The 57,671-nt window shown below is 72.5% G+C and carries 46 protein-coding genes and 1 tRNA gene (1 of these 47 running past the window's edge); 27 read left to right on the forward strand and 20 right to left on the reverse strand.

Going from position 1 to position 57,671, the window contains the following annotated elements:
* The first annotated feature begins 634 nt into the window (after positions 1–634).
* The 3 genes from AC5020_RS03575 to AC5020_RS03585 all read left to right on the forward strand — a co-directional run bounded on the left by AC5020_RS03575 (position 635) and on the right by AC5020_RS03585 (position 3,981).
* The gene (locus AC5020_RS03575) at positions 635–1,699 is read left to right on the forward strand and encodes a C40 family peptidase (RefSeq protein WP_377793133.1); all 1,065 of its coding nucleotides are present in this window, start codon (positions 635–637) and stop codon (positions 1,697–1,699) included.
* Between the two features lie 254 nt (positions 1,700–1,953).
* A complete protein-coding gene (locus AC5020_RS03580) occupies positions 1,954–3,363 on the forward strand; it encodes a beta-N-acetylhexosaminidase (RefSeq protein WP_464987251.1) in 1,410 nt (469 codons plus the stop codon).
* Between the two features lie 3 nt (positions 3,364–3,366).
* Entirely contained in the window at positions 3,367–3,981 is a 615-nt protein-coding gene (locus tag AC5020_RS03585) for a LytR C-terminal domain-containing protein (RefSeq protein ID WP_464987252.1), read from the forward strand.
* A gap of 37 nt (positions 3,982–4,018) precedes the next feature.
* Here the strand turns inward: AC5020_RS03585 and AC5020_RS03590 are convergent, their stop codons facing one another.
* Positions 4,019–5,983, reverse strand: coding sequence for an Ig-like domain-containing protein (locus AC5020_RS03590; RefSeq protein WP_464987253.1), 1,965 nt, complete (start codon positions 5,981–5,983; stop codon positions 4,019–4,021).
* Positions 5,984–6,031: 48 nt separating this feature from the next.
* Here AC5020_RS03590 and AC5020_RS03595 point away from each other — a divergent pair, with 48 nt between their 5' ends.
* A complete protein-coding gene (locus tag AC5020_RS03595) occupies positions 6,032–7,552 on the forward strand; it encodes a maltokinase N-terminal cap-like domain-containing protein (RefSeq protein ID WP_464987254.1) in 1,521 nt (506 codons plus the stop codon).
* On the opposite strand, the gene AC5020_RS03600 is transcribed toward AC5020_RS03595, so the two are convergent.
* The 4 genes from AC5020_RS03600 to AC5020_RS03615 form a co-directional block, all read right to left on the reverse strand.
* A complete protein-coding gene (locus AC5020_RS03600; protein WP_464987255.1) occupies positions 7,515–8,024 on the reverse strand; it encodes a hypothetical protein in 510 nt (169 codons plus the stop codon). The genes AC5020_RS03595 and AC5020_RS03600 overlap by 38 nt on opposite strands.
* A 181-nt stretch (positions 8,025–8,205) precedes the next feature.
* Complete coding sequence (locus AC5020_RS03605; RefSeq protein WP_464987256.1) at positions 8,206–11,604, reverse strand: ATP-binding protein; 3,399 nt, start codon at positions 11,602–11,604, stop codon at positions 8,206–8,208.
* A 62-nt stretch (positions 11,605–11,666) separates the two neighbouring features.
* Positions 11,667–13,508, reverse strand: coding sequence for an SIP domain-containing protein (locus AC5020_RS03610; RefSeq protein WP_464987257.1), 1,842 nt, complete (start codon positions 13,506–13,508; stop codon positions 11,667–11,669).
* Between the two features lie 215 nt (positions 13,509–13,723).
* Positions 13,724–14,440 carry a DUF4194 domain-containing protein gene (locus tag AC5020_RS03615; RefSeq protein ID WP_464987258.1) on the reverse strand — a complete coding sequence of 239 codons (717 nt, stop codon included), beginning with the start codon at positions 14,438–14,440 and terminating at the stop codon, positions 13,724–13,726.
* Positions 14,441–14,609: 169 nt separating this feature from the next.
* On the opposite strand from AC5020_RS03615, the gene AC5020_RS03620 reads away from it, so the two are divergent.
* A complete protein-coding gene (locus tag AC5020_RS03620; RefSeq protein WP_377018341.1) occupies positions 14,610–15,794 on the forward strand; it encodes a hypothetical protein in 1,185 nt (394 codons plus the stop codon).
* A 64-nt stretch (positions 15,795–15,858) separates the two neighbouring features.
* Here AC5020_RS03620 and AC5020_RS03625 read toward each other — a convergent pair whose 3' ends face one another.
* Positions 15,859–16,740 carry a helix-turn-helix transcriptional regulator gene (locus AC5020_RS03625; RefSeq protein WP_464987259.1) on the reverse strand — a complete coding sequence of 294 codons (882 nt, stop codon included), beginning with the start codon at positions 16,738–16,740 and terminating at the stop codon, positions 15,859–15,861.
* A gap of 103 nt (positions 16,741–16,843) precedes the next feature.
* On the opposite strand from AC5020_RS03625, the gene AC5020_RS03630 reads away from it, so the two are divergent.
* A complete protein-coding gene (locus AC5020_RS03630) occupies positions 16,844–18,286 on the forward strand; it encodes an MFS transporter (RefSeq protein ID WP_464987260.1) in 1,443 nt (480 codons plus the stop codon).
* A 153-nt stretch (positions 18,287–18,439) separates the two neighbouring features.
* Here the strand turns inward: AC5020_RS03630 and AC5020_RS03635 are convergent, their stop codons facing one another.
* Positions 18,440–18,670, reverse strand: coding sequence for a sulfurtransferase TusA family protein (locus AC5020_RS03635; RefSeq protein ID WP_377018344.1), 231 nt, complete (start codon positions 18,668–18,670; stop codon positions 18,440–18,442).
* A gap of 90 nt (positions 18,671–18,760) precedes the next feature.
* Positions 18,761–19,831: a YeeE/YedE family protein gene (locus AC5020_RS03640; RefSeq protein WP_464987261.1), complete on the reverse strand. Its 1,071-nt coding sequence runs from the start codon at positions 19,829–19,831 to the stop codon at positions 18,761–18,763.
* A 92-nt stretch (positions 19,832–19,923) separates the two neighbouring features.
* Between AC5020_RS03640 and AC5020_RS03645 the strand changes: the two genes are divergently transcribed.
* Positions 19,924–20,292: an MGMT family protein gene (locus tag AC5020_RS03645; RefSeq protein WP_464987262.1), complete on the forward strand. Its 369-nt coding sequence runs from the start codon at positions 19,924–19,926 to the stop codon at positions 20,290–20,292.
* 32 nt (positions 20,293–20,324) lie between these two features.
* Here the strand turns inward: AC5020_RS03645 and AC5020_RS03650 are convergent, their stop codons facing one another.
* Positions 20,325–21,872, reverse strand: coding sequence for a DUF3375 domain-containing protein (locus AC5020_RS03650; RefSeq protein WP_464987263.1), 1,548 nt, complete (start codon positions 21,870–21,872; stop codon positions 20,325–20,327).
* Positions 21,873–21,969: 97 nt separating this feature from the next.
* Positions 21,970–22,494 (reverse strand): Rv0361 family membrane protein, encoded by a 525-nt coding sequence (locus tag AC5020_RS03655; RefSeq protein WP_464987264.1) that lies wholly within the window; start codon positions 22,492–22,494, stop codon positions 21,970–21,972.
* Between the two features lie 115 nt (positions 22,495–22,609).
* Here AC5020_RS03655 and AC5020_RS03660 point away from each other — a divergent pair, with 115 nt between their 5' ends.
* On the forward strand, positions 22,610–23,392 hold the full coding sequence (locus AC5020_RS03660) for a hypothetical protein (RefSeq protein WP_377018349.1): 783 nt from the start codon (positions 22,610–22,612) through the stop codon (positions 23,390–23,392).
* Positions 23,393–23,417: 25 nt separating this feature from the next.
* Here the strand turns inward: AC5020_RS03660 and AC5020_RS03665 are convergent, their stop codons facing one another.
* Positions 23,418–25,034 carry an outer membrane protein assembly factor BamB family protein gene (locus tag AC5020_RS03665; RefSeq protein ID WP_377018350.1) on the reverse strand — a complete coding sequence of 539 codons (1,617 nt, stop codon included), beginning with the start codon at positions 25,032–25,034 and terminating at the stop codon, positions 23,418–23,420.
* Positions 25,035–25,041: 7 nt separating this feature from the next.
* Positions 25,042–26,307 carry a tRNA guanosine(34) transglycosylase Tgt gene (gene tgt / locus AC5020_RS03670; protein ID WP_464987265.1) on the reverse strand — a complete coding sequence of 422 codons (1,266 nt, stop codon included), beginning with the start codon at positions 26,305–26,307 and terminating at the stop codon, positions 25,042–25,044.
* A gap of 401 nt (positions 26,308–26,708) precedes the next feature.
* Between tgt and AC5020_RS03675 the strand changes: the two genes are divergently transcribed.
* The 5 genes from AC5020_RS03675 to AC5020_RS03695 are packed head-to-tail and all read left to right on the forward strand — an operon-like array spanning position 26,709 to position 36,859.
* Positions 26,709–29,117 carry an acyltransferase family protein gene (locus AC5020_RS03675; RefSeq protein WP_464987266.1) on the forward strand — a complete coding sequence of 803 codons (2,409 nt, stop codon included), beginning with the start codon at positions 26,709–26,711 and terminating at the stop codon, positions 29,115–29,117.
* 10 nt (positions 29,118–29,127) lie between these two features.
* Positions 29,128–31,176, forward strand: coding sequence for a DUF6541 family protein (locus AC5020_RS03680; RefSeq protein WP_464987267.1), 2,049 nt, complete (start codon positions 29,128–29,130; stop codon positions 31,174–31,176).
* Between the two features lie 44 nt (positions 31,177–31,220).
* Positions 31,221–32,564, forward strand: coding sequence for a M18 family aminopeptidase (locus AC5020_RS03685; protein WP_464987268.1), 1,344 nt, complete (start codon positions 31,221–31,223; stop codon positions 32,562–32,564).
* 15 nt (positions 32,565–32,579) lie between these two features.
* Entirely contained in the window at positions 32,580–34,697 is a 2,118-nt protein-coding gene (locus AC5020_RS03690) for an acyltransferase family protein (protein WP_464987269.1), read from the forward strand.
* Positions 34,691–36,859, forward strand: a complete 2,169-nt coding sequence (locus tag AC5020_RS03695) for an acyltransferase family protein (RefSeq protein WP_464987270.1) — start codon at positions 34,691–34,693, stop codon at positions 36,857–36,859. The genes AC5020_RS03690 and AC5020_RS03695 overlap by 7 nt, the downstream gene beginning before the upstream one ends.
* A 30-nt stretch (positions 36,860–36,889) precedes the next feature.
* On the opposite strand, the gene AC5020_RS03700 is transcribed toward AC5020_RS03695, so the two are convergent.
* Entirely contained in the window at positions 36,890–37,156 is a 267-nt protein-coding gene (locus AC5020_RS03700; RefSeq protein WP_464987271.1) for a hypothetical protein, read from the reverse strand.
* Between the two features lie 176 nt (positions 37,157–37,332).
* Here AC5020_RS03700 and AC5020_RS03705 point away from each other — a divergent pair, with 176 nt between their 5' ends.
* From AC5020_RS03705 to AC5020_RS03720, 4 genes are all read left to right on the forward strand, one after another.
* Complete coding sequence (locus tag AC5020_RS03705; RefSeq protein ID WP_464987272.1) at positions 37,333–38,100, forward strand: uroporphyrinogen-III synthase; 768 nt, start codon at positions 37,333–37,335, stop codon at positions 38,098–38,100.
* Positions 38,101–38,107: 7 nt separating this feature from the next.
* Positions 38,108–38,596, forward strand: coding sequence for a hypothetical protein (locus tag AC5020_RS03710; protein WP_464987273.1), 489 nt, complete (start codon positions 38,108–38,110; stop codon positions 38,594–38,596).
* 126 nt (positions 38,597–38,722) lie between these two features.
* Positions 38,723–39,223, forward strand: a complete 501-nt coding sequence (locus AC5020_RS03715; RefSeq protein ID WP_464987274.1) for a GNAT family N-acetyltransferase — start codon at positions 38,723–38,725, stop codon at positions 39,221–39,223.
* Positions 39,224–39,253: 30 nt separating this feature from the next.
* The gene (locus AC5020_RS03720) at positions 39,254–39,871 is read left to right on the forward strand and encodes a LysE family translocator (RefSeq protein ID WP_464987275.1); all 618 of its coding nucleotides are present in this window, start codon (positions 39,254–39,256) and stop codon (positions 39,869–39,871) included.
* 15 nt (positions 39,872–39,886) lie between these two features.
* Here the strand turns inward: AC5020_RS03720 and AC5020_RS03725 are convergent, their stop codons facing one another.
* Entirely contained in the window at positions 39,887–40,426 is a 540-nt protein-coding gene (locus AC5020_RS03725) for an MOSC domain-containing protein (RefSeq protein WP_464987276.1), read from the reverse strand.
* 105 nt (positions 40,427–40,531) lie between these two features.
* Positions 40,532–42,040, reverse strand: a complete 1,509-nt coding sequence (locus tag AC5020_RS03730; protein WP_464987277.1) for a glutamyl-tRNA reductase — start codon at positions 42,038–42,040, stop codon at positions 40,532–40,534.
* A 264-nt stretch (positions 42,041–42,304) separates the two neighbouring features.
* Here AC5020_RS03730 and hemE point away from each other — a divergent pair, with 264 nt between their 5' ends.
* From hemE to hemL, 8 genes are all read left to right on the forward strand, one after another.
* Positions 42,305–43,339, forward strand: a complete 1,035-nt coding sequence (gene hemE / locus AC5020_RS03735; RefSeq protein WP_464987278.1) for a uroporphyrinogen decarboxylase — start codon at positions 42,305–42,307, stop codon at positions 43,337–43,339.
* The gene (gene hemG / locus AC5020_RS03740; RefSeq protein WP_464987279.1) at positions 43,336–44,754 is read left to right on the forward strand and encodes a protoporphyrinogen oxidase; all 1,419 of its coding nucleotides are present in this window, start codon (positions 43,336–43,338) and stop codon (positions 44,752–44,754) included. Before hemE ends, hemG begins: the two co-directional genes overlap by 4 nt.
* Positions 44,754–45,500 (forward strand): hydrogen peroxide-dependent heme synthase, encoded by a 747-nt coding sequence (hemQ, locus tag AC5020_RS03745; RefSeq protein ID WP_377018362.1) that lies wholly within the window; start codon positions 44,754–44,756, stop codon positions 45,498–45,500. Before hemG ends, hemQ begins: the two co-directional genes overlap by 1 nt.
* A 42-nt stretch (positions 45,501–45,542) precedes the next feature.
* Positions 45,543–46,778 (forward strand): ferrochelatase, encoded by a 1,236-nt coding sequence (locus AC5020_RS03750; RefSeq protein WP_464987280.1) that lies wholly within the window; start codon positions 45,543–45,545, stop codon positions 46,776–46,778.
* Positions 46,775–47,725 carry a hydroxymethylbilane synthase gene (gene hemC, locus AC5020_RS03755; RefSeq protein WP_464987281.1) on the forward strand — a complete coding sequence of 317 codons (951 nt, stop codon included), beginning with the start codon at positions 46,775–46,777 and terminating at the stop codon, positions 47,723–47,725. Before AC5020_RS03750 ends, hemC begins: the two co-directional genes overlap by 4 nt.
* On the forward strand, positions 47,725–48,504 hold the full coding sequence (locus AC5020_RS03760; RefSeq protein WP_464987282.1) for a uroporphyrinogen-III synthase: 780 nt from the start codon (positions 47,725–47,727) through the stop codon (positions 48,502–48,504). Before hemC ends, AC5020_RS03760 begins: the two co-directional genes overlap by 1 nt.
* A 40-nt stretch (positions 48,505–48,544) precedes the next feature.
* Entirely contained in the window at positions 48,545–49,573 is a 1,029-nt protein-coding gene (gene hemB, locus AC5020_RS03765; RefSeq protein ID WP_464987283.1) for a porphobilinogen synthase, read from the forward strand.
* Between the two features lie 97 nt (positions 49,574–49,670).
* On the forward strand, positions 49,671–50,984 hold the full coding sequence (gene hemL, locus AC5020_RS03770; RefSeq protein WP_464987284.1) for a glutamate-1-semialdehyde 2,1-aminomutase: 1,314 nt from the start codon (positions 49,671–49,673) through the stop codon (positions 50,982–50,984).
* A 30-nt stretch (positions 50,985–51,014) separates the two neighbouring features.
* Here the strand turns inward: hemL and AC5020_RS03775 are convergent, their stop codons facing one another.
* Positions 51,015–52,751, reverse strand: a complete 1,737-nt coding sequence (locus tag AC5020_RS03775) for an HNH endonuclease (RefSeq protein WP_464987285.1) — start codon at positions 52,749–52,751, stop codon at positions 51,015–51,017.
* Between the two features lie 271 nt (positions 52,752–53,022).
* On the opposite strand from AC5020_RS03775, the gene AC5020_RS03780 reads away from it, so the two are divergent.
* Together AC5020_RS03780 and AC5020_RS03785 are read left to right on the forward strand one after the other, a co-directional pair.
* Positions 53,023–53,096, forward strand: a tRNA-Met gene (locus AC5020_RS03780).
* Positions 53,097–53,156: 60 nt separating this feature from the next.
* The gene (locus AC5020_RS03785) at positions 53,157–53,816 is read left to right on the forward strand and encodes a pentapeptide repeat-containing protein (protein WP_464987286.1); all 660 of its coding nucleotides are present in this window, start codon (positions 53,157–53,159) and stop codon (positions 53,814–53,816) included.
* A gap of 27 nt (positions 53,817–53,843) precedes the next feature.
* Here the strand turns inward: AC5020_RS03785 and AC5020_RS03790 are convergent, their stop codons facing one another.
* From AC5020_RS03790 to AC5020_RS03805, 4 genes are all read right to left on the reverse strand, one after another.
* The gene (locus AC5020_RS03790) at positions 53,844–54,473 is read right to left on the reverse strand and encodes a GNAT family N-acetyltransferase (RefSeq protein WP_464987287.1); all 630 of its coding nucleotides are present in this window, start codon (positions 54,471–54,473) and stop codon (positions 53,844–53,846) included.
* Entirely contained in the window at positions 54,470–55,588 is a 1,119-nt protein-coding gene (locus tag AC5020_RS03795; RefSeq protein ID WP_464987288.1) for a glycosyltransferase family 4 protein, read from the reverse strand. Before AC5020_RS03795 ends, AC5020_RS03790 begins: the two co-directional genes overlap by 4 nt.
* A gap of 10 nt (positions 55,589–55,598) precedes the next feature.
* Entirely contained in the window at positions 55,599–56,747 is a 1,149-nt protein-coding gene (locus AC5020_RS03800) for an NAD-dependent epimerase/dehydratase family protein (protein WP_377018372.1), read from the reverse strand.
* Between the two features lie 290 nt (positions 56,748–57,037).
* Positions 57,038–57,671 carry the final stretch of an alpha-mannosidase gene (locus AC5020_RS03805; protein ID WP_464987289.1) on the reverse strand. It continues 2,546 nt past the right edge of the window, so the window shows 634 of its 3,180 coding nt (coding positions 2,547–3,180); its start codon lies off the right edge, out of view — the gene reads right to left on this strand; the stop codon is at positions 57,038–57,040.

A 57,671-nucleotide genomic window follows, 5' to 3' on the forward strand; every position in this document is an offset into this window, starting at 1 on the left:
GGACCCAGCAAGGACAGCAGTGACCACCAACCGACGCTTCGACATGCCTGAGACTCATGCCGATGTCCTGCAACACGCTATGCCGATGTCCCGAGACATCCCATTCCGATGTCCTGAACCAAGACACTGTCACCCCGACCACCGGGCTCAGGGCCGCGAGAACGTCGTCAGACGCACTCGCGGCCCTGACGTATTTCCGGCCCGCCTTTCCCTGCCGCCCAGGATTGCTCGACGCAGGTGGAATCCTCGGACGCACCGACGTCATCGGCCGCGGTTTTCGGGGCGTGAATGACAACGGTGTAACTACCACACTGCTTTTCGAGGCACGAGGACAACACGGCGAGAATTCGGCTTTTTTGGCAAAATCTTGGTAAAGACGTGCATTTCTGCGAGCAAACTCCCCTGTGGTAGGGGCCTGACCTGCACATACAGTGGCGCTGGTGCCGCCCGTAGCTGGGGCACTGACCGAGACGCCGCCTTCCCGTCACCGGCTCGGTCGCTTCCTCCACTTCCCTGGGTGACGGGCGCAGGTCTCGCGCGTCGCGCGGGGGCGCCTGCGTGGCGACGGAGAAAGTGACACTCACAGATGTTCCGCACCGCTCCACGAAGCACGCACCGGGCACCCGGCCGTGCAGTGATCGATTATCGCGGGCTCGCGGCCCCGGTCGGCCGAGGCGTCGGAGGCGTCGCCGTCCTCGGTGCCGTCACCGCCGGCGCCGCGTTCACCGGCGCCGATACGGCCCGGGCCCAGAGCCCCGCTCCCGCCCCTGCAACCGTCGGCACGGTCCGCGGGGCCACCGCGCCGACCGTCGCCCCGGCCGCGCCCTCCTCCAAGTACTCCGCGGTGAAGCTGCGTCTGGGCGCTCGCGGCGACGCCGTCAGCCACCTCCAGAGCCAGCTGAACGCCAAGGGCGCGTCCATCGCCACCGATGGCGTCTTCGGCCCCAACACGCTGCGGGCGGTGAAGAACTTCCAGTCCTCGGCCCGGATCGCCGTGGACGGAGTCGTCGGGCCGAACACGTGGGGCGCCCTGGCGGGCGGCAGCAGCTCCGGCAGCGGCACCTCGGCGCCGTCGTCCTCGCAGCCCAAGCTCCGCGAGGGCAGCCGCGGCTCCGCCGTGCGCACCCTGCAGAGCGCGCTGAACGATCGCGGTTCGTCCCTCACGGTGGACGGCGTCTTCGGCAGCCGCACCGCCAGTGCGGTGCGGGGTCTGCAGTCGGCCGCCGGCATCAAGGTGGACGGGGTCGTCGGCCCCAACACCTGGAACGCCGTCTACTCCGACGTGCGGATCTCCGACGGCGGCTCCAGCCGTGGCGACGGTCGTGACTCGACGTCGGGCACCTCGATCAACGGCCAGGCCGTCATCAACGCGGCCCGGTCCCAGCTCGGTGCGCGCTACACGTGGGGCGGCGAGTCGCCCTCGACCGGTTTCGACTGCTCCGGTCTGGTCCACTACGCCTACAACTCGGCGGGCATCGACCTGCCGCGCAAGACGGCGAAGGGATACACCTTCGGCGGGAAGATCATCCCCCGGTCGCAGGCTCAGCCAGGTGACCTCGTGGCCTTCACGTCGAACGACTACGGCCACATGGGCATCTATGTCGGCAACGGGAAGATCATCGACGCCTCCGGCTCGCGCCAGAAGGTCGTCGAGCGTTCCATCTGGAACTCGCCGCACGTCTTCGTCAGCTACCGCTGAGACGACGCCTCAGGACCACGGCGGCCTGCTCGACGCCTCAGCGTCACCGGGAAGGAGCAGGGCGGCGTGAGGGAGCCCGGTCGGCATCGCCGGCCGGGCTCCCGTGCGTCCCGGGACGGCGAGCACGACGAACACCGCAAGCACAGCAGCCACAGCGCACAGGGCACGGGGCACAGGGCGGATGCGTCGTGACCCGCGTCTCCATGGCAGACTGGAACGGATCATCGCCGACGCCGCCGTGCCAGGAGAAGTTGATGCCCGACCCCATCGCCCTCGTCCCGCTGCCGCAGTCCGTCATCTGGTCGGAGGGGACCTGGGTGACCGACGACCCGTGGGACGCGCTCTCCGTCGGCCTCTCCGAGGGCCTGGGCCGGACCGAGTACAGTCTGTCGATCTCGCCGGACGGCGCGAGCCTCGCCGCCGGCAGCGAGGCCGCCCTGGCCGACGGCCGCAACACCTTCGCCCAGATCGTCAGCGGCGCCGCCGGCTCCATCCCGTGCGTGACCATCCACGACCACCCCAAGCACGCCTGGCGCGGCATGATGCTGGACGTCTCGCGCCACTTCCGCACGGTCTCCGAGCTCGAGACGATGATCGACGCGATGGCACTGCATCGCCTGAACGTCCTCCACCTCCACCTCACCGACGACCAGGGCTGGCGCCTCGAGGTCCGGGGATATCCGAAGCTCACGGAGGTCGGCGCCTGGCGCGACCAGACGCTCATCGGCCACCATCAGGCCGAGGCGGGCACGTGGGAGTTCGACGGCACGCCCCACGGCGGCTACTACACCCAGGACGAGCTGCGGGGGCTCGTGGAGTACGCCCGCCGCCGCGGGATCATGATCGTGCCCGAGGTGGACCTGCCCGGCCACATGCAGGCCGCGATCGCCTCCTACCCCGAGCTCGGGAACAACCCCGAGGTCCAGCTCGGGGTGCGCCAGGTGTGGGGCATCTCCGACCACGTCCTCGGCGTGGCCGACGAGGTCTTCGACTTCCTGCGCGATGTGCTCACGCAGGTCGCGGACATCTTCCCCGGCCCCTACGTCCACATCGGCGGCGACGAGTGCCCGCGGGTGGAGTGGGAGCGCTCGTCGGCGGCCCGGGCCCGGATGAACGAGTGGGGCCTGACCCGCGTCTCCGAGATCCAGGGCAGGTTCACCTCCTTCGCGGCCGAGGTCCTCGCCGAGCACGGCAAGCGCGTGGTCGCCTGGGACGAGGTGCTCGAGAGCCATCTGCCCGATGACACCGTGGTGATGAACTGGCGTCGGGCCGCCGGCCTGAAGGAATCCACCGCCCGCGGCTTCCAGACGGTGATCGCCAACAGCGAGCACACCTACTTCGACTACTACCAGGGCGATCCCGACGAGGAGCCGCTGGCCATCGGCGGCCTGACCACGGTCGAGGACGTCTACACCGCCGACCTGGTCCCGGGCAGGCTGGACGGGGATCAGCACAAGCTGCTGATCGGTCTCCAGGGTCAGCTGTGGAGCGAGTACACGCCCACCGCGCAGCAGGTGCAGTACATGGCCTTCCCCCGCATGTGCGCCCTCGCCGAGCGCGCCTGGGGATCGCCTGAGCAGAGCTGGGAGGAGTTCGAGGAGCGCCTGCGCGCGCATCTGCCCCGCCTGGACGCTTTCGGGATCAGTTACCGCCCGCTGGACTGATCCATGCCCTCCTCCCATCAGGACTCCCACCCCTACGGCCGCTCGGCCGACGACGTCCGCCGCCGGGACCAGCGACGGCGCCGGCAGCTCCGGCTGCGCGCGACCCAGCTGGTGTTCTTCTCGGCACTGGCGGTCGCAGTGATCGCGGTCGGGTTCTATGCGGTGGGAGAACTGCGCGAGCCGGCCGCCGAGCCCGGCGTGATCGCCCCCAAGACGTTCGGCGACGAGGGATCGGCCGAGCTCACCTGCCCGGAACCGGGTGCCGTCCCCCTGCCGGCCCAGGAGGTCACGGTGACCGTGCTGAACGGGACCGGCCGCACCGGCCTGGCCGGCGACGTCTCCGAGGAGCTCGCCGCGCGCGGCTTCGCCGTCGAGGACCCGGGCAACACCGGTGAGGCCGCAGGGCCCGCGACCATCGTCCACGGCCCGGACGGGTACCTCGCGGCCCAGAGCCTGAGCGCGCAGATCCCGGACGCCACGCTCACGATGGATTCGCGCGAGGGCGCCGCCGTGGACCTGCTGCTCGGCGACGGGTTCGCCGGCCTCGAGGAGGAGGCGACGGCGTCCGCCGCCGCCGAGGAGCCGGTCGAGATGCCCGAGGGCTGTCCCACGGAGTGAGGCCCTGGGGGACGGTCCCCGATCGTCCGCCCCGCGCTCAGTCCTGCCAGGCCCGGCGGTCGGCCTCCATGCGCACGCCGATCCACAGCGCCACTCCCCCGCCGAACAGCAGCAGCAGCACGATCGTGAGGTAGACGGTCGCGGTCGCCGGGGACGAGGGCAAGAGCCCGATCAGCAGGCTGTTGATACCGCTGACCTGCGCGCCGGACCGATCGGAGCCGGTGAGCGTGGGGTCCTCGTCGATGACGAGCTCTGCCGAGGCCGGGACCCCCTCGCTGTCGCGCACGTAGTACGTGATGGGGGTGGTGCGGCCGACGAAGTCCTCGTCCGGGGCGAAGGTGACCGAGCCGTTCTCGCCGACGGTGTACACCCCCTCCTCGGGGATCACCAGGCGCTTGCCGCGCCACCCCTCGAGCTCGGAGAGGTTGGTCGCCGAGAGCGAGCCGATCTCCACGGTCTCCGGGTCCAGCGGCTGCGAGCCGCTGGCGGCGGTGTCATTGCCCAGGATGTCCACGGTGACCGGGCTTCCCGGTGAGGCGAGCTGCTCGTCGTCGCGCAGTGTGGCGACCTCCGGCGCGACGACGGCCTCGAAGGTGGCATCGACGGTGTTGTCCGCGTAGACGCCCTGCCCGGTGAGCCCCACCGGGGACGCCTCGCCCACGAAGCCCTCGGCGGGTGTCATCGTCACGGTGCGGGATTCGAAGTCGATGGTCCAGGTGCCCTCCCCCTCGACGACCACCTCGGTGCCGTCCTCGGAGAGCTCCGCCCCCTCGGGAAGCCGCTCGCGGTCGAAGCGCAGCGAGTCCGAGCGCACGTCGCGGATCCCGGTGGTCAGGTCGAACTGGATCGGGTTGCCGGGCGTGGCGGCCTCGGCGCGGTCCAGCAGGACCGGATAGGCGGTCGACAGCAGCGCGGTCGCGGCCGTCGCCCCCTCGCCGTCCCCGCCGGTGATGCCCATGGGCGCCGTGGTGCGCACCTGGTCGCTCTCGGGCGAGAAGCGGACCGTGGCACGGTCCCGGTCGAGCTGCCACGTGCCCTGGTCCGGGACCACCACGGTGGTGCCGTCCTCGGAGACCTCGACCCCCTCCTCGCCGGCCAGCGGCTGCAGACGCAAGGTGGAAGGATCGATGTACTGCTGGCCCTCCCCCACGACGAACAGGATGTCCTGCCCGTAGGGGGCGGACCAGTCCAGGTCGGAGATGATCGGGACGGTCACGGAGACCTCTCCCGCCTGCACGACCGCGCCCTCGGGGTCCTCGACGACCAGACGCACCGGGTCCAGCTGACGGCCCAGCCCCGGTCCCGACGGGGTGTGGCTGAGCGAGCTGCCGTCGGCCGAGAGCTGCCACACGCCCTGGTCCGGGACCGTGGCCCTGCTGCCGTCGGCCAGCAGAGTGGATCCCGCGGGCAGACCTGCCAGTTCCAGGCGCACGGTCCCGCCCTCGGGGATCTCCTGGTCCAGCGGGACCTCGGTGACCTCGCCGGCCGAGCCGTGCACGGAGATGTCCTCCAGCTCCACCAGCTCCGGGGTGAGTACGGCCGGCAGCGACCGGGTGTCATGGGTGCTGCCGATGGTGACGGCGATCGGGGTGCTGGCACCCTGGACGCCGCTGAGCGGCGTGAACACGAACTCCTGGCCGATCACGGTCCAGGTGCCCTCCCCGGGGACGGTGATGCTGCGATCATCGTCGCCGACCTCCATCAGCTCGCGCGTGCCCTCGTCGAGGTCCTGGGGCACCGCCAGGCGGGCGGAGTCGAAGTCGATCTCGTCCTCGGCGTCGTCCTGGACCAGGGCGCGCAGGGGCAGCCTGGTCACGGACCCGGGCACCAGCGAGACCGTCTCGGACTCCACCGGCAGGGTGAAGGTGCCGTCCTCTCCCAGCGCCGAGGCCGGCAGCGTGAGAGGACCGGCCAGCACCGCGACCGCGACCAGTGCCGCGACCCGCGCGGCGACCTTCCGCAGTCCCGCGCGCGCACGGGGACGACGCGTCGGCTCAGGCACCCCAGAAGGGTAGCAAGCACACCCGCACGGGGCCTTAGAGTGATGCCCATGGACGAGCCCAGCTCCCCGCCCACCGCGGACGGTGCTGCCGCGGCCGGCGCCTCCCCGTCCGGCGCCGCGTTCGCGTCCGGTGCCCCGTTCGATGTCACCACGCTGCCTCCGCTCGACGACGTGCTCGGCGCGCTCACCGGCCCGCTGGCGGCCTGGATGCCCTCCCAGCGCTGGTACGCGCACAAGGGGGCCGGAACGCCGACGGTCTCGATCCGGGGCTGGGCTCCGCTGCGGGTCGCCGCCGGCCATGCCGTCGTCCTCACCGTGGTGGCGGCCGCCCCGGAGGGCGCCGGGGAGGCGCTGTACCAGGTCCCGCTCGTGCTGAGGCCGCCGGACGGTCCCGGCGCGGCCCGCGACGAGGGCTCCGAGATCGGCGTGGTGGCGGTCCCGGGCGGCCCGGTGCGGGCCGACGACGCCACCCTCGATGCCGACGGGCGCGCCGCGATCGTCGCGGCCCTGGCCGCTGGGGACGGGGCTCTCGGGTCGTCGCTGAGCATGGCCGCTCATCCCGTGGGCCATCCCGCCGGCCGTCCGCTGCCGCTGCCGAGGGGCGCCGGTCTGCGCACGCGCCTGCTCTCCGGCGAGCAGTCCAACACCTCGATGATCGCCGAGGCGGAGGGCGCGGACCCGGTGATCATCAAGCTGTTCCGGGTGCTTCAGCACGGCGAGAACCCGGATGTGGTGCTGCAGGGAGCACTCAGTGCGGCCGGCAGCACGCGGGTGCCGTCCCTGGTGGCCTCCGCGACCGTCCGCGTCGGCCCGCTGCGCACCCACGCGCTGTTCGCCCAGGAGTTCCTGCCCGGCCTGGAGGACGCATGGCGCACGGCGCTGCGTCTGGCCCGGGCCGGCGAGGACTTCACCGCAGCGGCCCGGGCGCTGGGCTCGACCCTCGCCGAGGTCCACCATGACCTCGCCGTCGCCTTCGGCGCGACGGCCACCGATCACGCCGTGGCCACCGCGATGCTCGAGCAGATGCGCCGCCGGGTCGGCGAGATCGCAGAGGCCGTGCCGCAGGTCGCCGGGCACCGCGATGCCCTGGAGTCCCTGCTGGCCTCCGCCGGCGAGGTGGACTGGCCGGCCATGCAGCGGATCCACGGCGATCTGCATCTGGGGCAGGTGCTGCTCGCCCCGGGGCGGGGCTGGGTGCTGCTCGATTTCGAGGGCGAGCCCCTGCGGCCCCTGGAGCAGCGTGGCCGTCCCGATTCCCCGCTGCGGGACGTCGCCGGGATGCTGCGCAGCCTGGACTACGTGGCCGGGGCGGTCGCGCACGAGGACGGCGCAGATGCCTCGCCGTGGGCGGCGCACGCCCGTGACGCCTTCCTGGACGGGTACGCCGGCACCTCGGGGCTGCCGCTCCACGACCCGACGCTGCAGGTCCTGCTCGCTGCTTTCGAGGCGGACAAGGCCGCCTACGAGGCGCTCTACGAGTCGCGCAATCGCCCCGACTGGCTGCCGATCCCGCTGGCCGCCCTGGAACGGATCAGCGCACGAGCCGGGGAGCCGGGGTCACCGGGCTGAGCGGGGACGTCGGGCTGGTGGAGGCGATCGGATCCAGCGAGCCCGGCAGGAACGGCGCGCTGATCGCCCGCACGGCCACGCGCACCCCGACGATCACCTCGAGCACATCTCCGTCCCCAGCGGTCCACCTCCCCGCGCGCATCGCGTAGCTCTCCCACTCGTTGCCGCGGTCCATCCCGCGGGCCGCGGCAACGGCGTCGACCGTCCCCAGCAGCCGCCGGGGTCCGTCCGCGTCCTCCGCGGGGACGCCGGAGCTGACCAGCAGTGCACTGACGTGGCAACAGGTCTCCAGTCCGCGCCAGGAGCCGCCCGAGGAGCGGTCCCGCTGGGGCCGATGGTCCTCGAAGGAGGTCAGGCCCGGCTGATGCTCGAGCACGGCGGCGGTCACCGCGCCGAGCAGATCGCGGATGCGCTGGTGGGCCTCGTCCTGGGAGGGGACCGACTCACGACCGTCGGCCGGCAGAGCTGACATCGCTGTCCACCTCTCGCCTGTCGCGCCGCACCAGGCGGCCGCATCCTGCCTCGGCGCAGCTGCGACCTGCTTCTGCGCTCGTTCCTCCGCCTACATGGAGCGGATGACGATCAGGCTAGCGATCCGCGGGGATCCTGCCGATGGGGAGAACTCCCCATGGCGCACCCTCGCCCGGTGGCGCTCACTCGTCGACGGGCACGAACTCCACGGGCGCGACCGAGGAGTAGCGATCCTGCCGGATCGAGACCACTCCGACGCCCCCGATGAACGGAGCCAGGGCCTGCGGATTCTTGCCGGGGTTGGCGAGGATCACCTGGAATCCGAAGTGGCGGAAGGACTCCATCGCGGCGGTGATGAACTTGCCGGCGCCCTTGGAGAACGCCTCGTCGATGATGATGGGCGCGAATCGCGGGACCTCCTGGCCGGTACCGGCCAGCTGGTAGCGCAGCGCCGCCGCCAGGCAGAAGGTCGCCAGGCGCTCGTTCTGGCCGCCGGAGAGGGGCCCGCCGGACTCGTGGGCGTGGACGACGGTGCCCTCGGTGTCGACCTCCTCGGCGTGGAAGTGCACGTGCCGGCGCACGTCGAGGATCACGCGGGAGACCTGGTCGTCGCGGGTGCGGGCGGCGCCGATCATGTCCATCAGGTGCCGCAGCGAGAGGAAGCGCTCCTCGGCCTGCTCGCGGTCGCGGCTGATGTCGTTCAGCGCGGTGTCGGCCACCGCGTCCTCCAGCGCCCGCTTGAACTCGTCGAGCGCGGCGAGGTGGACCGGACGCATCGACAGCTGCAGGTAGCGCCCGGCGTGGAACTCGACCTGGGCCAGCAGCGCGTTGATGCGCTGGAGGCGCTTGCGGATCTCCGCGGGCTCGCGGGCGATCGCCGTGGCCAGGGCCTGCACGTCTCCGAGCGTGTTGCCGGTGAAGAACTCGAAGAAGCGGTCCTCAACCTCAGGCAGCTTCTCCTCCTCGATCCGCTGGAGGATGGCGAGGTAGTCCTCGGCCGAGTCCAGGGACGGGGTGGTGTCCCCGGCCTGGGCGGGCCAGCGGCGGGAGAACTCACGCATCGCGGTGCGGATGTCCTCCTCGGCGCGGGAGGTGCGCCGGGTGAGGTCCATCAGCTCGGCGTCCAGGGTGGCCGAGGCGTCCTTGGTGACCTGGTCGATGGTGGACAGCACAAGGGTGGGGGCGATCGCGCTGAAGCGTTCGGCCAGCTCGGCCTCCACCTCCGGGTCCAGGCTCGACTCGGCGAGGCGCTCCCTCGCCGCGGCCAGGCGCTCCTCGACCCGTTCGGCCTGCTCGCCGAGCTTGCCGGCGCTGCGGACGACCTCCAGCAGCTCCTCGTCGGTCTCGGCGATGGACTTCTCGACCTCCTCGATCTGGCCGGCGAGCTCGGCGAGCGCCTCGGAGCCGTCCTCCGCCGCCCGCACCATGTCCCGGAGGTTCGCGATCCGGCGGGCGACCGAGGCGGCGTCGATGTCGTCCCAGGTCACCGAGCTGATCGACTGCAGCGCGTAGAGCCGCTCACGCCGGCGCTCCCGCTGGGTCTCGACGTCCTTGCGCCGGGCCTGCGCCTCGAACAGGGCCTGCTCGGCGCGGGTGCGCTCGGCCTCGAACACGGCGCGCTTGGCGCGGTTGTCGAAGCCGAGCACCCACTGGGAGCGATCGTTGATCTGCCGATCGGTGTTCTTCTCGTGCCGGGTCGCGGAGTGCTTGATCTGCCCGGACCGGAGCACGGCGCGATTCAGACGCGTGAACTCCTCGAGGCTGTCCGCGCAGGTGTAGTCCATCCGGGAGGCGATCTCGTGGCTGAGCCAGACGTGGAACTCGCCGTCCTTGACCTCGAGCTTGGCGGCCAGTGAGCGCTCCTCGATGTTCTTCGCGGGGCGGCGCAGGTCGGTGTTGACCCGGTTGTAGGAGATCCGACGGCGCAGCTTGGTGCGGTCGATGACCGCGGCCACCTCGCGGTAGACGCGGTCGGGCACCAGGATGGAGCGTGCCAGTCCCCGCAGTGCCTGTTCGGCCGCGGCGGTCCATTCCTCCTGCCCGGTGCGCACCTGCAGCAGCTCGGCGGCGAAGGGCAGCTCGGTGGGGGCGATGCCCACCTCGGAGGCGATGTGGTCGCGCAGGGCGACATCCTCGGAGTGGAGGTTCGAGGCGCGGGAGGTGAGGGAGGCGAGCTCCTCCCGGGTGCGGTTCAGGGTGGTGGTCAGCTCCCGGACCTCCGCCTCGGCCTCCCAGCGGGCGGAATCAGCTCCCTTCTCCTCCGCCTCGAGGGACTCGCGCAGGGAGGCGACCTCGCGCTGGAGGGCGAGGAACATGTCCTCGCCGGCGGGCGTGCCCAGCTCCACGGTGGCCAGCAGGGCCCCGAACTCGGTGGCCCGCTCGCGGCGGCGCTCGCGCTCGACCTCGAGGCCGGCGATCTGCTGCTTCCAGTCGTCGATCTCACCGCCGCCCGCGCGGCGCCGCTGCTCCTTGAGCTGGGCCAGGTCGGAGCGGGCCTCGGCCACGTCCTGGGTCAGGCGGCGCTGCTGGGCGCCGAGCCGGTCGCGCTCGAGCTGGAGGCGCTCGGACTCGTCCCCGAGCAGCCGCACCAGGTGCTGGGCGGCGTAGACGTCGATGTCGGCGCGGCGGTCGACGAGTTCGGCGCCGCGGGCGCGCATGGCCGACCAGTTCTCGTGGTTCTCCCGCAGCCCGCGCAGCAGGTCCCGCTGCTCGCGGGCGGTGACCAGGGCCTCGTAGACCTCGGAGAGGTTGTGGAAGTTCGCCAGGGCCTGATCGGCCAGCTCGAAGGTGCGCGGGGCGTCGAGCATGTAGTCGCGCAGCAGGGCGTTGACGTCGCCGAGCTCCTTGGCGGACTGGATCTTGTGCAGCAGTCCCAGCGCCTTCTCGTCGGGGATGCCGAGCAGCTGGCTGAACGCGGCGCGGTACTCGCGGAACTGACGGAACGTCTCGGTCCCCGGGTAGGCCGCCTCGAGAGCTTTGCCCTCGATCTGGCTGGAGACGAACTGGCGCAGGTCGGTGACGTCCAGCGGGGTGCGGGCGATGACGTAGAGGCTCTTGACGTCCGAATCCGAGGTATGGCCGGCGTGCAGCAGCAGCAGACGCGAGAGCTGGACGGTGCCGCCCAGCCCGTCGGCGTAGCGCAGGGTGAGCACGGACAGGGTCGTCTTCTCCCGCAGCACCTCCTGGCTGAACTCGCCGGTGGCCTGGTCGTAGTGCATCGCCCAGGCGCCGCGGACGTAGCTGGCCACGGTGCGGCGGTACTTCGAGCGCGCCGGGCCGGCGTCGGAGGCGGCCGCGTTGAACTGCAGCGTGCGCGGAGGGGTCAGCAGCGCGCTGACCGCGTCCAGCAGCGTCGACTTGCCGGTGCCGGGACCGCCGGTGAGGAAGTAGCCCTTCGGGGAGATCTCCAGCTCGTGGGTGCCGTGGAACGTGCCCCAGTTGGAGATCTGCACCGCGACCAGGCGCCACTGCCCCGGGTGGGGGTGATCGGGGCTGCTGGCCACCTGGTCGGTGGGCGCGTCGGTCTGGGGCATGCCCGGCAGGTCGAGCCCGTCCTGAGCAGTGTCGGTCGCGGAGGTCACCCGTAGAGGGTACTAAGAGCGGAGCGGACTCAGTGCGGACTCAGTGCGGACTGAGCGCGCGCTCAGTTCTCCGGCCGCCCCTGGCGCCAGTAGCCCATGAAGGAGACCTGCTGGCGGTCCAGGCCGAGGTCGCTGACGAGGTGGCGGCGCAGCGACTTGATCACGCCCGCCTCTCCCGCGAGCCAGGCATAGAAGGTGCCGTGGCCGGTGGTGGTCTCCCACAGGATCGTCTCGTCCACGTCGACGTCCTCGAGCTCGGCCGCCGGAACGTCGGCCGCGCCACCGCGGAAGGCCTGGGCGTTCTCGCTCATCAGCTGCTGGACGGCCGCGGTCATCAGCTCGCCGTGCGGGCGCTGCCCGCGCGGCAGCCAGCTGACCTGCACGCCGGATCGGGTGAGGATCTGCTGTCCGTCGGAGGCGTCGGGAACCTCGAGGATCGCGTGGCCGCTGATCGTCTCCGGCAGCGATTCGAGGATGGAGCAGATCGCGGGCACCGCGGTCTCATCGCCCACCAGCAGCACGTTGCGGGCGGTACCGGGGCGGAACTCGATGCCGCCGTAGTCGGGGCCGACGAGGTGCTTGTTGGGGCCCAGCATGGAGATCCGCTCGCCCACCTCGGCACCGTGCGCCCAGCGCGCCGCGACCCCGCTGCCCGGGACCTCCTCGTCATCGAGGTGGAGGACGAAGTCGACGTCGATCTCGGGATCGGCGCCCACGTTGCCGGGGTGCCCGGCCGCGCGGACGGCACGCACGGTGTAGGTGCGCATCCAGCCGCGGTCCGCGGGATCGATCTGGAGCCAGCTGCGGTACCACTCGGCGTGCGTGGTCGGGTCCAGCACCGCTCCGGGGCGCACCGCGGCGAAGTGGTCCGCGCTCGCCTCGGGACCGGGGATGATCATCTTGATCCGCAGGTCCAGCGGGTGGCAGTTGGCGCCGAAGTGGACCAGGTCGGGGCTGGTGAACGTGAAGCGCACCAGTGACCTGCCGAGCGAGCGTTTCGCGGCGACGGTGAGCTCGAAGGCGATCATCGAGCTGTGCTCGAGGGCGGGGACGAGCTGGTGCGCCGGAGCGGTCGCCGTGGCGGTGGCGGACATGATGTCCTCCTCGGTGGTGGGGTCGGTGCGCTCCCGCCCCAGGGGGAGCACCATCGGGGTGCCGGTGACCTGGTCGGGGACGATTCGGGAGTCGAGGGCGAAGACCTCGCGCACCATCTGCTCAGTGATGACGCCGGCCGGTGGGCCCTCGGAGTGGATGCGGCCGTCCTTGACGGCGACCAGATGATCGGCGTAGCGGGCGGCGAGGTTGAGGTCGTGCAGGACGAGCGCGACCGTGGTGCCGCGCGTGCGGTTCAGCTCGCGGACCACATCGAGCACATCGAGCTGGTGGGTGAGGTCGAGGAAGGTGGTGGGCTCGTCCAGCAGCAGCACCTCGGTCTGCTGGGCCAGGGCCATGGCGATCCACACGCGCTGGCGCTGCCCGCCGGAGAGCTCCTCGACCCGCTGGTCGGCCAGTTCATCGGTGCGCGTGGCGGTCAGTGCCTCGCGCACGGCGAGCTCGTCGTCCTCGCTCCACTGGGGCAGCAGCCCCTGGTGGGGGAAGCGGCCGCGGGAGACGAGTTCGCGCACGGTCACGCCGTCGGGCGCGATCGGTGACTGCGGCAGCAGCCCCAGCCGCCGGGCGAGGTCCTTGCCGCGCAGGCTGTGGATGTCCTTGCCGTCCAGGACCACGGAGCCGTGACGGGGCGGCATCAGGCGCGAGAGCCCTCGCAGCACGGTGGACTTCCCGCAGCCGTTGGCACCGACGATGACGGTGATGCGCCCCTCCGGCAGGGACAGGCTGAGGTCGTGGACGATCTCGCGGCGGTCGTAGGCGAGGTGGAGGTGCTGGGCGCTGATCAGTGCCATGCTCCTCCGTACGCTCCGTGGTCAGGTAAGCCTCACCGCAGTCAGGTGAGCCTCACTGTATTGCGCAATACCGAATGCGCACAATTGCGGTCCAAGGAGGCGTTGGCCACTGCGCCGGAGCCCTACGCAAGGCAGCGCCGGCCGACGGACCGCAGCGGCCTCGACCAGTCGGTCGATCACGGATCGGCCCCCGCAGCCGGTCCCGCGCGCCGGCGTCAGTCCTCGCTCGATGCGGACCCCTCGACCGTGCCGCCGGCCGCGTCGCCGTCGGCCGCGGTGCTGTCGTCGTCGGTGGGGTCCTCGAGACCTCCCACGCCCGCCTGGCGGTACAGCGCGATGAACTCGCGCGCCGTGTCAGGGCCGATCATCAGCCGCAGCACCGGGGAGACCTCGTAGTCGTCGCCCTGCTCGTCGAGCAGCCCGGCGCGCTGGATCTTGGCGATCGAGGCGCGGACGTCCTTGGCGAAGCCGGCCTCGTCGGTCGAGGTGGTGCGTCGATAGGCGGCCAGCGCCTGCTGGATCTCGGCCTCGGAGACCACGGTGCGCTGTCCGCGCGAGGACTGGGTCAGCAGCATCTGGCGCAGGACCAGCAGAAGGACGGAGTCCAGGCGGTTCAGACCCGTCAGCCGGCGCAGCAGTTTGGGGGCGTCGGGATCGTCCTCGCTCTGGCGCACGAAGGCGACCTGGGCGTCGTCGTCGACGACGAGCTCGAGGAACAGATCGGCCAGCCGCGCCTCGAGCGCGGTGCGGTCGCGCAGCAGCTGCGCGTAGCGGGCGGGATCGCGGCGGCCGTCGAGATAGGGGCCCTGCAGGAGATGGACGAGCACTCGTCGCGACTCGTCCACGAGCGCGGCGCCGGGGACGGAGGGAGCGCCCTCGCCGTCGTCCTCCCGGGACTCGTCGGCCGGGGTGCTGAGTGCTGAGCTGATCACGGGGACCTACCTTACCGACGCCGGCACGATCCGCCGCGAACCCGCCGTGCCGGGGGCCTGCGGTGCCGGCCGGCTCTGTGCATCCGGGCCCCGTATCTGGTGAAATCGTGACCGGGAACACGTTTCTCCCCGCCATCGAGGCGGCGGATCCGACGGCAAGGAGCCGATCATGAACAACCTGCCAGTCTCAGTGCCCGTGCTCATCGCGATCGCCGTCGCGGTGATCCTGGTGATCATCCTGCTGATCGTGCTGGGCACCGCCGCGTCACGGCGACGCCGCGCCAAGCAGCAGGAGGACGACCGTCAGCGGGCCGCACAGCTGCGGGAGGAGGCCGCACGCGAGGAGCAGGCGGTCCAGGAGCGGGACCTGCAGGCCCGGGAGCGGGAGATCGAGGCCGACCGGGCGCGTCTGGACGCGGAGAGGAAGGCCAAGGCGGTCGAGCAGGAGAAAGCCGCTGCCGAGCGTCGTCGCGCCGAGGCGGAGAGGGAGCGCGAGGAGGTCGAGTCCTCCCGCGACTCGGTCCAGGAGCGCCTGGCCGAGGCGGACCGCCTGGACCCCGACGCCTCGCAGGGCGCTCAGGACGCTCAGGGCTCGCGGGACTCCGCCCCGTCGTCGTTCCCACAGGACGGCGAGGACGGCGGCTCGCCCCGCAGCGAGGCGGACGGGGATCGCTGGCGCGACGGCGAGTCGGAGGACCTGGACCGGCGCCGCAGCTCGACCGATCCGGCGGTGGCCGACGCCGCCCGGGTCGGCGGTGTGGGGGCGGGCGCGACGGCCGGCTCTCCCGGCCGCGGGGAACCCGGCCAGCCGGTTCACCGGGACGATCCTGCGACCTCGAGCTTCTCCCAGGAGCGCGCTCGCGCCGACGGGACCGCTCCGGAAGACGAGCGGACAGAGCCGACCGAGCGGACCGAGCGGACAGAGGATCCTTTCGGGCACGGCCGCCATGCTGCGAGGACGCCCGACGGCACGACGCCGTCCGGGAGCGGCCCGGCACCGGTCCGTCCGGCCCAGGACGGCCCCGAATCCACGGAGGACGCCACCTACCAGTACGGAGCTCAGCCGGCCGAGTACCGACGGGGGGCCGACGGACAGCTCTCGCACGTCGAGACCGGTGACGGCGGCCAGCCCACGTGGGTCGGGCCCGCTGCGCAGCATGATCCCGCAGCGCAGCACGATCCCGCTGGGCAGAACGATCCCGCCCAGCAGGACGGCCCGGGGACCGAGTCGGTCCGCCCACCCGAGCAGCCCGCGCCCGGCGAGCCCGGCCCCGAGGAGGAGGGCGGACGGCCACCGCGAGCACCCGAGTACGGGGCACCGGAGGACGGCACGGGACCTGAAACGCGCCGCTGACGCGGCGTCGGCGAGGACGCCGGCGGCAGAGGCGGCGCCCTCGCGCCGGGCCCCGGCCGCGGCCTCAGCCCGCGAGCGAGGTGACGACGTCCTCGCGGGCCGTCCAGGCCGGGGCGGCTTCCAGCAGAGCGGCATGCCGCTCGAGCCTCTCCCTGGTGAGGGCGTCGGCCGGAGACATCACCACCAGGCGCGCCCCGCTGCGCCGATCGATCCACAGGCTCTGGAAGTGCACGGTCAGCAAGCCCGCCCTGGGTGAGGCGTACACCCGTCGGCGGGGACGCTCGTCCGCCACCTCGTGGTGCTCCCACAGGCGCCGGAAGTCCTCGGACTTCTCGCGCAGCCGCTCGACGAGGGTGCTCCAGCGCGGGTCGTCGTGGTGCTCGGCCAGATGCGCCCGCAACCGCCCGACGATCTCCGGCAGCACGCGCTCCTCCTCCACGAGGCTTCCCCGCCAGACGGGGTCGGTGAACATCAGCCAGGCGCAGTTGCGCTCTTCGACCGGGTACGCATCCAGATCGCTGAACAGGTACCGGTAGCTGCGGTTGGTGGCGACGATCTCGTAGGCGTCGTCCTGGATCGCGGCCGGGAACGGCAGCAGCTGCTCGAGCACGGCGATCTGCTCGGGCCCCACCGTGATCGGCGGTGCGCGGTGGACCGGGGCCCGGTCGGCCAGGACCAGCATGTGACGCCGCTCGGCCTCGGTCAGGTCCAGCACCCTGGCGACGGCCTCCAGCACCTGGTCGGAGACTCCGGCCGCGCGCCCCTGTTCGAGCCAGGTGTACCAGGTGGTCCCGATGCCGGCGAGCTGGGCCACCTCCTCGCGGCGCAGGCCGGGCGTGCGCCGGCGGCCCAGGGCCAGCAGCCCCGCCTGCTGGGGGCTGACCTTCTCGCGCCGGGCGCGCAGGAACGCGCCGAGCTCCTTGCGTCGTCCGTCGGAGGGGTCCATGAGCTCCAGTGTGCGCCGCGTCGCGCCGGCTAGCCAGGTGGTGGCGGTACCAGTATGAATGGACTCCTGGTCACAGGATCAGGATCTCGTAAAGGTGTACTCCATGACCGTCTCCTCCTCCCCCGCTCGCCTCGCGCCGTCCACGCCTCAGGAACTGACCTCACGCGGCCTGGCCGTGCTGCTGATCGCCTACATGCCGGTGAACTTCACCTTCGGGTCGCTGAACGTGCTGGCCGATGCGATCGGGTCCGATCTCGGTGTCGGGGGCGCCGGGCAGCAGCTGGTGCTCGCGGCGTACACCACCACCTTCGCGGCCACGCTGGTGATCGCCGGGCGCCTCGGGGACCGCTGGGGCCGGCGGCGCCTGCTCCTGATCGGCGCCCTGGCCATGGCGGCGCTGAGCTGTGCTGCGGCCGTCGTCCCGGATCTGGTCTCGACCGTGGTGCTGCGGGTGGCCCTCGGGATCGCCGCCGGCCTGCTGACCCCGCAGGTGCTCTCGACGATCCAGTCCACCTCGACCGGGGCCATGCGCACCCGTGGGGTGATGATCTTCGCCGCGATGGCGGGGGTGAGCACGGTGCTGGGACAGCTCGTCTCGGGCGTCGTGGCGACCACGCTGCCCGAGCACCTGGGATGGCGCGCGGTGCAGGTGCTGACCGGGCTCATCGCGCTGGTCGGCGTGCTGGGGCTGCGCTGGGTGCCGCGCTCGCGGTCCTCGGCCCCGCTGGCGATGGATGCCACCGGAGCCTCCCTGCTCGGCGCGAGCCTGCTGCTGATCGTGGTGCCGCTGACCATCGGCCGCTCCGCCGGGTGGCCGCTGTGGGCGTTCCTGGCCTTCGGCGCAGGGATCGTGCTGCTGGCGCTGTTCTGGACACAGCAGCGGCGCGCGGAGCGTTCCGGGATCATGCCCGTGGTGCCGCCGTCGGTGCTGGGGATCACGGTGGTGCGGCGCGGACTGCTGATGGCGCTGCTGTTCTTCACCACCTACGGGGCGTTCCTGTACGAGCTCTCCGCGCTGGCCCAGACCCGCTACGGCATGGGGCCGCTGGGGCCCGCTCTGCTGGTGCTCGGCTTCGGGATCACGTTCGTGGCGGCCTCGGTGGCGCTGCCCCGCCTGGTGCCCGGCGCCGGGCAGCGCACCATGCTGCGGGCGGCGATGGCCCAGACGGTGATCCTGCTGCTGATCGCCGTGCTGGCGGGCACGGGGCACGACGACCTGGCCTCGCTGCAGTGGGCGCTCATCCCGCTGGGCGTCGCGCAGGCGTGCATGTACGGGCCCGTGCTGCACACGGTGCTCTCCCGGGCCCCGCAGTGGGCGGCGGGGGTCGCCAGCGGGCTGTTCACCACCTGCCAGCAGCTGGGGCTCAGCCTCGGCGTCGCGCTGCTGGGCGGGCTGTTCTGGTCGCTCGCCGGATCCGCCGGCGACGCCGCCCGGATGGACCGCTCCCTGATGGTGGTCTTCTGCGTGCACGCGGTCTGTGCGGTGGCGTTCGCGCTGCTGGCCCGCTCCCTGGCCGCGCATCGCGCGGAGGACGCGGCCGCCTGAGGACGACTGGCAGGCCGAGATCGGAGAGAGTCCGGGAACACCGGCGGCCCGGGACCTCCTCGCGGAGGGTTCCCGGGCCGCCGTCCTCAGGCACGCATCGTCATGGCGCCGCCGTCATGGCGCCACTGGACGCTGAGGCATCCTGCTGCGCGCTCAGGCTCCCTTGCGCACGGTGATGGACCAGCCGGCGTCGCCGACGCGGTCGAAGGCGACCACCTCGTGGCCGGACTCCGAGGCCCACTGCGGCAGGGAGTCGGTGGCCTGGGTGCAGTCGAAGCCGATCACGAGGTCGTCGCCGGTGGTCAGCTGCTGCATGGCGTTCTTGGCGTCGATCAGGGGGAAGGGGCAGACGTCGCCGCCGGTCTCGAGGGTGTAGGTGGCCATGGGGCGCTTCCTTTCGTCGGGGTGGTTCGTCGGTCGGTCGACGAAGCGGGAGTAGTGCGGGAGGGGTGGCGAGGGGCAGGGCCGCGCCGCTCAGGCGGCGGGAGTGAGCACCGGCGCGGGACGGCTCGCGGCGGCGGCCTTCTGGGGCCGCACGATGAAGAACCAGGCGGCAGCCCAGGTGCCGATCACCATCGCGGCCAGCGAGACCCAGCCCTGGTAGCTGAACAGGCTGGTCTCGACCAGGGCGTTGCCGATGGTGCAGCCGCCGGCGAGCGCGGCCCCGATGCCCATGGCGACGCCGCCTCCGGCGCTGCGCAGCATGGTGGGGGCATCGGGCACCCGCCAGCGGAACTCGCCGGAGAGCCGGGCGGCGAGGAAGGAGCCGACCAGGATGCCCAGGACGAGCATCACCGACCAGTCCACGAGGGTGATGTCGCCGGTGGTCAGGAAGGTGACGATCTTGGCCGAGGGGGTGGTGATGCCCAACCCGCCGTTGCGGCCGGAGGCCGTCGAGAGCACCCAGGCGGCGATCGCGATGAGCCCGAGCAGCACGGCCCCGACCCAGGGCGTCCAGGGGACGTCGGCGAGGTAGTGGCCGATGCCCGTGCGGCGCGCGGGCAGGGACGCGGCCTTGGCGCGGCCGGCGCTGCGGCGCACCTGGCGCACGACGAGCACGCCGACGAGTCCGGCGAAGACGATCGTGGGGACCCACATGCTCACGCCCAGGGTCTCCTGGATGGTGGCGTCGCCCAGTGCGGGCGCGCGGGCGGCCTCGGTGAAGCCGCCCAGCGGGCCGAACTTCATGACGGCGGCGGAGAGGGCGTAGAAGATCAGCGCCACCCACGATCCGAGCAGCCCCTCGCCGGCGCGGTAGTAGGTGCCGGTCGCGCAGCCGCCGGCCATGACGATGCCGATGCCGAAGATGAGGCCGCCGCCGACGACGGCCAGCGGCGCGAAGGTGGAGGGCTCCGGCGCGATGACGCCGGCGCCGGTGAGCGCGGCGACGCCGATGGCCTGGATGGCGATGGCGAGCAGGAACGGGATGAAGTAGCGCGCCGAACGGGCCATGTACAGGTCGCGGAACGCGCCGGTGACGCAGAACCGGGACCGCTGCAGGACGTAGCCGAGCGCGGCGCCGAGGAGGAGGCCGGTGAGGATCATGCCCAGCAGGCTAACTAATGAGCCCCATAAGCAGAACCCCTGTCCGGTCAATGGCGAGGTGCGTCACGACCGTGCGTGGCACACTGACGCGCATGTCCACCGATCGCTCGCGGACCCGCATGGACGACGTCACCGTCGAGCGCGTGCTGCGCGTGGTGGAGGCGATCCCGCCGGGCCGGGTGGCCGCCTACGGCGAGGTGGGGGCGATCGCGGGCGTCGGCCCCCGGCTCGTCGGCCGGATCATGCGCACGTGGGGCTCGGGGGTTCCGTGGTGGCGGGTCACCAATGCCTCCGGCGACCATCCGCTGCTCGCCCGGGCGCTCCCGCACTGGGAGACCGAGGGCATCGAGGTCAAGCCCAGCGGTCGCGGCTGCCGGATGGCGCAGTTCGGTGCGGATCTCGACGAGCTGCGCGCGGCGGCGCGGGAACCGCTGGCAGAGCTCGGCGGGCTCTCGGGCTGACGGCAGCCGCAGCGGCACTCACCTATCCGCGCTCACTCCACCGGCACGTCGTCGAGGAAGTAGAACGAGGGGACCTTCGCGGCGTAGTCGTTGCCGTCCAGCTCCCGCCAGGTGACGATCTCCGTGGAGCCCTCGCGCTCCTGGGCGTGCTGGGTGGCCAGGAACATCAATCCGATCACGCTGGCCAGGCCCTGCTGGGCGGGCCGCTCGCGCAGCACGTCGGCGATGGAGGCCTGGCCGCTGCGCCCGCGCACGTCGTTGACGTGGTCGGTCAGGCCCACGATGTCGATGTCGTTGGTGCGCACGAGGTCTTGCAGCACGTCGATGCTGAGGGTGGTGGCGTCGTGCACCTCCGCCTCGGCCGGCGCCCCGGGGTCGGTGGGGTCCTTCAGACGGTGCTGCGCGACCGAGGAGAGCTGGACCCGGGAGAGATCCAGGCCCATCGGGAACGGCGCCCGCGTGGAGATCTCGTCCTTCTGGGCCAGCGCCACGCCCTGCGCCTCCTGCAGCGCCTCCAGCAGCACGCGGTGCTGACGGAAGTCCTGGGAGCGCACGAACCGCGCGAGCGAGCGGTACAGCTCGGTCTTGACGTCGAGGACCTCCTGCGCCGGCTCGTAGAGATCGCTGAAGACGTTGGCCAGGCGCTCGCGCTCGCTGCGGCTGAGGGCATGAGCGAAGTCGCGCTCCAGCAGCCGGTCCACCAGCTCCTGCGCGGTGCGGGTCTGGACCGGATCGTTGAGCATGCGGAAGAAGGCCGTGAAGGTGCGGCCGACGGTGGACTGGCCCAGCAGGTCATCGCCCGCCAGCAGCTGCTCGAGGATCTCCCCGCGCGAGGACTCGGGCGAGAGGATCTGCTCGCGCAGGTGGAGGTCCACGGCGCGCAGGTCCTCGCGGTACTGGAGGAAGTCGCCGGAGAGCTCGGAGGCGATCTGCAGGATGTCCCGCAGCCGGTCTACGGAGTGCTCGGCGCTGGGCAGCATGAGCTCGCCCTCGGCCAGATCCCGGATCTCCGCCTCGATCCGCTCGCGCCGGCGCTGCAGGTCGGCCAGGCGCACGTCGCGGTCGGTCTCGGTCTCCTGGGCGAGGCGCTCGAACTGCTGGACCACCAGCTGCAGGCGCGACTCGGTGGTGGTGGGCCGGTGCTCCTCGAGGGAGGCGATGAACTGGATGGCGTCGATCGTCGCCGGGGACGGCTCGAACGTGGTCTCGGTCAGCTGCGGGTCATCACGCCGGGTCAGGTAGCCCTCGCGCACCCAGCCGTCCACGTACTCCGCGGCGCTGCGGCCGCTGCGGCCCTCCCCCGCCTCGACCTCGTCGTCGGCGGCTCCGGAGAGCTCACGGTGGTCGTCGTCGTGCAGCAGCTCGAGGTGGGCGCCGACGCGGGCGATCAGCTCGCTGCGCGGCAGCCGGCGGTCGCCGGCGGGGAAGACGGACTGGAGGATGGCCAGGACGGCGGGGGCCTTGGTCGCGGCGAGCAGGCGCCAGGTGCTGGCCCGCCGCAGCTGCTCGTAGGCCTCCTTGCGCGCGGACACGGCGTCGCTGCGCCGGTCGGTCCACCGGTTCGGCTCGGTCGTGGTCACGAGGGGGGAGTCTACTTCCGGATCGGCCCGACGGGGCACGGCAGGCGTCAGCGCCCGATGCAGCCGCCCGGGGCGACGTGCCATCATGGCGGCCGGGTCAGACGGGCTCGTAGTCCTCGACGATGCGCACGCTGTCGATCAGCCAGTCACCGTCCTGGCGGACCAGGTCGAACTCGGCCACGCCGCTGATGCGCGTGCCCTCCTGGTCGGTGAACTCCTCGTAGGCCTGGACCGTCGCGGCGTCACCGTCGACGGTGACATCGCGGATCTCGATCTCATCCTCGGAGACGTCGCGGGGGTGTTCCGCTTCGACGTCCTCGCACGTGACGCCGTTCTCCTCGCGGTAGCGATCCGTGACCGAGTCCAGATAGCCCTGGCAGTCCCGGGTCTCCCACGCCTCGTAGTAGTTCTCGACCGTGTCCTGCGGGGTCGCGCGCAGCAGCAGGGCCCACACCAGCACGGCCGCGATGATCAGGGCGATGCCGGCGACTGCCAGCGCCGAGCAGCCGCCCACGATCCACCACACCCGTCGACGGCTGCCGCCTCGGCCACCGGCCGCCGGCACGGCCGGCCCACCCGGCGTCGCCGGCGGCGGGCCGTAGGGGCTCCCGGGCATCGTCATGCCTGGAGCGTACCGGCCGGGACGGGAGCGCACGTGGAGTTCGAGCCCCGCCGTGACGATCGATAGGCTGATCCCGGGTGCGGCCGCGCCCGGAATCATCATGCGAGGGAGAACCATGACTCAGGGGTACGGACCACAGGGGAACGACTGGCAGCAGCCGGCCCAGCCACCGGGACAGCAGCCGCCGTGGGGCCAGCCCTCACCCGCCTCCCAGCCGCAGAATTCCCAGCAGCCCCAGTGGGGTCAGCCCACGCCGGCCCCTGAGCCGCAGCCGGGCCAGGAGCAGCCCGGCCAGCAGCCGCCCTCCTGGAGCCAGGCGCCCAGCGCCTTCGGCTCCCCGGCCGGGGGCTACCCGGGCGGGGCCGGCTCCGGCGGGCCGTCGGCAAGCGCCGCGTCCGATCCCGGCAAGCGCGACCTGGCCACGAAGATCGGTCTGGGGATGGTCATCACTGCGGTGCTGGTCTTCCTGGTGCGTCTCGGGCTGCCGATCGGCACGTTCCTCGCCGGCGCCTCCGGCAGCATGGCGGCCACGAACCCCGATGACATCTCGGTCGCAGCGGGGCTGTCCGGGCTGGGGATGATCGTGGTGGCAGTGCTCAATCTGCTGCTCTCCCTCGTCCTGCTGGCACTGGCCATCGTGGCCGCCATCCAGTTCAGCGGCCGCGGCCGGATCGGCGCGATCGTCGTGATCGCGACCATCGTGCTGTCCGTCCCCCTCTCGTGGATCCTGGGCTTCATCGCCGGCTTCGTCGGTGCACTGATCAGCGGTGGCGACCTCACGGGCTCCGCCTACTACGCGATCGCCGGCACCGTCGAGGCGGTGCGGGTGCTGGTGGTCGGTGCCCTGCTGATCGCCGGTTCCGTCATCGTGCAGCGGTGGGGCAAGCAGAGCGCCTGAGCCCGTATCGGCCCCGGCGGCAGCATCAGGGCCCCAGCAGCAGGGTGCTGTCGCCGGTGGTCACGAGCGCGCGTCCCGCGCCGACAGGATGGATGGCGTCGACCTCCCGGTCCACCACCGATTCGTGGGTGACCTCGCCGGTGGCGGCGTCGAGGATCCGCAGCCGCTGCGCTCCGCGGGGGTCCAGCGCACGGGTCCGCTCGAGAGGGTCGAGCACCACTGCGGTGGACGCCTCGAGCGACCCGCGGACCCCGTCGCCCGTGGGTGAGGACGGCTGCGTCCACAGGTTCGTCCCGTCGGCGGTGTCGTAGGCCAGCAGCTGGCCCTGGTCGTTGGTGACGACCATCCGCGCGCCGTCGATGCCGATCCGGGTGGTGAAGGGCGCGACCTGCTCGAGCCCGTCGCCCCCGGGCGCGGTCCAGGCCGCGCGCTGCTGGGAGGCGACCAGTTCGCCGGCGACGTCGGATCCGTCCTCCGTTCCCGTGGCGATCACGCGACCCCGGTCCAGTCGCACGCGCCAGTCGCCGGCCGGTGACGGCTCGGATTCCCACAGCACCTCCCCGTCGCGGTATGCGGTCGCGGTCAGTGCACCGTCGTCCCCGGAGCAGACCGTCAGCACCACCGGCTCGGGCTCGACCAGCCCGTCCGCCGCGTCGGGCGCCGCGCCGGTCGCGGCGATCCGGCAGTCCGCCTCGGGTGCGGCGAGCACCTGGCCGACGGGGAACCCGGTCTCCGGGTCGAGCTGGACCCAGCCCTGCGCCGGATCGAAGCGCAGCGGCACCGCGGGGAGGATTCCCGTGGCCCGCACCGCATCGAGCAGGTCGGGGCTCTCGGAGGAGCGGGCGGCGACCTCCACGGCGGCGGGGTCGCTGCCGCGCGCCTCCCCCGACGCCGAGAGGGCCCACACGGCCTCGGCCGGGTCGTCGGCGGTCACGTCGTGGGCCTCGAGGTAACAGGCCGCCGCGACCCCGTCGCAGTAGCGCACCACCAGGAGGTCCCCGCTCAGCGCGAGGGGCGCACCGTCCACCGTGGCCTCCTCGACCGGCGGCGCATCGGCCGAGAGGGTGAGCACCCGCGTGGTCGTCCCGGTGGTGTGCACGAGGCGGCTGCCGTCGGCGCTGAGGGCGACGACGTCCTCCGGGGCCGCCTCCACGGTCTCGACCCGGGTGCCGCTGAGCAGCTCGGCGGTGCCCTCGGCCCGCCGCACCAGCACGGGCGCGTCGACGCCCGGGACCGAATGCACCCGGTCCCCCTCGGCGAGCGCGTCGATGCTCGCCGACGCGCGGGCCTCGAGTGATCCGACCCGGGTCGAGAGCACGGCCGGCACGGTGAGCGCGCCGGCCACCAGCACGGCCAGAGCTGCGGCGAGCAGCACGCGCGGACGACGCAGCCGGGGCAGACGCTCCGGTGACGGGAGAGGCACGGCGAAGACGGCGGCCGCCACCGCGGCGCCGGCCAGGACTCCTGCGGCCAGGCGCAGCGCCCCGACCAGGACATGGGCACCGAGAAGCGCACAGATCCCCGCGAGCGCCAGCAGCACCACCGCCACCCCGAGCGCGGTGGCGGCATCAGTGCCCTGCTCGTCGGGCGGCTCCGTCGCGGGCTGCCCGGCGAGCTGGGGGTGCTCCGGCTCGCCGGTCACGGGGCGCTCACCGCGGCGCCCCGTAGTAGGTGCCGGTGGTCTCCTCCCGCAGCGCCTCGAACTCGCCGTCGCGGAGGGAGGCGCGGATCCGGTCGACCAGGCGCACCACGAAACGCTCGTTGTGGATGGTGCACAGCGTCGCCGAGAGCATCTCCTTGGCGCGGAAGAGGTGGTGGATGTACGCGGCGGTGTAGTGGGTGCAGGTGTAGCAGTCGCAGGTCTCGTCGATCGGCGCGAACTGGCGGCGGTACCTCGAGCCCGTGAGGTTCACACGGCCGGTGGCGGTGTAGACGGCGCTGTTGCGCGCCACGCGCGAGGGCGAGACGCAGTCGAAGGTGTCGGCGCCCGCGGCGATCGCGACGAACAGGTCGTCGACCTCGCTGATGCCCAGCAGGTGGCGCGGCTTGTCCTCGGGCAGCTCGTCGGTGACCCAGCCGACGATGGTCGCGAGGTTCTCCTTCTCCAGCGCTCCGCCGATGCCGAAGCCGTCGAAGGACCAGCCCTCGACATCCATCGCGCCGAGGTCGCGGGCGGCCTGCCGCCGCAGGTCCTCGTACTGGGCGCCCTGGATGACGCCCCACAGCTGCTGGTAGGGCCGGTGTGTGCGCTCGGCAGTGAGACGGGCGTGCTCGGCGAGGCAGCGCAGCGCCCACAGCCGGGTTCGCTCCAGCGCCTGCTCCTGGTAGCGGCGGGAGTTCATCAGCGTGGTCAGTTCGTCGAAGGCGAACATGATGTCCGCCCCCAGGCCGTGCTGGATCTGCATGGAGATCTCGGGGGTGAATCGGTGCGTGTCGCCGTTGATGAAGGAGCGGAAGGTGACGCCGTCGTCGTCGACGTGGGCCAGACGCTCCTTCCCCGCCGCGACGTCGTCGTCCTCCCCCGACGCGGTCCGCGCCGTCTCGCCGCCGGAGAACTCGCTGGAGAGCACCTTCTTGAATCCGGCGCCGAGACTCATCACCTGGAACCCGCCGGAGTCGGTGTAGGTGGGTCCGGGCCAGTTCATGAAGGCGCCCAGGCCGCCGGCCTCGTCGATCAGCTCGTGGCCGGGCTGGAGGTAGAGGTGATAGGCGTTGGCCAGCAGCGCCTGCGCGCCGAGCTCGTCCATCGTCTCGGGCAGCACCGCCTTGACCGTCGCCTTGGTGCCGACGGGCACGAACGCGGGAGTCTCGATCGTGCCGTGCGGTGTCTCGAGCACGCCGGCACGCGCTGCGCCCTCCGCGCGGGCGGTGATCTCGAAGTGCGTCTCGGCGGGAGCGGGAAGCTGTGCGGTCACCGGGACATGGTGCCACGGCGCCCCGGGCGTCCCGGGGCCCGCTGCGGCGCCCGGCGCGGATCACGCCGGTGCGCGCGCTCAGAAGCCGTCGCCGGATCGACTAGTATCCATCCGCAGCGATACGACGCCGGGACGGTCCGGGGCGGCCGGTCGGCACGCCACCGCGGAAGGGGATCACGATCAGCTCGCCCAGCGATCCCCCGACCCCGCGTCGCGGTGGCCGGCGAGCCCGCCCGCTGAGCGAGGAGGAGCTGGCCCGCCAACGCGCGATCGCCGACGCGCTGGCCGCCGAGGCCGCGGCGAAGGAGGCCGCGGCGAACGGCGACGGGCACCGGGGAGAGGAGCGGCCCGCCGCAGTCCCGGTCGACGATCTCGAGGACTGGCTCCAGGATCCGGCGCCGATGTCGGCAGAGCTCCCGTCGGCGGATCCCGCACCCGCCTCGGACCTCTCGGAGTGGACCACCGGCCCCCTGCCCTCGGAGACCTCCTCGCTGGAGGACTGGCTGCAGGGCCCCATCGAGCTGCACGCCGAGCGGGAGGCGGAGGACGCCTGGTCCACCGCGGGCTCGGTCTCCGGGACCTGGCAGCCCTACGGTCAGAGCGCCCGCTCGCGCACTCAGCAGGCAGGCCCCGCCGGTGCCGCCGCCCCCGCCCCGTCGGACGTCCCCTCGGCCCCGGCCGGCGCCGAGCCCACCCGGACCGGCGGGACCGAAGCCGGAGAACCCACCGAGACCCCGCGCTCGAGGCCCGCTTTCCGCCGTGAGCTGCACGGGCTGCGCGCGGTCGCCCTGGGTCTGGTCGCGATCTACCACATCTGGCTCGGCCGGGTCTCCGGCGGCGTCGACGTCTTCCTGTTCCTCTCGGCCTTCTTCCTCACCGGCACCTTCGTGCGCCGTCTCGAGAGCGGCCGGCCGCTGGCGATCCCGCGCTACTGGCTGCACACCTTCAAACGGCTGATGCCGCCCGCAGCGGTGACGATCCTGCTGACCCTCGGCGGCACCGCCGCCTTGCTGCCCTCCTCGCTGTGGCCGACGGTGATGCAGGAGGCCGTGGCCTCCGCGGCGTACGTGCAGAACGCGCTGCTGGTGTTCCTGCAGGTCGATTACCACGCCCGGGACGCGGGCGGGGCCTCGCCGCTGCAGCACTTCTGGTCCCTCAGCGTCCAGGGGCAGGCGTTCGTGGTGTGGCCGCTGCTGTTCCTGCTCGTGCTGCGCCGGGCACGGCGCGGCAGGCCCGTGCGCCGCCCGCTCGCGGCCGTGCTGCTGCTGATCGGCGCGGCCTCGCTGACCTGGTCGGTCCTGTCCACCCAGTCCCAGCAGCAGATCGCCTACTTCGACACCGCGGCGAGGCTGTGGGAGTTCGCCGCCGGGTCGCTGCTCGCCGTCGCGCTGCCGGCCCTGGATCGTGTCACCGGGGCGACGCGCCCCGAGGACGGGCAGTTCCCGCGCCTGGGCGCCCTGCGCGCGCTGGCCGGCTGGGCGGGCATCGCGGGGCTGCTGGCCGTCGGCCTGGTGCTGGATGTCTCGACCATGTTCCCCGGCTGGATCGCGATCGTGCCGCTGGCCGCGGCGGCCGTCGTGGTGGTCGCCGGGTACTCCGGCCGGCGCTGGGGTGTGGATGCGCTGCTCTCCACACGCCCCGCCGCCTTCGTCGGCGACATCTCCTACGCGCTGTATCTCCTGCACTGGCCGGTGCTGGTGATGTGGCTGCACTACAGCGGTCAGGACCGCGCCGGACTGCTGGACGGGCTCGCGGTCCTCGCCGGCGCGATCCTGCTCGCCTGGCTCGTGACCCGGATGGTCGATGCCCCGGTGCGCCGCTCACGGTGGCTCGAGGCGCGGCCGTGGCGGGCACTGACCGCGGTCGCCGCCAGCTTCGCGCTGGTACTCGCGGGCGCGGGCGGCTGGTGGCTGGCGCTGGATCAGGGCCGCAGCCAGGAGCCGACGGCCGCGGCCACCACCGAGGTCCCCGCCGAGATCCTCCCCCACGGCTACCAGCTCGGCTCCCAGTGGCCGGATCTCCCGGAGCCCTGCGCCGGCCCCTGGGAGCCGAGCAGCGAGCACCACAACGTGCGCTGTCAGCAGCTGCTGCCGGCGGACGCGGAGCCGACGGGCACGATCGTGGTGGTCGGCAGTTCGCACTCCCGTCAGTTCATCCCGGCGCTGATCCCCTACGCCCAGGAGCACGATCTGCAGGTCGTGAACCTCTCCATGGACGGCTGTCCGTTCATCGTGGGAGAGCCGCGCGGGGCCTACTGCCGTGGCTACGAGGACTATGCGCTGGCCTACATCGACCGGGTCTCCCCCGATACCGTGCTGACCGCACTGACCCAGACCAGCGCCGAGGAGCAGGAGGTCATGCCTGCTGGGAAGGAAGCGGCCGTGCAGGCGCTGCTGGATCGCGGGATCGACGTGCTCGGGGTCCGCGACACCCCCCGCTGGGAGCACGACCAGTACCAGTGCGCGGAAGCGATCATCGAGGGCGGCGGCGCCCCGGCCGACGCCGACGAGGCCTGCGGCGCCGACGTCGGGACCAAGCTCGCCCCCGAGAACCCCGCCGCCTCGCTGGCCGAGCTCACGCCCGGGACGGAGGAGCCGAGCGACGGGAGCGAGGGGGGTGACCCGACGGAGCCGGCAGAGGTCATCATGCTCGACTTCACCCCGGAGATCTGCCCCGACGGCCGCTGCCCACCCGTGCTCGGCGAGTCCTACGTCTACATGGACGACAGCCACCTCACGCGCACGTTCGTCGAAGGGGTGCTGGTGGCGCCCATGACACGGCAGCTCGAGGAGCAGGCCACCGCACCCTGACCGTGAGAACATGTGCGGAATGTGGACCGACGTGATCCCCGGGGTGCTCGTCGCCGCCGCGCTGTTCGTGATCCCGGGAGCGGCGGTGCTGCTGTGCTGCCGCGCCGCCGTGCCGACCGCGCTGGTGGGAGCGCCGGCGGTCTCGCTCGGCGTGATCGCCCTCTCGGCGCTGGCAGCAGGAGCCCTCGACGCGTTCTGGCACGTGACGTGGGTCGTCGGCGCGACGCTCGTCTGCGCGGCGGCGTGCGCGCTGTGGTTCTGGGCGACGCCGTGGGGACGCCGTACCCCGACCTGGTCGATCCTGCCCGGGACCGCCGCGCTGCAGTACCTGGGCGGCCAGGTCATCGCCTCGGTGTTCATGGTGCCGCTGTACTTGAGCGTGTTCGTCGAGCCGAGCACGATCGCCCAGCGCTTCGACAACGCCTTCCACCTCAACGCGATCGAGGCGATCCAGCGCACCGGGGAGGCGACCCCGTTCGCGACCGGCGCACTGCTGCGCGGCTCGATCTACCCCAATGGCTGGCACACTGCCGCCGCGCTGGTCCAGGACCTCAGCGGCCTCGACCTGGCCCCGGCCGTGCATTCCCTCGCCCTCATCACGGTGCTCGCGGCGTGGCCGATGAGCATGTGGCTGCTGCTCGAGGTGCTGGTGCGGCCTTCTCCCGCGGTCCGGCTGCTGTGCGGTCCGCTGCTGCTCGCCTTCCCCGGGTTCCCACTGGTGCTGATCGATTGGGGACTGGTCTACCCCACCATCCTCGGTCTCGCCGTCGTCCCTGCGCTCTCCGCCGCCCTGCTCCACATGGTGCTGCGGCGCACCCTGCTCACGGCGCCCGTCCAGACCTGCCTGATCGTGGTCCTGTCCGGGATCGGTGCAGGCATGGCCCACCCCGGTGGCACCCTGGCAGGGCTGATCCTGGTGCTGCCCATTCCCGCTGTGCTCCTGGCGCGCCACCTGGAGGCGATGCTGCGGGCTCCGCGCGACGAGGTCGACGCCGGGGCACGTCATCTCGACCCGTCCCGGGACCGCGGGGCGAGGACGCGCGCCGATGTGGTCTGGGCCGTGCTGCTCGGCGCCGTCTGCGCGGCGATCGTCCTGCTGTGGCTGACGCTCACCCCCTCGACCGCGACCGCTCCCTGGGATCCGTTCCAGTCGAGCCCGCAGGCGATCGGGGAGGCCTTGGTCGGCGGCGCGATGGGACGGCCGACGCTTCTCGTGGTGTCCCTCCTGTGCGGGATCGGGCTCGTCGGTGCGCTGGTCAGCAGGGCGCGCGGCGGCCGGGATCGGCTGGTGCCGCTGGCCCTGATCGGCCCCGCCGCCGTGTACTGGGCCTCCTCGGCCTCCACGGACGACTTCTGGCGCGATCTGCTCTCCGGCTACCTCTATCGCGACAACTTCCGCACGGCCGCCGCGCTCACTCTGGCGGCGGTGCCCGTGGCAGCGATGGGGCTGGAGATCCTGGCCCGCGGGGTCCGACGCGCCGTGGACGGCCTGGCCGGGGATTCCGGGCGCGGCCCGGCTCGAGTGCTCTCCTCCACCGCGGCCGCCGTGATCGTCGGTCTCCTCGGCTCGACGGCCCTGGCATGGCACGTCTCCGGGAACGAGCAGGTCCGCGCGCAGTTCGACCACGCCTCGGACGCGTATCGCACGTGGGAGACCTCCGATCTGGTCTCCGAGGACGAGTTCCGCATGTTCGAGGAGCTGCCGGATCATGTCGAGGAGGACGGGTACGTCATCGCCGATCCCTGGGAGGGGGGCGGCCTGGTCTACGCCTTCGCCGACCGCGATGTGAGCCGGTTGTACATGACGGTGCGCCGGAGCCCGGAGGAGAAGTACCTCGATGCGAACTTCGAGGACGTCGCCACGGATCCGAGGGTCTGCGAGGCGCTGCCGGAGGACCGGCCGCTGTACTACCTCGACCTCGATGACCATCGGCTGGGCAGGGACGATCCCGCCGTGTCCGGCTATCTCGGCTACCAGGACATCACCGAGGACACCCCGGGCTTCGATCTCGTGCACGCCGTCGGCGAGGTGCGCCTCTACGAAGTCGACGCCTGCTGATCCTGAGTCCACGAGGATCCTCCGCTCGATGGTTCAATGAACGAATGACCCCCTCCTCCTCCCTCTCCTCCGTCGCCCCGTCCCGGCCCGCCCGCGCCGCCGCCCTCGACCTCGGGGAGTTCGTCACCGCCTCCCCGTCGAGCTACCACGCCGCGGCGGAGGCGGCCCGCCGGCTCGAAGCGGGGGGCTTCACCCGCCTGGAGGAGACGGCCGCCTGGAGCGCCGAGGACGTGATCGGCGACCGCTACGTCATCCGTGACGGCTCGATCATCGCGTGGTCCGCGGCCGACGGCACCGACGTCGACACGCCATGGCGGATCGTCGGCTCCCACACCGATTCCCCCGCGCTGAAGCTGAAGCCGGACCCGCAGCTGGGTGCCGAGCGTCTGGCCCAGGCCGGCGTGGAGGTCTACGGCGGCCCGCTGCTGAACTCGTGGCTGGACCGGGAGCTGCGACTGGCCGGGCGACTCGCCCTGACCGACGGCTCCACCGTGCTCGTGCAGACCTCGCCCATCCTGCGGATCCCGCAGCTGGCGGTGCACCTGGACCGCGCCGTGAACACCGATGGGCTCCGGCTCGACCCCCAGCGGCACATGCAGCCGATCCTCGGCCTGGGCCCGCTGAACGTGCTCGACGTGCTGCTCCAGCACGCACGGGCCGACGGCCATCGGCTCCACCTCGAGGACATCGTCGGCTTCGACGTGGTCACCGTGGACGCCCAGCCGCCCGCCCTGTTCGGCGCCCGCGAGGAGTTCCTCGCCTCGGCGAGGCTGGACAATCTCACCTCCGTGCACGCCGAGACGGAGGCCCTGCTCACCACCGCCCGGGAGCATCGGGGGTTCGCTGCGGACCACGAGGCGCCGATCGCGCTGATGGTCGCCAACGACCACGAGGAGGTCGGCTCCGCCAGCCGCTCCGGCGCCGCCGGCCCCTTCCTCGAGGACGTGCTGGTGCGCATGCACGCCGCCATCGGCGGGGACGAGGCCTCCCGTCGTCGCGCCTTCGCCTCCTCCATGGTGCTCTCGGCCGATGCCGGCCACGCCGCCCACCCCAATTACCCCGAGCGCCACGACCCCGTTTCCCGCCCGCGCCTGGGCGAGGGTCCGATCCTGAAGATCAACGCCCAGCAGCGGTACGCGACCGACGGCGTCGGCATCGCCGCCTTCGCCGCCGCCTGCTCGCACGCGGGGATCCCGTACCAGCAGTTCGTCTCGAACAACGCCATGCCGTGCGGCTCGACGATCGGCCCGATCACGGCCACCCGGCTGGGCATGACCACCGTCGACGTGGGCATCACCCTGCTGTCCATGCACTCCGCGAGGGAGATGTGCGCGAGCACCGACCCGCTGCTGCTGCAGCAGGCGTGCGCCGCGTTCCTGCGCGGCTGAGACCGCCCCTGCCCGATGACTGCACCCGCGATCACCAGCGCCTCCCGGGAGGCTCCCGCCGCCACCCACGCCGGCCGCTTCCGCCCCGAACTGCACGGACTGCGCGGCCTCGCGATCGGCCTTGTCGTCCTCTACCACGTGTTCTTCGACCGGGTCTCCGGCGGGGTGGACGTGTTCCTCTTCCTCTCCGCGTTCCTGCTGGTGGGCACCTTCCTGCGCAAGGTCGACCGCGGTGAGCCCGCGCGCCCGGCGGCGTACTGGGCGCGCACGTTCAAGCGTCTGCTGCCGCCGACGGCGGTGGTGTCCCTGGCCACGCTCGGCGGCGTGTACCTCCTCCTGCCGCCGGAGCGCTGGATGCCGGCGCTCACCGACGCGATCGGTTCGCTGCTGCACGTGGAGAACTGGGTGCTGGTCCAGCGCGGGGTGGACTACTACGCGGCCGACGACTCCGGCAGCTCGCCCTTCCAGCACTTCTGGTCCCTGTCGATCCAGGGCCAGGTGTTCCTGCTGTGGCCGCTGCTGATCGCCGCGGCCGTGCTGGTCGCGCGCCGGCTGGGCCGCTCGCCGCGGACCGTGCTCGCCGTCGTGTTCTCCCTCGTGCTGGTGGCCTCCTTCGCCTGGTCGGTGCATTCCACGGCGACCCAGCAGGAGGTCGCCTACTTCGATACCGCGGCGCGCCTGTGGGAGTTCGCCGCGGGGTCCCTGCTGGGACTCGCCCTGCCGCAATGGGAGCAGTGGCGGGCACGACGCACGGCCCGCGGGTCCCACCGGGCCGGGGGCCCGGCGCCGGAGCGCACCGCGGTGTGGGTGCTCGCCGGCTGGGTCGGGATCATCGCGCTGGTCGCCTGCGGCCTACTGGTCGACGTGCAGGGGGCGTTCCCGGGCTGGATCGCCGCCTGGCCGCTGGCCGCCGCCGGGCTGGTCCTGGTCTCCGGAACCACCGGGCACCGGTTCGGCGTGGACCGCGTGCTCTCGACCCGGCCCGCCGCGTGGCTGGGAGACGTCTCCTACGGCCTCTACCTGGTGCACTGGCCGCTGCTGGCGCTGTACCTGGCGACGACCGGAAAGCCCCGCGCCGGGATCGCCGACGGGCTCGCGCTGATCCTCGCCTCGCTGCTGCTGGCCTGGCTGCTGACCCGTCTGGTCGACGCCCCGATCCGGCGCTGGCCCTGGGCCGGCGCCCGGCCGTGGCGCGCCGGGCTGGTCGCCGCGACCTGCCTGGTCCTCGGCCTCGCCCCGGTGGCCGGCGCGCAGCAGTACCTGCTGGGCCAGCAGCGCGAGGCGGAGGCCCGGGCCGTGGCGGACAATCCCGGTGCGCGGGTGCTCGAGCCCGACTACACCCCGCATCCCGATGCGGACCCCGATGCCGAGGTTCTGCCCACGGCCGCCCTGGCGAGCAAGGACTGGGTTAGCGGTGAGGAGAAGTGCACGGGCGATCTGGCCCCTGCCGCCGGGGAGGCGGAGCAGCTCGATGCCGCCTGCCGCGTGGTCCCCGGTGATCCCGGCGAGCCCGTGCTCGTCTCCGTCGGGGACTCCCGGATGGAGCAGTTCTCCGCCTCCCTCATCGCGCTCGCCCAGAAGCACGGGTGGACGGTGGTGACGCTCTGGAAGGGCGGGTGCACCTACGCCCCCTACACCTCCCTCTCCGCCGAGTGCGACGCCTTCGGGGACGCCGCCCACGAGTACCTCCTGCGCACGCAGCCCGAGGCAGTCGCCGCGGCCACCACCGCCTACGGCCGCGACGGCAGCGAGAGCGTGCTCGAGGGCACCGATCGAGCCGTCTCGGAGCTCACCGGTGCGGGCAGCGCCGTGATCGCGGTGCGCGCCCTGCCGCGGCTAGAGGTCGACCCCGCGGCGTGCGTCGCCGAGCACGGCGCCGATGCCTCCGAGTGCGCTCGCCCGCTGCCCGCACCGCTGGCCGAGGACCGTCCGGACGCCGCCCTCCTGGAGGCGGCCGGCGAGGAGGTCCACGCCGTGGATCCGAACCCGCTGGTCTGTCCCGAGCAGGTATGCACCCCGGTGGTCGGCAACGTGCTGGTCTCCCTGGACCGCGACCACCTCACGGGCACCTACGCGGAGTCCATGCAGACCGGCATCGACGCCCAGCTGCGGGACGCGGGCTTCTCATGGTGAGCGCACGAGAGCCGTCCCTGCCGCCCCGCCACCTGGCGCGGGGTCGCCGTCGTGCCACCGCGGCCGCGGCGCCGGCCGCAGCACCGCCGCCGCCCACCGGCGGTCACCGCCCGGAGCTGCACGGGCTGCGCGGCCTCGCCATCGCCCTGGTGGTGCTCTACCACGTCTTCTTCGACCGGGTCTCCGGGGGCGTGGACGTCTTCCTGTTCATCTCGGCCTTCTTCCTGACCGGCACGTTCATGCGGCGCCTGGAGTCAGGGCGGCCGACGGCGCCGCTGGCCTACTGGGCGCGCACCTTCAAGCGGCTGCTGCCGCCGGCCGCGGTGGTGATCCTGGCGACCCTTGCCGCGGTGCGGCTGTTCTTGCCGGCGAGCACCTGGATGCCGGCGATCAACGACGCGATCGCCTCGATCCTGCAGGTCCAGAACTGGCTGCTGATCCACCGCGGCACGGACTACGAGGCCGCCGCGACCGTGGCCACCTCCCCGCTTCAGCACTTCTGGTCACTGTCCATCCAGGGTCAGGTGTTCCTGCTGTGGCCGGTGCTGTTCGCCCTGTGCGCCGGGCTCGCCCGCGTTCTGCACCGCTCCCCGCGCACGGTGGTGGCCGTCCTGTTCGGGGCCATCGCGCTGGGGTCGTTCGGATGGTCGCTGTACTCCACGGCCGTCCAGCAGCCCACGGCCTACTTCGACACCACCGCCCGCCTGTGGGAGTTCGCGGCCGGAGCGCTGCTCGCCCTGCTGCCCGCGGCCCGGGGCACAGGGGGCCTCGCCTCCGACCGGCCCACCCCCGCCGGCCGGCGCCGGCCTGCCCGGCTGTCCGTCCCCGCCCGGGTGGCGCTGGGCTGGGCCGGCCTGGCGGTGCTGATCTCCACCGGAGCCCTGATCGACGGCCGCTCGATGTTCCCGGGCTGGATCGCGGCCGTCCCCCTGCTCGGGGCGTCCGGCGTGTTCATGGCGGGCGTCAGCGGCTCCCGGTTCGGAGCGGACCGCGTGCTGACCTCCCCTCCTTTCCGATTCCTCGGCGACGTCAGCTACGGGCTCTACCTCATCCACTGGCCCATCCTCGCGATCGCCCTCGCGGCCACCGGGCGGGAGCACGCCGGATTCGTGCTCGGTCCCACCATCATCGCGGCCAGCCTGATCCTCGCCTACGGCCTGACCCGGCTGGTGGACTCGCCGATCCGGGGCTGGCGGTGGGCGAACCTCAGCCCGCTGCGCTCCGGCGGGATCGCCGTGACGGTGCTGGTGCTGGGCCTCGCGCCCAGCGTCGGCGCCCACGTCGCGCTCGAGCGCGCCGCGGATGAGGCCGAGCGACGCGCCGTGGCCGACAACCCCGGCGGGAGGGTGCTCGAGCCCGGCTACGAGCAGCATCCCGACGCAGACCCCGACGCGGCTCCCCTGCCGTCGGCCGCGACGCTGAAGCAGGACTGGGAGCACCTGGAAGAAGGATGCTCGGGGCGGTTCGCCCCGGCGGACGACGCGGTCGCGGAGAGCTGCCGGATGACCGCCGGCCCCGAGGACGGCCCGGTGATCGTGGCGGTCGGCAACTCGCGGCTCGCCCAGCATGCGGTCTCGCTCTCGGAGCCTGCGCGCGAGAACGGGTGGCGCCTGATCATCCTGCGCCGGCCCAGCTGCATCTTCACCCCGGGCATCGAGTCCTACAAGGGTCCCGACTGCGATGCGCACAACCTCGCCGCGATGGACTACATCCGCGAGCTCCAGCCGGAGGCGGTCGCCGTCGCCACCACGACCGTCCCGCACGAGGGCCCCGAGGTCGTCACCCCGGTGGTCGAGGACACCGTGCCGCAGCTGCTGGACGAGGGCTTCGACGTGATCGCCCTGCGCGATGGGGCGCGACTGGAGGAGGATCCCGTGGCGTGCCTGGAGGCCGGTGGCAGCGAGGAGGAGTGCACCCAGCAGCTCGATCCCGCCGAGATGCCGCCGGAGCGACCCGATGCTGCGGTGCTCGAGGAGCTCTCCGCTCGCGGCGATCTCTACCCGGTGGACGTCCAGCCGCTGATGTGTCCCGAGGGCAGCTGCCCTCCGCTGATCGGGAACATGCACGTGATGTTCGATGAGGACCACGCCACGGCGACCTACATGGCATCGCTCGGCGGTTCGGTCGACGCGCAGCTGCAGGAGGCCGGCTTCACCTGGTGACCGCATCGACCGGCGCACGGCGGGTCGGGGTCAGCCGCGCTGCGCGATCTCCTCGATCACGCTCGCCGCCCGACGCGCCCGCGCCACGGTCTCGTGGTCCGGGCCGTGGACCCGCCTGGTGTCCTTGAAGAGCTGGTCGACCTGGTAGAGCGCGTCCTCGAGCTGCCCGGCCTCCGCGGTGGCCTCGGCCAGCTCGGCGCGCAGCTTGATCGCCTCCGGGCTGAGGGGGTCGCCGGATTCGAGCAGCTCGAGCAGGCGGAGAGTGGCGTCGTGGACGCGCTGCTGCGGTGTGCTCATCGGGACTCCTCGTGGGGCGTGGTCGGGCGCGGGCACGATCCTACGGCGCTGCGACCCCATCACCCACCACGCCCGTCGGCCACCGCACTGCCCGTCAGCCACCGCACGGCCCGTCGGGCAGAATGAGTCCGTGCCGGTCGTGAGTCCGCACCGGTCCCGTGACGCTGGAGGAATGCATGAACGACGCGACCACTCTGCCCGTGCTGGTTCCGGCTCCCGCCGGCAGCGCCACCGAGCTGATCGCGCGTCTGCGGGAGATGGGTCTGAGCGTCGACCACTCCCCGTTCCTCGAGCTGCGCGCCCAGCGCGACACCGACACCCGCCGCGCCGTCGAAGCCCTGGCGGCGGGCCGCTTCGCGCACCTGGTGGTCGACAGCCGCCGCGCCGCGGAGGTCCTCGCCTCCTACGACGGCTCCACTGACTCCCGTCACGAGGTCACCTTCGCCGTCCCCGAGGGCGTGGCAGTGACCGCCGTCGGCCAGGAGACCGCCACGGCCCTGCGCGAGCTGGGCGTGTTCGCGGCCCGGGTCGCCGCCGACTCCGACGCGGCGATCGCCCGCGACCTGCCGGAGGCGTCCACGGCCGGCGAGTCCCTGCTGCTGGTGTGCGGCGCCGCGACTGACGCGTCGGTGCGCCCCGCTCTCGAGGCGAAGGGCTATACGGTGACCCAGGCCACCGCGTACCGGCCCCGCAGCGTGAGCCTGGACGCACAGCTGGTCCGGGACCTGCGGCTGCGCGGCTACGGCGCACTCGCCCTGACCACGCCGATGCTGGCCTCGCTCGCCGGTCACCTGGGCATCCACAGGGACATTCGCGTGCTCACGCGCGATGCCGCGGTCACCGCGGCGGCCGAGGCTCGGGGACTGGTGGTCCACGGCGAGGCGACGGAGCCCACCGAGGCGAGCCTCGCCGAGGCCGTGCGGCGGGCTCTGGCAGTAGTCTGATCACGACATGGAGATCAATCCTTACGAGTCGCGTCTGCGCATGCTGCAGCAGTTCGACGGCGTGCAGATGCAGCGCGAGGCGACTCCCGACGAGGAGACCGCCGGCTGCCCGGGATGTCCGTACTTCTGGACCTGCCCGGTACCCCACCGCGGCGAAGAGGTGAAGGCTCCGGCCCAGATCGAGCTCGAGGACGTGCGGGACTCGCTGGGCCCGCGCACGGAGTACCGGCCGCGCGACGAGTCCGACGTCGGCTGGACCGACACGTGGGTCGACGAGAACGGCCACCGGATCGAGGACGAGGCGCTGGCCAGCATCGAGCTCGCCGAGGACCACGTCGAGACGACCGACCTCGAGGACGACCCCGCCGAGCTCGCTGACGTCGCCCTGGGCGAGGACGGCGCAGACGACGACGCCGGTGCGGACGCGGCCGACACTGCCCGCCACGAGCCCACACTCCGCCGTTTCCGCTGGAATCCCTTCCGCCGACGCCGCTGATCCGGCCTCCTGTGATCATTGAGCTGTCCTCATCGAGGCCAGCCCACCGAAAGCTCACACGCGATGTCGCGATGCAGAGCGTCGGGAGCCGGCCGCAGCCGACAGTGGTGTTGCTAACGTTGAGGCGTGCTTCCCTCACCCACACCGCGGCTCCGGTTCCGCCGGATGACGAGTGAGGATCTGGACGACATGGCGGCCCTCCTCGGGGACCCCGTCGTGATGCACTACTACCCCGCGCCCAAGTCTCGGGGTGAGGCTCTCGCGTGGATCGAGTGGAACCGACGGAACTACGCAGACCATGGTCACGGCCTCTGGGTGATCGAGACGGTGGACGGCGGTTTCGTCGGCGACTGCGGACTCACGTGGCAGCGCGTGAACGGCGAGCAGAAGCTCGAAGTGGGGTACCACGTTCGCAGTGGCCTCCACGGTCTCGGCTACGCCACCGAAGCCGCAGCCGCCTGCCGCGATGTCGCCCGAGACAGCACTGACACTGCCGAGCTGGTCGCGATAGTCCATCCTGACAATCGTGCCTCGCAGCGAGTGGCGGAGAAGATCGGGATGAAGCGCGTCGACGACGACCACGGTGGCCCGCTTCCTGCTCGGCACGTGTTCAGTATGAGGCTGTGAACCCAGGATCGGACGTCGTAGGGTTCACAGATGATCGAGTGGCACGTCTTCCTGCCGGCGGCCGTGGCGATGGCGTCGATCCCTGGCGCCAATCAGGTGCTCGGACTGCGCAACGCCGCCGTCGTCGGCGCCCGGTACGCCGCGGCGGGAGTGGCCGGCCGCTTCGCCGCCTTCGCCGTGCTGGCCCTGCTCGTCGTCGTGGGGCTCGGCGCGGTTCTCGCGCGGTCGGCGGTCGCCTTCGAGGTCCTGCGCTGGGCGGGCGTCGTCTATCTGGTCTGGCTCGGCGTGAGCACCATCAGGAACGCCGGGGCGGGAGAGCGACACCCCGACCTCCGATGCGAGGAACGCGGCGCCGTGGCGGCGCGGCGGGAGTTCATCACAGCACTGACCAACCCCAAGGCGCTCCTGCTGTTCGCGTCCTTCCTCCCCCAGTTCATGCCGACGTCTGCTCCCGCGTCGCTGCTTCTCGTCCTCGCCGCGGTCTACGTCGGGGTGGAGGCGCTGGCGGCTGCCGCCTACATCGCGGCCGGGTCCGCCATGCGCCGACCGTCCGGCGAGCTGCGACGTCCTCGTCGCCGCCTCGATCAGGTCGCCGGGGCCTCGTTCCTCGGATTCGGCGCGTACCTCGCCACCTCGCACCGTCCCTGAGCGGGAACTCCCCGACTACACACCGGCGAGCCGGCGGTGAGGCTCGGCAGGCAGCTCGACTCCGATCCCCTCGCCGGGGCGGACCGTGCCGCCGCAGGCCACGACGCCCATGACTCCCGCGAGCTTGTGCACCTGGCCCGACTCGTCCTTGCGGACCACCTGCTTGAGCAGTCCCGGCTGGAAGGCGTCGATCTGCCAGCATGGATTCCGCAAGCCGGTGACCTCGATGATCGCCTCCGCGACGTGCAGACGGGTCCCGACGGGCAGACTGAGCAGATCGATGCCTGCGGTGGTGATGTTCTCGCCCAGCTGCCCCGAGGCGACGTGGTGCCCCTCGGCGGCGAGCTGCTCGAGGAGTTCTCCGTGGATGAGGTGCACCTGCCGCAGATTCGGCTGGCCCGGGTCACGGGCGACCCTGCTGCGGTGCTTGACGGTCCGTCCCGAATGCACATCCCCCGCGACGCCGACTCCCTCGAGGAGCTGGATCTCGGGAACCGGGGTCTTGCTGAACGTGTGTGCCGCGCTGAGGTGGACTGACTCGACCGTCGGACTCATGCGGCCACGATCGCAGCACGGAGCCTGCCGGGACAGAGACGGTCAGGGACAGAGACTGGTCCGGGGCGCCGGCAGGAGCTGCATTCGCCCCCGGCCCTATGGACCTCAGCTCGAGGCGGCAGTCCCCTTGTGCTGCTCACGCATGGCCAGGCGAGCGATCGTGGCGTCGGACACGGTGTGGGGAGCGGTGCTGCCGGCCGGCGCCGAACCGGTGGCTGCAGTCGGTGCCCCGCCCCTCGGCACGCCCGCGCTCGCGAGGGTGTCGGCGTCCGTCAGCGTCGGCGGGACGGTGCGGTCCACGCGCATCCAGCCGGCCGGCATCACGTCGTCCTCCGCGCTCTCGTCGGCGTCGGCCGGTTCCCGCGCGGAGGAGATGTCGATGCCGAAGATGGTGTGGAAGGCCTCGACGTAGGCGTCGGCGAAGCCGGTCTCGGCGAGGTGGCGGGCGCGCTCGGCGGGCTGATGCATAACCTTGGCGAGGATCTTGCGGACGCTGCGCTCGAGCTGGTCCGCGGTCTCGCCGGAGACCTCGCGGCGCAGGCGATCGACCTCGTCATCGGCGGCCTCGGAGACCTCACGGCGCAGGGCCGCCATCGCCGGGTCGATGCGGCGCACCTGCTGCTGGGTGCGGAAGGCCTCGACGTTCTCCTCGACGATCTGGCGGGCGGTGACCAGCGCAGGGTCGTCGCTCGCCTCCACGCCCACCGCGAGATCGGACAGGCCGAGCACGGTGACGCCCTTGAGGTGCGGGACCAGCGGGTGCAGGTCGGAGTGCAGGGCAAGATCCAGCACGACAGTGCGGCCGGCGGCCAGGAACTGCTCGGGGAACAGCGAGGTGCCGCGCCCGGAGGCGGCCAGCACGAGGTCCGCCTCGCGCAGCGCGCGGTCGATCCCGTCGGCCGGGACCATGGCGGCCCCGTGGCGCTCGGCGAAGCCGGTCTCGCGGCCGGAGGGCGAGTACACCTGCAGATCCCTCACGCCCCGGCGCGCGAGCTCGGCCAGGCCCAGACGCGCGTAGGCGCCGGTGCCGACGATCAGCACCGTCCGCCCCTCGAAGCCGCCCAGCTCGACGCCGGCGCGGTCCAGCGCGACCGCCGCCCCGGAGCGGCCGGCGGCGCCGACCGGAGCCTGGGTGGCGACCTGCTTGGCGCAGCGGAAGGCGTGCTGGAACAGGTCGTGAAGCATCGAGGTGGTGCGCCCGGCGCGGCGCGCGGCCTCGAAGGACTGGCGCACCTGGCCGGTGATCTCCGCCTCGCCGACCACGAGGGAGCGCAGCCCGGAGGCGACCTCGTAGAGGTGCCGCGGCACCGGGGTGTCCATCGCGGCGTCGAAGCAGAGGGTGACCACCTCGCGGTCCAGCCCGCTGGTGCGGGCGACGGCGTCGATGACGAGGTCCACGCCCTCGTGGAAGAGGTCGGTGTCGAGGTAGACCTCGAGGCGGTTGCAGGTGCTCACGGCCACGTGGCCGGAGATGACGGGGGCGGCGCCGACGGCCTCGGCCCGCTCGGCCTGCAGCTGGTCGATCACCGCGGGAAGGGTCTCTGCACCACGGGTGAGGGCGTCCAGCACATCGAGGTCGAGGTGCTCGTGGGTGGCGCGGAGAGCAGCGAGCATGCAGCCAGTCTAGGCCTGCTCCAGGGCGTGCACGACGCTCCCGGGAATGATGTGCACAATAGTTGCGTCATGACACAGAACAGCACGTCAGAGCCCACTTTTGCCGACAGCGCGTCAGATACCTCGCCCGGCGCGTCAGAAACCGGGAACACCGCAGGCAGCGACGCTGTTGTTCCCCCCGATACCTCCCCTCTCACGCCCGCTGCGGCGCTCGAACAGCTACCGTCGCGGCACCCCGCCCGCCATCCGGTGGCCGACGGCGGTGTGGCCGACGCCGCCCTGCTGCGCGAGCTCAGAGGTGAGCGAGGCGACACCCGCCCCAGCGTGTGGTTCATGCGACAGGCCGGCCGCTCCCTGCCCGAGTACCGGGCTCTGCGCGAGGGCACCACGATGCTCGATGCCTGCGTGCGCCCCGACATGGCCGCCGAGATCACCGTCCAGCCCGTGCGGCGCCACCGGGTCGATGCCGGCGTGTTCTTCTCCGACATCGTCGTGCCCGCGCGGCTCGCGGGGCTGGGCGTGGAGATCCGGCCCGGCGTCGGCCCCGTCTTCGACCACCCGATCCGCACCGAGGCCGACGTCGACGCGCTGCCGGATCTCGGGGACGCCTACGAGGCGGCGCTGGAGCCGATCCGCGAGGCGGTGCGCCTGACCGTCGCCGAGCTGGGCACCACGCCGCTGATCGGCTTCGCCGGCGCCCCGTTCACCGTGGCCAGCTACATGGTCGAGGGCGGCCCCAGCCGCGACCACCTGCGCACCCGCGCCCTGATGCGCGGCCGGCCCGAGGTGTGGGCGAAGCTCGCCGCGTGGGTCGCCGAGCTCTCGGGCCGCTTCCTGCGCGCCCAGGTCCTCGCCGGCGCCTCCGCCGTCCAGCTGTTCGATTCGTGGGTGGGGGCGCTCGGAGCCGACATGTACCGCACCCACGTCCAGGAGCACTCGGCCGCGGCCCTCGCCCGCATCGCCGACCTGCCGGTGCCGCGCATCCACTTCGGCGTCGGCGCCTCGCATCTGCTCACGCCCATGCTCGAGGCGGGGGCGAGCGTGATGGGCGTCGATCACCGTCTGCGCCTGGACGAGGCGCTCGAGATCCTCCCGGCCGGCACGCCCGTCCAGGGCAACATCGATCCCGCCGTGCTGTTCACCTCCGAGCAGGCCCGCTTCGCCGAGGCCCGCGCCGTGCTCGCGGCCGGCTCCGGCGCCAGCGGACACGTCGTCAACCTCGGCCACGGCGTCCCCCCGGACGCGGACCCGCAGGTGCTCACCGACCTGGTCAGCTTCCTGCACGAGCAGCGGCCATGAGCGGATCCACCCTCGTCGTCGGCGGCGGCCTCGCAGGGCTGCTCGCCGCCGTGCGCCACCAGCGCGCCGGACGCCGGGTGGTGCTGGTCGAGGCCGCGGACACCGTCGGCGGGGCGATCGCCGCCACCGAGGTCGCCGGCGTCCCCCTCAGCGCCGGCGCGGAGGCGTACTCGACCGGCTCCGGCGCGGTCGACGGCCTGGTCGGCGAGCTCGGGCTGGCCGAGCAGGTCGTGGCCCCGAGGGAGGGGCTCGGCAGCCGGGTGGTCTCCGACGCCGGGGTCCACCGGGCCCCGGCCACCGCCCTGCTCGGCATCCCGGCCCGGCCCCTGGCGGCCGACGTCCGTGCCGTGCTCGGCCTCGCCGGGTCCCTGCGCGCGAGCCTCGAGCGTCTCCTGCCCGCCTCCTACGGCAACCGGCCCGGGGCCACCGTGGCCACGCTGGTGCGCAAGCGGCTGGGACCCAGAGTGCTCGAGCGGCTGGTCGCCCCCGTCGTCGGCGGGGTGCATTCGGCCGATCCGGCCACCCTCGAGTTCGCCGCCGCGTCCCCTCAGCTCGCGGCGGGCCTCGTGCGGCACGGCTCCCTGACCCGCGCCGTCGCCCGCCTGCGCGGCGGGTCCACGCAGAGCGCCGGCACCCGCGTGCACTCCCTGACGCCGACCATGGCCGTCCTGCCCGAGGCTCTGCGCGAGCGGATCCTCGCCGCCGGGGGCTTCCTGCGCACCGGTGTCGAGGTCTCGGCGCTCGAGCGCACCGCCACCACCTGGACCGTGCGCACCTCCCGCGGGGAGAGCCTCGAGGCGGACCACCTCGTCCTCGCCTGCCCGCCGGACACCACCCGTCAGCTGCTGGCCGGTGCCGCCCCCGAGGTCGCCGCCGCCATCCCGCAGGCCCCGTCGGCCGCGGTCCGACTGGTCGCCCTGGTGCTGGATGCGCCGGCCCTGGACGACTTCCCCTCCGGGACCGGCGCACTGGTCGCGCCCGGCACGGCCGGGATCCGCGCGAAGGCCCTGACCCACGCGACCGCCAAGTGGGAGCATGTGCGCGCCCTCGCCCGCGAAGCCCTGCCGTCGGCCGCCTCCCCGCACGTGGTGCGGCTCTCCTACGGGCGGCCCGGCGAGCAGCTCCCGGATCCGGAGACCATCGTGGATCTGGCCCTGGCCGACGCCTCCCGGATCCTCGGCGCTCCCCTGACCCGGGAGCAGCTGCTGGGCTCACGTGTGATCGACTGGGACCGTGCCATGCGGCAGTCGCTGCCCGGTCACCGTGCCGCCCTCGATGCACTCCCCGATCTGCTCGCGGCCCTCGCGGACGGACCCACCCTCGAACTCGTCGGCTCCTGGCGGGCCGGCACCGGCATCGACGCGATCGTGCGTGCCGACTCCTCCGCCTCCTCTGCACCGGAAGGACACTCCTGATGACCGAGACCCACCACCCCGCGCCCGCCACGGCGCCCGCCGATCCGTCCGACCCCGCCCAGGTCACCCGGTACACGAGCTACACGGTCTTCCGTCGGCTCGCCGGGCTCACCGAGGACGGCGAGGTCACCGCCGAGCAGATCACCGCGGCCCTGGGCGAGACCGTCCAGCTCATGGAATCCGCCCACGAGAGCGGCGTGGAGATCCTGGGCTTCTACGACGCCTCCGGCTTCCGCGCCGAGGACGACCTCCTGCTGTGGATGGCCGCCGACCGGCCCGAGGCGCTGCAGGCCGCGCTGCGCGAGTTCGAGACCTCCCTGCCGGGGACCTGGCTGAACCGCGAGTGGGCCTCCGTCGGCGTCCACCGCCAGGCCGAGTTCGCCCGCGCCCACGTCCCCTCCTTCATGGTCCCCAGCGCCGAGCGCAAGCAGTGGATCAGCGTCTACCCCTTCGTGCGCAGCTACGAGTGGTACCTGCTGGAGGATGACAAGCGCCGCGAGATGCTCATCGAGCACGGCAAGCTCGGCCGCGACTTCCCGCAGGTGGGTGCCAACACCGTCGCCGCCTTCGCGCTCGGCGACTACGAGTGGCTGCTCTCCTTCGAGGCCGACGACCTCCACGACCTGGTCGACATGATGCGCCACCTGCGCTATTCCGAGGCCCGCCTGCACGTGCGCAATGAGCTGCCCTTCCACACCGGTCGCCGCCTCGCAGCGCTCGAGGACGTCGCCGCCCTGCTGGCCTGAATCTCCCAGATCCGCTCCACCCGTTCCCGGAGGAACACCCAGATGACCACCACCCAGCCCGCGCCGTACGACGCGATCATGTTCGCCTCCTTCGGCGGCCCCGAGGGACAGGACGACGTGATCCCGTTCCTGCGCAACGTCACCCGCGGCCGCGGCGTGCCCGACGAGCGCCTGGAGGAGGTCGCCGGGCACTACCGCGCCCTCGGCGGCCGCTCCCCCATCAATGAGCAGAACCGCGCCATGATCTCCGCCCTGGAGACGGAGCTCGCCGGCCGCGGCATCGACCTGCCGATCTACTTCGGAAACCGCAACTGGGAGCCGTACACGGCCGACGCGATCTCCTCGCTGCACGCCGACGGCCACCGCCGCGTGCTCGCCCTGATCACCAGCGCCTACTCCTCCTACTCCGGCTGCCGCCAGTACCGTGAGGACTTCGCCCGACGGCTGGACGAGGCGGGCCTGCTGGGCGAGATGAGCATCGAGAAGTCCCGTGCCTACTTCAACCACCCCGGCTTCCTGGAGCCCGTGGTCGACGGGGTCCGCTCCGCGCTGGCCGAGCTCCAGCGCGAGGGCCACGACGCCGACCGGGTGCGGGTGCTGTTCTCGACCCACTCCATCCCGCTGGCGATGGCCGCCGCCTCCGGGCCGGCCGGTGCCGGGGCCCCTGCCGTGCCCGGCGCCGACGAGCAGGGTGCCGACGAGCAGGGGGGCTGGTACGTCGCCCAGCACCTGGCGGCCTGCCGCTACGTCATGGACCAGATCGAGGAGGACCTGCCCGGCCTTCCCGACTGGGAGCTCGTCTACCAGTCCCGCTCCGGCTCCCCGCACGTGCCGTGGCTCGAGCCCGACGTCAACGACGTCATCGAGCAGGTCGCGAGCGAGGACAGCGCCGACGCCGTGGTCGTGGTCCCGATCGGTTTCGTCAGCGACCACGTCGAGGTGATCTGGGATCTGGACACCGAGGCGAAGGAGACCGCCGAGGAGCACGGGCTCGCCTTCCGCCGCGTCGCCACCTCCGGGACCGACGAACGGTTCATCGCGGCCCTGGCCGATGTCGTCGCCGAGCACCTCGATCCCTCCCGCGAGCGCGCCGCGGTCACCGAGCTCGGGCCCGTGGACGACCTGTGCGGCCATAACTGCTGTCAGCTCCACGCCGAGCGGGCGGTCCCCGCCGAGCACAGCATCGACTCCCTCGAGGAGATCGCGGCCGAGCTGCGCGAGCGGGACAGCGCCGCGGCAGCACCGGCGGGAGCGACTCCGGCGGGAGCGGCCTCGTGAGCCTGCGTATCGGCACCCGCGCCTCCCAGCTGGCCCTGACCCAGTCCGAGCAGGTGGGCCGAGCACTCGTGGCCGGCACCGGTCACGAGCTGGAGCTGGTCCACGTCAGCACCCACGGGGACGTGGATCGCACCAGTCCGCTGGCGCAGATCGGCGGCACGGGCGTGTTCGTCACCGCCGTGCGCCAGGCGCTGCTGGACGGCGAAGTCGACGTGGTGGTCCATTCCTGCAAGGACCTCCCCACCGCACAGCCGCCGCAGATCGCCCTGGCCTGCATCCCGGCCCGGGAGGACCCGCGCGACGCGCTGTGCGCCCGCGACGGGCTCACCCTCGCGCAGCTGCCCCAGGGGGCCAAGGTCGGCACCGGTTCCCCCCGCCGCGGGGCGCAGCTGCTGCGTGCCCGCCCGGATCTCGACGTGGTCGACATCCGCGGCAATGTGGAGACCCGGCTCGCCCGGGCACTCGGGCCCGACGCGGATCTGGACGCGGTGGTGCTGGCTGCCTCCGGCCTGCAGCGCGTGGGCCGCGGCGAGGTGATCAGCGAGCTGCTGCCCGTCGAGGTGATGCTGCCCGCGCCCGCCCAGGGCGCCCTGGCGGTCGAGGTGCGGGCGCACGCAGCGGAGGTGGCAGCGGAGCCCGGCACGGACTCCTGGCTCCCCGCCGCCCTGACCGCCGTCGAGGACGGCGGCACCCGCGCCGCCATCACCGCCGAGCGCGCACTGCTGGGGTCCCTGGAGGCGGGCTGCTCCGCCCCGGTCGCCGCGTTCGCCGAGGTCACCGGGTCCTCACTGCGGCTGCGGGCCCTGGCGATCCGGCCCGACGGATCCCACGTCGTCGAGGGCGAGGCCGTCGGGGCGCTCGAGGACCCGGCCCGGCTCGGCGAGGATCTCGCCGCGGACCTGCTCGAGCGCGGAGCCGGGGAGATCCTCGCGGAGGCGAAGGCCTGATGACCCACCCGTCCCGCGGCCGTCCCGTCCTGGTCACCAGACCGGCCGGACGCGCGGACGGCCTGGTCACGCTCGTGGAGGAACTCGGTCTGACCGTCCGGCACCAGCCGCTGGTCCGCCTCGTGCTCGAGGGCGGCCCGGAGCTGACCGCGGCGCTCGACCGCCTGGCCGCCGGAGCCTTCACGCATCTGGTGGTCACCTCCCGCACCGCCGTCGAGGCGATGCTCGTCCGCAGCCCGAGCGTCACCGTCCACCCGAACACCCAGGTGGTCGCGGTCGGCGAGGGCACCGCGTCGGCTCTCACCACAGCCGGTGCCCCACCGGACCTGGTCGCCTCCGGCTCCGGCGCCGCGCTGGTGAGAGAGATCCCCGCGGCCGACGTCTCTCCCGGCGCCGCCGGTGCGGCCGGGACTGCCGGGCCCGCCACGGTCCTGTTCCCGGCCTCGGCCGCCGCCTCCCCCGTCGTGCCCGACGGCCTGCGCGCCAAGGGCTATCGGGTCGAGCAGGTCACCGTCTACCGTCCCGAGCCGGTCGAGCCGCCCGTCGAGCTCGCCCGCGCGCTGGCTGCCGGCGACGTCGGCGCGATCGTGCTGACGTCCCCGATGGCCGCCCGTCGGGCCGCGGAGCTCGGCGTCCACGCCTCGATCCCCGTCGTCACCATCGGAGATCCCACCAGTGAGGCCGCCCGCGCGGCGGGCCTCGACGTCACCCAGCAGGCCGCCGCGCCCACCGACGCGGACCTCGCCGACGCGGTGCGAGCCGTGCTGGCTCGCCCCTGACCCGCCACCGAATCCACCGCTCACGATTCCAGGAGTTCTCATGACCACCCCGTCCTCCGTCGGCCCCACCCCGATCGACCGGCCCCGCCGCCTGCGCTCGAACGCGGCCATGCGGTCGCTGGTCCGGGAGAGCACCCTGCGCCCCGCCGACCTCGTGCTGCCGATGTTCGTGCGCGAGGGCGCCACTGAGCCCACGCCCATCACCTCGATGCCCGGTGTCCAGCAGCACTCCCTGGACTCCCTGGTCGCGGCCGCCACCGAGGCGGTCGAGCGCGGCGTGGGCGGGCTCATGCTGTTCGGCGTGCCCGAGCACAAGGACGCGATCGGCTCCGGCGCCACCGACCCCAACGGCATCCTCAACCAGGCCCTGGCGCGGCTGCGCTCCGAGCTAGGCGATTCCACCGTGATCATGGCGGACCTGTGCCTGGACGAGTTCACCGACCACGGCCACTGCGGCGTGCTCGACGCCGACGGCCGGGTCGACAACGACGCCAGCCTGCTGCGCTACCGCGAGATGGCCCTCGCCCAGGCGGAGGCCGGCGCGCACCTGCTGGGGCCCTCGGGCATGATGGACGGCCAGATCGCCGCGATCCGCGAGGCGCTGGACGACGCCGGCCACCTCGAGGTGGCGCTGTACGCCTACACCGCCAAGTACGCCTCGGCGTTCTACGGGCCGTTCCGCGAGGCCGTCGACTCCACGTTGCAGGGCGATCGGCGCACCTACCAGCAGGATCCGGCCAATGGCCGTGAGGCGCTGCGCGAGCTCTCCCTCGACCTCGACGAGGGCGCTGACCTGGTGATGGTCAAGCCCGGCTTGCCCTACCTCGACGTGCTGCGCGACGTGGCCGAGCAGTCCCCGGTACCGGTGGGGACCTACCAGGTCTCCGGCGAGTACGCGATGATCGAGGCGGCTACCGCCAACGGCTGGGTGGACCGCGACCGCACCGTGCTGGAGTCGCTGCTGGCCTTCCGCCGCGCCGGCGCCTCGACCGTGCTGACCTACTACGCGAGCGAGGTCGCCGGGTGGTACCGCGACGGCCTCCCTGCCCACCTGCGCGAGTTCCTCTGAGCCGCTCACGCCGGCACCGGCACCCGTTGCCGTTCTCGCACCCGCACCCGCACCCGCACCCGTTCGAATCATTCCCCGCACCCGTCAGGAGTCCTCGATGACCACCTCCTCCCCCGTCTCCGCCGACCTCTTCGCCCGCGCCCAGAAGGTGATCGCCTCCGGCGTGAACTCGCCCGTGCGTGCCTACGGCTCCGTCGGCGGCACCCCGCCGTTCATCACCAGCGCCTCCGGTGCCCTGCTGCACGACGCCGACGGCCGCGAGTACGTCGACCTGGTCGGATCCTGGGGCCCGATGATCCTCGGCCATGCTCATGAGGGCGTCGTCGAGGCGGTGCGCGAGGCGGCCGGTCGCGGGCTCTCCTTCGGCGCCCCGCAGCCGGGCGAGGTCACGCTCGCCGAGGAGGTCGCCTCGCGGGTGGGACCGATCGAGCAGCTGCGCCTGGTCAACTCCGGCACCGAGGCGACGATGAGCGCGCTGCGGGTGGCACGGGCCGCAACCGGACGCGACGTGGTCGTGAAGTTCGCCGGCTGCTACCACGGGCACGTCGACGCCCTGCTGGCCGAGGCCGGCAGCGGCGTGGCCACATTCGCGATGCCGGGCTCGGCCGGAGTGACCGCGGCGACCGCGCGCGACACCGTGGTTCTGCCGTACGGGGACCGCGAGGCGGTGGCGGCCCTGTTCGCCGAGCGGGGCAGCGAGATCGCCGCGGTGATCACCGAGGCGGCGCCGGCGAACATGGGCGTCGTCCCGCCGCTGGAGGCCGACGGGTCCGGTTTCAACCGCTTCCTGGCCGAGACCACGCACGCGGCGGGCTCCCTGCTGATCACGGACGAGGTGCTGACCGGGTTCCGCGCGAGCCGCGAGGGCTACTACGGGATCGACGGCGAGGGCTGGGCGCCGGATCTGATGACGTTCGGCAAGGTCATCGGAGGCGGCCTGCCGGTGGGTGCCTTCGGCGGGCGCCAGGACCTGATGGAGCTGCTCTCCCCCGCCGGGCCGGTGTACCAGGCCGGCACGCTGTCGGGGAACCCGCTGGCGACGGCGGCGGGCCTGGCGACCTTCGCCGGGCTGGACGAGGCCGCCTACGAGAGGCTCGGCGCCGCATCCCGCACCCTGCAGCAGCTGGTGGCCGATGCGCTGACCACTGCCGGTGTGCCGCACGTGATCCAGACGGCCGGCACGCTGTTCTCGGTGTTCTTCCGCGAGGAGCCGGTGACGACGTACGACGATGCGAAGGCGCAGGACACCGAGGCGTTCACGCGCTTCTTCCACGCCATGCTCGAGGCGGGCGTCTACCTGCCCCCGTCGGCCTTCGAGGCCTGGTTCGTCTCGACCGCCCACACGCAGGACGTGCTGGACCGCATCGCGGAGGCTCTGCCGGGCGCGGCGAAGGCTGCGGCCGCGGTGTGAGCCGAGGGGGAACCGCGGGCGCAGGCGGGTTCAGGTACGGGGCCCGCGACCGCGGGCGGCGCGTCCGATACGTGTTCGTCGGCGGTTCCGATGCGGGCTGCGTCGGGCGTGCTCCCGCCGTCGGCCCGGGCCCTGCGTCCGCCGGTCGTCTGCGCGCTGATCATCGCTGCGCGGTGCGTTCTGCCTCGGCCTCTGCCTCGGCCTCGGCCGCCGGCCGTTCTTCGGCCGTGCTCTCCTGGTCTTCCCCGTCTTCGCTCGCTCCGCTGCCGCCTTCGCGGAGCGGACACTCCCGCCGGGAGCGCGATCCGGGATCGGGCGCGTCAAGGCCTCGGCCGTGGTCGTCCGGGTGGTACCGGTGCGGGTGGTCCAGGTGACACGGTGGCCGGGCGCGCCAGGGTCGCGTCGGACGCTGCGCACCTGCTGTTCCTTGCCGTTGCACAGCGCGCAGAGGCCCTGACCGTTCTCGAGGCAGGTGTGGCCACCGGTGGCGTGCGGGGTGATGTGGTCGGTCTGGCGGATCGGTGCGTCGCAGAACGGCCCGCGGCACGTCGCATCGCGCCACAGCACGAATCGAGCCAGGGCCTTGGGGAATGTACGGGCCACCGAATCGACCCCGACCAGTTCGCCCGTCGTGGGGTGGGTGTAGAGCCGACGGAGAACAGCCCGCAGCTCGGGACCGTCCGGGCCGAGGGCATCCCGGGCGCCCTCGCCGGGCGGGCGGAAGAGAGTCCTGAGCTCCTCGCGGATCGCCTCGGCGGGAACAGGTCCGTACCCCTCGATGCGAGCCAGGTCCCCGCTGTGCGGATGCAGCAGAGCGCGGTCGGTGATCATCACGCCGATGTCCAGCGAGTCGGACTCCATCGCACCGTCGTCGCCGAGCAGCGTGGCCACGAAGGAGTCGGCCTGGATCGCTGCATGGCCGCGTTTGTCCCCGTCGGCGCGCTGGCGTTCGGCGTCGAGGCTGAGCCGTTTGCGGATTTTGGCGGCGTCCAGCGCGGGGACGCGGGCCGAGATGGTGGCCATGCCGTGCTCGCCCCGACGCACGGTGACGTATCGCTTCTGGCGCGACGTGAGATGTCTGCGCTCCTCGCCACCGGCATCCGCTTCCTCGATCACGGCGGCGACCTCGCGTTTCCACCGCTCAGGGCCTGCGGCATCCAGATCGGGCAGCCGTTCACCGAGGTGCTCATCCACCTTCTCCCGCTGCGTCGGTGATAGGGGCGCGACGGAGGTGGCGGTGGCCTGCGCGGCCTTGGAACTGACCTGTGCCGTCGCGAGCGCCTCGAGGATGTTGGGCATGGACTCCACCAGTCGCCGGCTGGAGGCGACAGTTCGGCCCGACGTCGAGGGGGATCGGCGTGTGACCATCGAGACCTCTCGCGCCGCGGTCCGCTCCGCCTGCTTGTCGAGCACGCGGTCCGACGGGGCGGCCCCCGGCTCATTCGCCGCGTCGGCGGCAGCTTCGGCGTGACGGTCCCGCTTGAGGGAGTCCGCGAGGGCGACCACGGCGCGGGCTTCGAGAGCGTCGAGAGCGCCCGTCGCTTCATGGATCCGCCCGATCACGTCCCTGAATTCGGTCGCCGGGTGCGTCCCTGGCTCGAAGATCTCTCCCGGTTCCGTGGCGAGGGAGGAGAGCAGGTAGACGATGTCGCCGAGTTCTGTCGCGAGCCGCTGAGGACCACCTGCGCGCACGGTCTCGACCAGCCGCTCGGAGTAATCCCCGGCGGTCTGATCGCGGCCCGGCTGGCCCGGCTCGGAAGTAGTCATGCCTCCACAGTGCAGCGTTGCGGTACGGCGGAGAAGCTGTCCGCCGAGAATGTGGAGAACTTCCGTTGTGGAGGAATCGTCACCGGTGTGAGGACGGAGGCGGACCGGATCCTGCGCCAGCACGAGCCGTATAGAAGGCCATCTTCGTGATCGGCCACAAGAACGCCCTTGACGCTCCGCGTCGGCCTTTGACAGTTCATGACGGCGCACTCGACAGCGTCAGCTCGACCGCCGCACAGTGAAGGGGCGCCGTCAGCCGAGACCGGCGCATCGCTCCGTAGCTCAGCCCGGAAGAGCAGCTCCCCCATAAGGAGTGGGTCGTAGGTTCGAATCCTGCCGGAGCGTCGAGGCGTCACCCCGACCGCGCACACTGGAGGTTCCCTCCCCCGAAGGAGCCTCGCGCCGATGCGGAAGACACCGACGACCACGCACCCCGTCCTGAGCCACCTCGCGCTGCCTGTCCTGGAGCCGGCAGACGCCGCCGACCTCGCCGAGCACGGAAACTACGAGGCGCTCCGCCTCGACGGCGGCGACATCAGCGGCCGCACCCTGGCCGGAGCCACCTTCACCGAATGCGAGCTCATCGGGCTCACCGCGCACGGGACCAGCCTGCAATCGGCGCGGCTCATCGAGAGCCGGATCGAACGACTGAACGCCCCCGTGCTGAACGCCTCGCGCTCGACGTGGCGCGAGGTCGAGCTGAGCGGCTCCCGGATCGGCGCGCTCGACATCTACGACGCGGGCATCCATTCGACCCGCATCGCCGGCAGCAAACTCGACTGGATCAACCTGCGCTCCTCGATGCTCGAGGACGTCCTGTTCGAGGACTGCACGATCGAGGAGCTCGACCTCACCGGCGTCACCGCCACCCGCATCGCCTTCGTCAACTGCCGCGCCGGCAGCCTCGCCCTCGCCCACGCCCGCCTGCGCGACGTGGACCTGCGCGGCCTGGAGATGGGCCCGATCAGCAACCTCGAGGGGATGGCCGGCGCGACGATCGATGACGCCCAGCTGACCGCGCTCGCTCCGGCCTTCGCGGCGCATGTCGGGGTGCGGGTCGAATAGCCGGCGGCCGGCGGCACGGGACCGGCCTCAATCGCCCAGACGATGCCTCAGCGCGGCGCGCACGCCTGGCCACTCGCCTGCCAGGATCGAGTAGACGACCGTGTGGCGAACCGTGCCGTCGGGCAGGATCCGATGCGCGCGCAGGATGCCCTCCTGCTGGGCGCCGAGCCGCTCCACCGCCCGTCGCGAGGCGTGGTTGAGGTGGTGGACGCGGAACTCGACGCGCAGACACCCGAGCGTGTCGAAGGCGTGTGTGAGCAGGAGCAGCTTCATCTCGGCGTTGACCCCGGTGCGGTGGGCGGAGCCCGCCAGGTAGGTGTTGCCGATCTCCAGGCCGCGGTCGGCCAGGGCCAGGTTCATGAAGGTGGTCAGTCCCAGCACCCGCCCGTCGGCCGGCCGTACCACCGCCCAGGCGAGGCGGCGGCCGGCGTCGACGTCCCCGCGCAGGGAGGCGACCGAGGCGTCGACCTCGGCGGGTGCGGGGATGTGCGGCGCATAGGGCAGGCGCCAGATCTCCCCGTCGGCCACCGCCGCGCGCAGGCCGTCCGCATGCTCCTCGGCGAGCGGCTCGAGCCGCACCCGCTCTCCGGTCAGCATGACCGGCTCCCGCGCGGCCAGCGGCGTGGTGGGCACCGCCCGGGTCGAGGATGCGCTCACCCGTGCTGCTCGATGGCCATCTCGTAGTACCGCAGCAGGTCGTCCGACGCGTTCTCCCACGAGAACTTCTCCGCCTCGGCGCGGGCGGCCTCGCGGATGGTGCCGCGAAGGCCCGGATCCGAGAGCCGGCTCAGCGCCGCGTCCAGGCTCTCCTCGTTCCCGGAGTCGAACAGCAGGCCGTTGACGCCGTCGGTGACCTGCTCCATCGTCGGCCCGGAGCGGGCGGCGACCACCGGCAGCCCCGAGGCCATCCCCTCGAGGATCACCAGCCCCAGGGTTTCGGTGACCGAGGGGAACACGAACGCGTCGGCGCTGGCGAAGGCCGAGGCAAGCTCCTCCCCCTCCATGAAGCCGGGGAACAGCGTCGAGGTGCCGGCGAAGAGGTTCTCCAGCTCGCTGCGGTAGGGCCCGTCGCCGATGATCGCGAGCGCCACGTCGTCCCGGCGCTCCATCATCGGCCGCAGCGTGTGGATCTCCTTCTCCGCGGCCAGACGGCCGACGAACACCAGCAGCTTCTTCTCCGGGTGGCCCTGCGTGAGCCGCTCCCGCATCGCCCCGGAGGCGAAGCCGGGATGGAAGGTCCGGGTGTCCACACCGCGGCGCACCACGTGCAGGTTCGCCAGGCCCTTCTCGGCGAGCTCGGCCCGCATCGACTCGGAGGTCGCCAGGTTGATGTCGGCCAGGGCGTGGTTGCGCTTGATCTGCCACCACACGGCCGGCTTGCCCCAGGACCACGCCCGGTACAGATCCAGATAGCGCGGGATGTGGGTGTGGTAGCTGGCCACCAGCGGAATCCGCTGGCGATGGGCGGCGTAGGCCCCCGAGGAGGCCAGCAGGATCGGCTGGGCCGCGTGGACCACGTCCGGGTGGAAGCCACGGATGATGCCGTCCACGTTGGGGCTGGGCAGGGTGAACCGCCGGTGCTTGTAGAACGGCAGCGTCACCGGACGGATGCCCACCACCCGGGCCCCGTGGTGCTTGGTGACCCCGAGGTCCGGGGCGACGACCATGACCTCGTGCCCGTGGTCGACGAACCGCTCGACGGCGTGGCGCAGGCGCGTGACCACGCCGTCGACGGACGGCAGGAACGTCTCCGTGACGATCGCGATCTTCACGGTCGCCGCGTCACTTCCAGGTCACGGTGGGCATGACCAGCTCGCGCTTGACCCGGTCGGTGTTGTTCTGGGCGACCTTGAGGACCTCGACGAGGTGCTCGTCGGTCAGCAGGTGGGGCTCCAGCCCCAGGTCCAGCAGGTTGGTGTTGGTCGCGTTGTAGTAGTGGTCGTACTTCTCCACGCGCGGGTTCTCGGTGGTCGCGAGGTTCGCCTCCAGGCCCAGGTCGCGGGCGACCTTCTGGACCTTCTCGGCCAGCTCCTTGACCGAGAACTGCTCGGTGAACTGGTTGTAGACGCGGAACTCGCCGCGGTCGGCCGGGTTCTCGCAGGCGATCTCGATGCAGCGCACGGTGTCCTGGATGTCCAGGTAGCCGCGGGTCTGGCTGCCGTTGCCGTAGACGGTGAGGTCGTGGCCGATGGCCGCCTGGATGATGAAGCGGTTCAGGGCCGTGCCGAAGACCGCGTCGTAGTCGAAGCGGTTGACCAGGCGCGGGTCCAGGCGGGTCTCGTCGGTCTCCAGGCCGTAGACGACGCCCTGGTTCAGGTCCGTGGCGCGGATGCCCCAGATGCGGCAGGCGAACATGATGTTGTCGCTGTCGTGGACCTTGGTGAGGTGGTAGAACGAGCCGGGCTGCTTGGGGAAGGGCAGACGGTCCGTGCGGCCCTTGTGCTCGATCTCGATCCAGCCCTCCTCGATGTCGATGTTGGGCTGGCCGTACTCCCCCATCGTGCCGAGCTTGACGAGGTGGCAGTCCGGGGCGTGGTCCTTGATGGCCCACAGCACGTTCAGGGTGCCCTCGACGTTGTTGCGGTGGTTCTCGATCGCGTGCTCACGGTCGATCATCGAGTACGGGGCGCTGCGGTGCTCGGCGAAGTGCACGAAGGACTCGGGCTGGATGTCCTCGAACAGCGAGGTCACCGCGTCGTAGTCGGTGAGGTCGGCGATCCGGACCGCGATGTCCTTGCCGGAGACCTCCTTCCAGGCCGCCACCCGCTCCTCGAGGGAGAGGATCGGGGTCATGGAGTTCGATCCCAGCTCCTCGTCGATCTCGCGACGCACCAGGTTATCCACGATCGTGACGTCGTGACCCTTCTGCGACAGGTACAGGGCAGTGGGCCAGCCACAGAATCCGTCTCCACCGGCGACGACGATCTTCATCTCGAGAGTCCTCCAAAAGGTCCAGGTCCCGGCCTGCGGATGGGGTCCGCATCCGGATGGTGCAACAGCGAGTCGGCTCTAAACGTAGCCGAGGACGCAGGCCGCTCAAAGACGGCCGCCGCCCGCGGTGAACAGCCGGGGAACAGGCCGTGACGAACGCGTCCGACGACGGACCGGCGGCCCGATTCACCACGGCGGACGCCACTGTAGCGTCCCTGGCCGGGCAGTTCTGACGCGGGCCCCGCGGACGGCCGGAGACCTACCTCCCGGTCGCCCTCGCTCGCCGCGGGTCAGCCGCGCGCGATCCGCAGCGTCTTGATCTCGAAGGGGCGGAAGGCCAGCTCCACGCTGCCGTCCTCGCCGCGCGTCAGCGCCGAGCGGACAGCGGGGGCGTCCTCGCCGAAGGGCTGCTCGAGCAGGTCGACGACCGAGACGGCCGGCCCGAGCGCCCCGTCCAGCCTCACCGTCGCCGACGCACGGGCGCCCTCGGACTCGTACAGCCGCACCACGAGATCACCGGAACGGTCCTCGGCCAGCTTCACCGTCTCCATCAGCACGCTCGGGGAATCGACGGCGACCAGCGGCGCGGCGGCGGCCGGCGGCGCGGCGGCGGCCGGCGCACCGGCGCCGGCGAGGAAGCGCTCGGGCAGGTTGATCCGGTACCCCTCCTCGATGGCCTCGCGGATCCCCGCCCCGGGCCGCACCGCGACCCGCAGCGTGTACGTCCCGTGGTCGGCGCCGGGGTCGGGGTACTCCGGGGCGCGCACCAGGGTGAGCCGGGTCGTGGTGGTGGTCCCGCCGTCGCCCTCGCGCACGGTGCGCAGCACGTCGTGGCCGTAGGTGGAGTCGTTGGCGATGGCCACCCCGTAGTCGCCCTCGGCGAGGTGGACCCAGCGGTGGGCGCAGGTCTCGAAGCGGGCGAAG

Source organism: Brachybacterium sp. SYSU DS0246 (assembly GCF_059391765.1).

Bases quoted from the DNA above. Each gene is read 5' to 3' on its own strand.
- AC5020_RS03580 (WP_464987251.1), top strand. From the start codon at position 1,954: ATGCCCGACCCCATCGCCCTCGTCCCGCTGCCGCAGTCCGTCATCTGG.
- AC5020_RS03585 (WP_464987252.1), top strand. From the start codon at position 3,367: ATGCCCTCCTCCCATCAGGACTCCCACCCCTACGGCCGCTCGGCCGAC.
- AC5020_RS03595 (WP_464987254.1), top strand. From the start codon at position 6,032: ATGGACGAGCCCAGCTCCCCGCCCACCGCGGACGGTGCTGCCGCGGCC.
- AC5020_RS03600 (WP_464987255.1), bottom strand. From the start codon at position 8,024: ATGTCAGCTCTGCCGGCCGACGGTCGTGAGTCGGTCCCCTCCCAGGAC.
- AC5020_RS03610 (WP_464987257.1), bottom strand. From the start codon at position 13,508: ATGGCACTGATCAGCGCCCAGCACCTCCACCTCGCCTACGACCGCCGC.
- AC5020_RS03620 (WP_377018341.1), top strand. From the start codon at position 14,610: ATGAACAACCTGCCAGTCTCAGTGCCCGTGCTCATCGCGATCGCCGTC.
- AC5020_RS03625 (WP_464987259.1), bottom strand. From the start codon at position 16,740: ATGGACCCCTCCGACGGACGACGCAAGGAGCTCGGCGCGTTCCTGCGC.
- AC5020_RS03630 (WP_464987260.1), top strand. From the start codon at position 16,844: ATGACCGTCTCCTCCTCCCCCGCTCGCCTCGCGCCGTCCACGCCTCAG.
- AC5020_RS03635 (WP_377018344.1), bottom strand. From the start codon at position 18,670: ATGGCCACCTACACCCTCGAGACCGGCGGCGACGTCTGCCCCTTCCCC.
- AC5020_RS03640 (WP_464987261.1), bottom strand. From the start codon at position 19,831: ATGATCCTCACCGGCCTCCTCCTCGGCGCCGCGCTCGGCTACGTCCTG.
- AC5020_RS03645 (WP_464987262.1), top strand. From the start codon at position 19,924: ATGTCCACCGATCGCTCGCGGACCCGCATGGACGACGTCACCGTCGAG.
- AC5020_RS03655 (WP_464987264.1), bottom strand. From the start codon at position 22,494: ATGACGATGCCCGGGAGCCCCTACGGCCCGCCGCCGGCGACGCCGGGT.
- AC5020_RS03660 (WP_377018349.1), top strand. From the start codon at position 22,610: ATGACTCAGGGGTACGGACCACAGGGGAACGACTGGCAGCAGCCGGCC.
- AC5020_RS03675 (WP_464987266.1), top strand. From the start codon at position 26,709: ATGTCGGCAGAGCTCCCGTCGGCGGATCCCGCACCCGCCTCGGACCTC.
- AC5020_RS03680 (WP_464987267.1), top strand. From the start codon at position 29,128: ATGTGCGGAATGTGGACCGACGTGATCCCCGGGGTGCTCGTCGCCGCC.
- AC5020_RS03685 (WP_464987268.1), top strand. From the start codon at position 31,221: ATGACCCCCTCCTCCTCCCTCTCCTCCGTCGCCCCGTCCCGGCCCGCC.
- AC5020_RS03690 (WP_464987269.1), top strand. From the start codon at position 32,580: ATGACTGCACCCGCGATCACCAGCGCCTCCCGGGAGGCTCCCGCCGCC.
- AC5020_RS03695 (WP_464987270.1), top strand. From the start codon at position 34,691: ATGGTGAGCGCACGAGAGCCGTCCCTGCCGCCCCGCCACCTGGCGCGG.
- AC5020_RS03700 (WP_464987271.1), bottom strand. From the start codon at position 37,156: ATGAGCACACCGCAGCAGCGCGTCCACGACGCCACTCTCCGCCTGCTC.
- AC5020_RS03705 (WP_464987272.1), top strand. From the start codon at position 37,333: ATGAACGACGCGACCACTCTGCCCGTGCTGGTTCCGGCTCCCGCCGGC.
- AC5020_RS03710 (WP_464987273.1), top strand. From the start codon at position 38,108: ATGGAGATCAATCCTTACGAGTCGCGTCTGCGCATGCTGCAGCAGTTC.
- AC5020_RS03720 (WP_464987275.1), top strand. From the start codon at position 39,254: ATGATCGAGTGGCACGTCTTCCTGCCGGCGGCCGTGGCGATGGCGTCG.
- AC5020_RS03725 (WP_464987276.1), bottom strand. From the start codon at position 40,426: ATGAGTCCGACGGTCGAGTCAGTCCACCTCAGCGCGGCACACACGTTC.
- AC5020_RS03730 (WP_464987277.1), bottom strand. From the start codon at position 42,040: ATGCTCGCTGCTCTCCGCGCCACCCACGAGCACCTCGACCTCGATGTG.
- hemG (WP_464987279.1), top strand. From the start codon at position 43,336: ATGAGCGGATCCACCCTCGTCGTCGGCGGCGGCCTCGCAGGGCTGCTC.
- hemQ (WP_377018362.1), top strand. From the start codon at position 44,754: ATGACCGAGACCCACCACCCCGCGCCCGCCACGGCGCCCGCCGATCCG.
- AC5020_RS03750 (WP_464987280.1), top strand. From the start codon at position 45,543: ATGACCACCACCCAGCCCGCGCCGTACGACGCGATCATGTTCGCCTCC.
- AC5020_RS03760 (WP_464987282.1), top strand. From the start codon at position 47,725: ATGACCCACCCGTCCCGCGGCCGTCCCGTCCTGGTCACCAGACCGGCC.
- hemB (WP_464987283.1), top strand. From the start codon at position 48,545: ATGACCACCCCGTCCTCCGTCGGCCCCACCCCGATCGACCGGCCCCGC.
- hemL (WP_464987284.1), top strand. From the start codon at position 49,671: ATGACCACCTCCTCCCCCGTCTCCGCCGACCTCTTCGCCCGCGCCCAG.
- AC5020_RS03775 (WP_464987285.1), bottom strand. From the start codon at position 52,751: ATGACTACTTCCGAGCCGGGCCAGCCGGGCCGCGATCAGACCGCCGGG.
- AC5020_RS03785 (WP_464987286.1), top strand. From the start codon at position 53,157: ATGCGGAAGACACCGACGACCACGCACCCCGTCCTGAGCCACCTCGCG.
- AC5020_RS03800 (WP_377018372.1), bottom strand. From the start codon at position 56,747: ATGAAGATCGTCGTCGCCGGTGGAGACGGATTCTGTGGCTGGCCCACT.